Raw genomic sequence first — 57,491 nt, 5'->3', positions numbered from 1 at the left:
GCCCGGCCACCAGTACGGCACGCGGCAGGCGGGCCGCCCCCAGCCCGGCGAGCAGCGCGAAGGCGGGCGCGGCGAACAGGACGTACCGGGAGCTGTACACCGGGGTGACCAGGTGGGACACCGCGACCAGGACCGGCATCGGCAGCACGCCCCACACCACCGCCCCCGCGGCGAAGGCCCGGAGCACGGGATCACCCGCGGGCGGCCCGGCGGCCTCCCGGTCGCCGTTCCCCCACCTTCCCCGCAGGAGCAGGACCGCCGCCGAGACCAGCCCGGCCAGGGCGACGGCCCAGCCGAGGAGCACGGCCGGCAGGTCCCCCGGCTCGGGCTGCGGCTGCCAGCCGGTGATCGCGCTGCGGACCAGGACGACGTTCTCCCACCCCGGCGCCTCCAGCCAGTTGACCTGCCCCACCTGCCCGGCCGAGATCGCCGCGACGGCGAGCGTGACCGGCGAGCCCAGCGCCAGCCACCGCAGGCAGCGCCGGGAGACGACCAGGTGGGCCGGGAGGGACAGCACAGCGAAGAGATGCGTGCAGGGCAGCAGCGCGACGGACAGGACATAGCGGCCCCAGCGACCGGTCTCCAGCGCCCGGTGCAGGCACCAGAAGGAGAAGACCGCGGCGGCGACGGCCAGCGTGTACGGCCTGGCCTCCTGCCCGAAGCGGGAGATCGCCGGCAGCACGAGCAGGGCGGCTCCCGCGACCACCCCGGCGCGGACGCCTCCGAGCCGGCGGCCCAGATCGGCGAGCAGCCCGGTGGCGGCGGCCACCGCCAGCGCGGAGGGCAGCCGCAGCCACCAGTCGGCCGTGCCCGCCCGGGACCAGACGTACATCAGCAGGTAGTACGGCAGGAACACAGCGTCCCGTTCGCGGAGCGTCTCCCACAGCGTGTCCCAGGAGGTCACGGTCTGCGCGGTCGCCAGCTCGTCGGCCCACATCGAGGGGGCCCAGGAGCCCGCGACCGTCAGCGCCAGCGCGACCGCCGCGAGGAGCAGCGGCAGCCACACCGGGGAGGCGGCCCGCCCGGCGCGGCCCCGGCGACCTCGGGGACCCCGGGGACCCACGCGATCCGCACTGTGCCCGCCGTCCGGACGGACCCGGTCTCCGGGGCGGGCGGGGTGACCCGTTCGGGGCTCGCCGTCCGGGCGAGGCTCCCGGCCGGCTATCCGAGCCACTGCCGGGTGGGCCAGGTCTCAAGCCGCCACGCGCTGTCCCAGAACATCCACTCGTACTCCGTCGCCCGGCGGAACGCCTCGTCCATGGCCCGGCGCGTCTCGGGGCCGGCGGCCCCGGCGAGCCGGTCGGTGATCGCCCTGATCTGCTCCACCGAGGCGGCGAAGGACTCGTCGGAGTAGGTGTCGATCCACGCCCGGTACGGGTGGCCGGCCATGCCCGCCGTACGGGTGAGGAGCGCGGTGCCGACGTCCTGGTACACCCAGAAGCACGGCAGCACCGCGGCGGCGAGCACGGGCAGGGGCTCCGCGAGGGCGGTCGCCTGGAGGAACGACGCGTAGGCCAGGCACGTCGGCGAGGTGGGGACCGCCGCCTCCTCCTCGGCGCTCACCCCGAACTCCTCCAGGTAGGAGGCGTGCAGGCCACGCTCGACGGCCAGCGCCGTGTGCGCGCTCCGCGCGAAGAACATCGCGTCGCCGGGGTCGGCGGACCGCACCGAGGCCGCCGCCAGCGCCTTGGAGAACGCCGCCAGGTAACGGGCGTCCTGGACCATGTAGAACGCGAAACGCTCCCGGTCGAGGGTGCCGTCGCCGAGGGCGGTGTTGAACGGGTGGTCATGGATCGCCTTGAGCAGCGTGGCGGTACGCGCCCAGATCTCCTCGCAGAACATCGTGTCCCCTCACTCACCGGGTCTCGGGGAGGGCGGGAGCCCGCGGGAGACCCGCGGGCGCCGCGCACCGCGGCCGGCCGCGCCCGGGGACACGACCGGCGGTGACGTCCCTCCGCTGGGTTCTGTTTGTGGATCTTCGCCGTGGCGAGGATCGTCCAGGCGGTCCCTCGCAAGGCGGAGGAGGAGCCCATAGCGGAGCCATGGGCGACGACGACAACGCGGCGAGGGGCCGCCTGGACGACCGCAGTAGGCGAAAAGATCCGCAAACAGAACCCAGTACGAACTAGGTCAGGTTCAACGGGTGTGATCTCAGCCCGGCGCACCGGGCACCCCGCGTCGCGGTAAACCGTAACAGAGCCTCAGGAGGCGGGCGGGACGGGAGGGAACGGCATCTCGGCCAGGACGGGGAGCAACGACTCCTCCTCATGGTCGAGGTGCGCGCTCAGCTCCTCCGACAGCCGGTCCAGCTCGGCGCGGAAACGGTCCGGGTCGTCGGCGGCGATGCCGTCCAGCAGGACGACCAGCTCGGCCTGGATGCGGGCGACCGTACGGTGCTCCTCTCGGAGCCGGTCGACGACATCGCGCAGACGGGGGTGCCGGGCGGCGAGCATGGGGAGCATGTGCGCGTCCTCGTGGCCGTGATGGGCCTCCAGGGACTGGCAGAACGCCAGGCAGTGCTGCCGCAGTTGCAGCCCCAGCCCCGGCGCGGGCGGCTCGCCCTGCCCCCGGTGGGCCGCCCGCGCGGCGAAGTGGGCGTCGGCCTCGGCACGCACGTGCCGCAGCTGCGAGCGCAGCCAGGCGTGGATCCGCAGGAGCACGGCGGCGAGGTCCGTGACGTCGTGCGGGTCCTCGTCGGGCCCGGAGCGCCGCAGCATGACGACCGGCAGGGACCGGTCGACGCGGGCCTGGTAGTCGGCGTAGCCGGGGGCCGCCCGCACGGCGTGCTCGAACAGCCGGTCCCGTTCCTCGCCCTCGGCGGGGACGGCGATCGCCCACTGCGTCTCGGTGCCGACCTCCACCCGCACCATGGGGTGGGCGAGCAGGTTGTGGTACCAGGCGGGGTGGCGGGGCGCGCCGCCGGCGGACGCGACGACCAGCAGCAGGTCGTCATGGCGGACGTAGCCGAGGGGGACGGTGTGCTCGGCGCCGGACCGCGCGCCGGTGGTGGTCAGCAGGAGGAGGTCGCCGCCCTCGAAGGGGCCGCCGACCTTCCCGCCGTTGGCCCGGAACTCCTCGATGATCGACTGGTTGAAGGACATGGGCATGCGGCGTGGAGGCCTTTCTCTCATGAGAACGCGAAGATCGGGAACGCTGGGGTACTGCTGGGGTACTGCTGGGGTGCTGAGGACGCGCGGGCGCGCGTCAGGAGACGCGCGGAACCACCCGGACGACGTGCGGAACCACCGCGGACGACGCGCGGAACCCCTCGGATGACGTGCGGAACCACCGCGGACGACGCGCGCTGCGATGGACGCGGCGACGGCGTACTGCGGAGGCCGGAGACGACGTGCGGGACCGCGGCGTACGGCGGAGACCGGGGGCAGCCGGAGTCACGGAGACCGGAGGAACCCGGCGCACGACAGGCGGCGCACGGGGACGTCCGGTACCGCGCGGCGACGCCCGGTACGGCGCGCGGCGACGGTTATGTCAGATGCGGGACGCGGAGTGTGACCTCATGGCGGTATCCCTTCTGGAAGGTGCTCACCCGGCAGCCGGCCGGCCCATTGCTCTTTGGCCGGCGCCACGTGGCACGCCGACCATTACAACCATCCGGCGGCCGCCTGTCAACGGGACGATCACCTGAGCCGACTCCGGGTTCCCCCGTGTCCGGGCGGCGGTCGTACGGAGTCAGGCTCCCGGTCCGGCGGCCGTGTCCGGGCGCGGCCGCACGGCGTCGGGCTCCCGATCCGGCGGCGGGACGGCCCGGTAGCCTCACCGCGTGACGACGACCAGGAACTCGCACTGCTCCTTCTGCGGCGCGGCCTACGCCCCCGGCCAGCCGTGGCCGCGGACCTGCCCGGCCTGCGGGAACACGAGCTACCTCAACCCGCTGCCGGTGGCGGTGATGCTGCTGCCGGTGGACGACGGACTCCTCGTGGTCCGCCGCGGCGTCGAGCCGCACCTCGGGAGCCTCGCGCTGCCCGGCGGCTTCATCGACCTGGGCGAGTCGTGGCAGCAGGCGGCCGTCCGGGAGCTGCGGGAGGAGACGGGCGTCGTCGTCGACGCGGCCGATGTCCGGCTGTTCGACGTGCGCAGCGCCCCGGACGGCACCGTGCTGGTCTTCGCCCTGGGGCCGCGGATCGGCGCGGCCGGGCTTCCCCCGGTCACGCCCACCGCCGAGACCACGGAGTGGCTGGTCGCCGACGGCCCCCGGGAGCTGGCGTTCCCCCTGCACACGAGGGTCATGGCCGAGTACTTCGCCGCCGGGTGACGCGCCGCCGGGCGATCCGGACAGGCACCGGGTGCGGTCCGGGCAGCCGCGGGCGTGAGGCACCATGAAGGGGTGACGTGGAAGGTGGACGAGGGCCCCGGCGTCCCGACCGGCGCCCTGCCCGGCACTCCGGGCGAGGCACCGGACGGCGACCGTAACCGCGGGCCGGCCGGTGCCCCGGACGGCGCGGCGAACCCCCGGTTCCACATGCTCGCCGACCTCGTCGCCGACGGCGACGTGGTGGTGCTGAGCGGGGCCGGCCTGTCGACGGAGTCCGGCATCCCCGACTACCGCGGGGAGACCGGCCGCAGACGCCGGGCCGAGCCGATGACGTACCAGACGTTCGTCGGCAGCGCCGCGGCCCGGAGGCGATACTGGGCGCGCAGCCACCTGGGCTGGCGGCACATCGCCGACGCCCGCCCCAACGCCGGCCACCGGGCGGTCGCCGGTCTGCAGGAGCGCGGGCTGGTCGGCGGGATCATCACCCAGAACGTCGACGGCCTGCACCGCTCCGCCGGAGCGCGGGACGTGATCGAGCTGCACGGCGGCCTCGACCGCGTGCGCTGCCTGTCCTGCGGCCGGCGGACGTCCCGCCACGAGCTCGAACGACGCCTGGAAGAGGCCAACCCCGGCTGGTACGCGCACACCCGGACCGCCGTGATCAACCCCGACGGCGACGCCGTGCTCGACGACGACCTGATCGACGCCTTCCGGATCGTCGACTGCCGTGACTGCGGCGGCGTCCTCAAGCCCGACGTGGTGTTCTTCGGGGAGAACGTCCCCGCTCCCCGCGTCCAGGAGTGCTACGAACTGGTCGAGCGGGCGGGTCTCCTGCTGGTCCTCGGGTCCTCGCTGACCGTGATGTCGGGCTACCGGTTCGTACGGCGCGCCGCCGGGCACGGCATCCCCGTCGCGATCGTCAACCAGGGTCCGACCCGGGGCGACGGCGACGCCCTCCTGACGCTCGACGCGCCGCTCGGCCCCACCCTCACCGCTCTGGCCGCCGGGCTGGGCCCGGCGCGGTGACACCCGGCCCGGCCCCCCGCACCGGGCCCGGCTCGATGACCCGGCCCCGGCCCGCCGTGTCCAAGCCCGGGTCGCCGTGTCTAGGCACGGGTCGCCGCGCGGCGGCCGGCCGTACTCTCCCGGACCACGAGCCGGTGGGCCGCCACGATCCTGCGCGCCGGCCGCGGCTCTTCGGGCGCCGCGCCGCGCGCCGGTCGCCGCAGCCGGTCGGCCAGGCAGGACAGGGCCTGTCCGGCGATCTCCGGCTTGTCGGGGGCGATGGTGGTGAGGGACGGGGTGGCGTACCGGCCGTCCTCGATGTCGTCGAACCCGCAGACCGCGAGATCCCCCGGTACGGCCAGGCCGTGCTCCAGCGCCTCCCGCAGCGCGCCCAGCGCGAGCTGGTCGCTGAAGCAGAACACCGCGTCCGGGGCGTGTCCCTCCTCCAGCAGCCACCGCATCGCCCGCGCGCCGTCGGCGCGGTGCAGGGCGGTCACCGGCACCTCCAACGCGGGGTCGCGGGGGATCCCGGCGGCGTCCAGCGCCTGCCGGTAGCCGGTCACCCGCTGCTCCGCCGTGCCGTTGACCAGGTGCGGCTGCACGCCGACGGCCGCGATCCGGCGGCGGCCCAGTTCGATCAGGTGCCGGGTGGCGTCGGCGGCGGCCGCGACGGAGTCCACGCTCACGTGGTCGATCAGCCCTGCGGCGTCCTGCTCGCCGAGCAGGACCAGCGGCACGGCGTCGGCGCGCCGCCGCAGGTCGGCCGGGGACAGGCTCCAGGGGCTCATGATCAGTCCGTCGACGATCTGCCCCTGCATGTCGTCGAGCAGCCGCCGCTCGCGGTCGGGGTCGCCGTCGGTCTGGTCCACGAGCAGCGTCCATGAGTGCTCCTGGGCCTCCTGGACCAGCAGGGACGCCAGCTCGCCGAAGTACGGCGAGTCGATCTCGGGGATGACCAGCCCGATCAGTCCCGACCGGCCGGCGCGCAACTGACGCGCCGCCGCGTTGGGGCGGTACTGCAGCTCCTCCAGCGCCTGCCGCACCCGGCGGCGGGTCTCCGGGGCGACCAGCGGGAAGTCGTTGACCACGTTCGACACCGTGCGCACGGACACCCCGGCCCGCGCCGCCACGTCCTTCAGGCTCGCACCCACGGCTCCGCCTCCCCTCTTGCTCACCGGCCGCGCCCGCGCCGCCGTGTCCGGCCCGGTCCGGAACGGGTCGGTCCCGCTCCCGCGCGGCGCCGTCCCGGCGGTCCACCGCCGTGCCGCTCCCGTCGCCGCACGGCGCCGCTCCACCGCCACGCACTTCCGGTACGGCGGGCCGCGACCGGGCGACCTTGATCCAGCTAATCACTCTTGCAACGTTGCAAACAACGGGAGAGGATGATCCGGAACCGGCCGAGGAGGAGGACCATGGCGGAGACGACGAACCCCGTGCCCGCGCGGGATCGGGCATCGGCGGCGGACCGGCGGCCGGAGGCCGTCCCGGAGGGATGGCGGAACGCCGGGGTGAGCGAGGCCGACGTCGCGACCGCGCTCGGCGACCTCCACCGCGACGGGATCACCGCCCGCGCGGGCGCCTTCACCGCCGAGTGGGCCGACCGGATGCGGGAGGACATCGACACGGCGTTCCGCGAGGCGCTCGCCCGTCCGGGCGGCGCGGTGGGACGCGGCCCCAACCGCTACTACGTCGAGATCCACCCCGAGCAGATGCGCGGCTTCGTCGACCTGGTCACCCACCCGTGGGTCACCGCGGTCTGCGAGGCGGTGCTCGGCCCACGGTACGAGATCGTCGAGCTGGGCTTCGACGTGCCCCTGCCCGGGGCGGTCGGCCAGCCCTGGCACCGCGACTTCCCGATGCCCGAGGAGACCAGGGCGCACCGGCGGCTCACCTCGCTGGCGTTCAACCTGACCGCCGTGGACACCGAACCGGATATGGGGCCGTTCGAGATCGCCCCGGGTACGCAGTGGGACCACGGCGAATCGTTCGAGCACGGCATGTTCCCGCCCCGCGACGCCTACCCCCGCTACCAGGAACGCGCGGTGCGGAAACATCCGCGGCGCGGCGACGTCTCGGCCCGCTCGGCGCTGACCGTCCACCGGGGCACGGCCAACCACTCGGCCGGGGACCGTCCGGTGCTCGTCCTGGGCGTCGACGCCCCCGGCGCGGGCAACGCCGAGCGCCACGACATGGCGGTCACCCGCGGCTACCGGGACGCCCTGCCCGCCCTGGTGCGCGACCATCTGCCCTGCCCCGCGGTGGACGAGCTGCGGCCGATCGTCCAGAAGCACACGATCGAGGGCCTGGTGATGGGCGAGGACTGAGCGCGGCCCCGGCCGGATCCGGCCCCGCCCGCGGAGCCGTACGGCGGCGGCGACCGCGTAGGCCCCACGGCCGCCGGATCCGGCGCACCCGACGGCCGCGTCCCGGGAGCCGCGTCCCGGTGGCCGGTCACGACCCCGGGCGTCTCCGGAGGAACCGGAGCAGGCCCGCCCCGGCGAGATAGGCCAGGAGCATCGGGACCGGCAGGCGGGTCGGGAGCGTCACGGCGGCGCCGAGCAGTCCCCCGGCCGCCAGCGCCGCGCCGGCGACCGCCGCGACGGCGCGCGGGACCCCGCTCGCGGGCCCGTCCGCGCCGGGGACCGGCCCGGCGCGCCGTTCGACCCGGCCGAACACCGCGACGAGGACCGCCAGGACCACGAGCAGGCACGCGATCCAGGGCAGGCGGAGCAGCAGCCACGACGCCGAACCGGCGGGCGGCTGCGGCATCAGGCCCGTCGGGTAGAGCGCGACGGCCGCGACCACGACGGCGGTCAGGTGCCAGAGGAAGACGGTCATGATCACGGAGTTGACCCCCACCACGACCGCCCACGGGCGGGCGCGCCGGAGCCGGCGGTCGGCGGGACCGTGCAGGAGCAGGGCGAGCCCGGTCTGCGCGGTCGCCAGGGCCAGCAGGGCCAGGGTCGGCGGAGAGGTGTTCTGCAGCCGCTCGCCGGGGACCGCCACCATGCTGACCGGGTACGGCCCCACCGTGGTGAGCAGCACCAGGACCGCGAGCCCCCCGGCCGCCATCGGCAGGGCCACCGTACGGCGGGCCGGCAGCGCCCCCTCCCGCCAGGCGATGCCGAGCTGGTGGATCGCCAGCCAGGCGAAGACGAAGCCGGCCTGGCCGAGCAGCGGCGGGCCGGACCGGAGGCGGACGGCGTCGCCCAGCCCGACCAGCGCGGCGAGCACGATCGGCACGGCGAGCCCCGCCCGGCGGTGCAGCGCGAGCATCACCGGCGTCAGGAGGACCACCATGAGGTAGGCGACGAGGAACCACAGCGGCATGACGGCGAGCCACACGCCCGTGGCGACCGTCCCCTCTCCGGCCCCGAGGAGGACGGCGAGGAGCGCCACGGCGCTCAGCGTGAGGAGGAACACCGTGGTGGGGCGGATCAGCCGGTCGGTACGGCCGAGGAACCAGCCCGTGGCGGTGCCGCCCCGCCGCCGGTAGGAGTCGAGGGAGGCGGCGTTCACGAAGCCGCCCACCAGGAAGAACACCGGCATGACCTGGAACGCCCAGGTCAGCGGGCGGGTCCAGGGGACGGCCGCCAGGACGGTGTCGCCGCCGAACCCGCCGTGGTAGGTCACCACGACGGCCAGCCAGTGGCCGAGAACCACCGCGAGGATCGCGACGGCGCGCAGCAGGTCGAGGTGGCGGTCGCGGTGCGGCGGCGTCCGCTCCGCGGCCAGTCGGATCGCCCGGACGACGGCCCGGGGGCCGCGCAGCAGCGCAACGCACACGGCCGGTCCTCCCGTCAGGTCGCCATCAGATCGCCGTCAGGTCACCCGGGAGCCTGGAGTATGTAGCAGTAGTTGGACTTGTTCTTGAACCGGTGGAACGCGTCCGGTTTCCGGTATCGCCATCGGCAGCCCTCATCGAGCCGGTCGCCGGTCAGGTACATGGTCCCGCCCTTCCTTTTGACGCAGTAGGCGCCCGGGCGGGGGGTCTCCCGGTACTCCACCCATTCCCAGCCCAGCTTGACGCAGTACTGCGTGAAGTGACCGGGGCCGAGTTCGGCGTAACGGCGCTCGGGCGGCCGGGACAGCGACGGCTTCGGCGACTTCGGCGACTCCGATTCCGGCGGGGAGGGCGGGACGGTGGTCTCGGGCGGCCTCGGCCGGTCCCGGTCGCCCGGTGCGCGGGTGGCCGTGGGGTGATCGCTCACCCGGGGCCGGGGGGCACGCGTCGGCGGGGGCGGTGAGGTCCGCGGGGACCTCTCCGGGGCGGCGGTCGCGGAAGTCGCCGTGCTGTGGAACTCCTCGGCGGGAGAACCCGTACCGAGGTCGGCGGGCGCCTCCGGCGTGACCTCCGCGGCCGCGGCCCGTGAGGTCCGGACCGCGCCGGAACCCGCCCCGGCGGAGTCTCCGTGGGGCAGCAGCACGACGCCCGCGGCCCCGGCCGCCGCCACCGCGGCCACCGCCGCGACGGCGACGGCCACGCGCGGCGCGCGCCGTCCTCCCCGCGCGGCCGGAGGTCGTGTGCCCGCCGTGCCCGCTGTGCCCGCCGTGCTCGCCGTCCCGCCGGACGCGGTCGCGCCGTACGGCGGGCCCGCCGGAACCGGCCCGCCCTGGAGAGGGAGGCCGCCGGAGGTCGTCCCGTGCCCTCCAGGTCCCCGGTGCCCTCCCTGCCCTACCGGTTCTCCGTGTCCTCCGCGCACGAGGCGGGCGAGGATCTGCTGGGCCGTCGGCCGCCGCGCCGGATCCTTGGCGAGGCATTCGCGGAGGAGATCGAGCAGGGGCTGCTCGATCCCGTCCAGGACGGGCTCCTCGTTCAGGATCCGGTTGATGATCGCGGGGATGGAGTCGTTGCCGAACGGCGGGCGGCCGGTGGCGGCGAAGGCCATGGTGGAGGCCCAGGCGAACACGTCCAGGGGCAGGCCCGGCTCGCTCGCGTCGAGTTGCTCGGGCGCCATGTAGGCGGGTGTTCCCACGATCCCGCTGGTCATCGTGCCGGTCGCGGCGAGGGAACGGGCGATGCCGAAGTCGATGACCCGCGGGCCGTCCGGGCCGAGGAGAACGTTCTGCGGTTTGAAGTCCCGGTGGACGACGCCCGCGTCGTGCAGGGCGACCAGCGCGGTGGCCGTGCCGACTGCGAGGCGTTCGAGGGCGCTGCCCGAGCGCGGTCCCTCGGTGACGACCACGTGCTGCAGCGACGGGCCCGGGACGTACTCGCTGACGAGGTAGGGGCGCATGCCGTACAGGCCGAAGTCCAGGACCTGCGCCGTGCAGAACCGGGCGACCCGCTTGGCGAGCTCCGCCTCGCGTACGAGATCGTCGTGCATGGAGGGTTCCCCACCCACCCGGGCGTGGTAGAGCTTGACCGCCACGCGGAGGCCGGAGCCCGTCCCCGGGGGCTCCGCGGGCTCCGCGAGGTAGACGGCGCCCTGCCCGCCTTCGCCGATCCTGCCTATGACGCGGTAGGGGCCGAGCACCGTGGGATCGCCCGGCTCCGGGGGATGGACATCCGACATCTGCCTCCGGCACCTTTCCGTCGACCGGCGAACGTACGAATGGTAAAACCCCCGGCGAGAAGGAACAGCTCTCCCGCCGGGGCGGGCTTCACCCGCTGCGACCGTGTTCGCCGGTCATAGCGGGTTTTTACGGATATGACGGCGACGCGATGTCCGGCGTGGCTTCGAGGGCCCGGCCCGGTGGACGCGGCCCCGGTGAACCGGCCCGGTTCTCCTTCCGGCCTTCCGGCCTTCCGACGCGACGCGGACGACACGACGCGGACAGCGCAACGCGGACAGCGCAACGCGGACAGCGCAACGCGGACGACACGACGCGGACAGCACCGCATGGACGGCACCGCATGGACGGCGCGCCACGGCGCGGGCGAACCGCCGGGCGACATATACCTTATTTGACCCATTTACTCTAAACACCTTAAATGCTATATAAGAAATAGGCCGGAAAAGTAATCGAGAATGCCTCCGAGCATCAGATCAATCGCCCTTCCGCAATACTCCCCCGAGTTTCTCTTCTCTGGCCGCACGGCCAGAATTCCCCCCCTGCACGGATGAAGAAATGACATCCGGATCACACAAGAATGTCAGAGCAATCACCTGGGGCAGGGGGTGCCCAGAAAAGAAGGAGAAACCGATGGAACTGAACGGCAACCAGCTCCTCAACCGCAAGATCGACGTCTGCTTCGGGCACGGCGACCAGAACGGCGACGGCATCCTGGAGCCGGCCGACGCCCTGGCCCTGGCGGCGCGCATCATCGCCTACCTGGGCGAGCCCTTCAATTCCCCCAAGGCGCAGGCGCTGCTGGACGCCTTCGAGAACTTCTGGAAGCACGTCTCCGCCCGCATGGACACCAACCAGGACGGCAAGGTCACTCCCCTGGAGTGGCGCACCGGGATGATCGGCGCGTTCGCCGGTGACTCCAAGGCGTTCGACGAGGGGTTCCGCCCCCTGGCCGAGGCCCTGTGGAGCATCTGCGACCGGGACGACGACGGGACGGTCGGCCCCAACGAGTTCGCGGCCTTCCAGCGAGCCTTCGGCACGTCGCCGGCCAACAGCAGGATCGCCTTCGACAAGCTCGACACGAACAAGAGCGGCACGCTCTCGGTGGAGGAGCTGCTGGCCGCGTGGCAGGAGTACTACACCAGCCCCGACCCCCAGGCCGCCGGCAACTGGCTCTTCGGTGACATCTGGGGCGACGAGGCCTAGAACGGCCCGCGCGTGAAGCTCTGACCGGACCGGGACGGGTCCCCGGCGCGGCGCGCCCGCGCCGGGGACCGCTCCCGCGTTTCCGTCGGATCTCCGCCCACGAGCGAACGCGAGCTTGGAGAACCCGGTGACTCCTCCGCTTCCTGAAGAAAGCGGCTTCTCGCTTCCCTCTGACGAGGTAGGCGACGGACAAGCCCTGCCCGTTTCGAACACAGAAATCACATCAAGGAAGCAATTTCCCCGCCGGGTGGACCCGGCGGTCCCCTCGCTGGATCCGGCGGAAAGCCGATGTGAGCCGATCGCGGTCATCGGGATGGGGTGCCGTTTCGCATCCGGCATAGACTCCCCCGACTCGCTGTGGCGTTTTCTCATCGAACGCGGTGACGCGTCGGGAACGGTTCCGGACGGCCGATGGTCCCCTTATTTCAACATAAGTCCGGAAAATTCCGCTGTGCTGAGGACGACCACCGCCCGTGGCTCCTTCATTCCCGACATCGCGGGGTTCGACGCGGAGTTCTTCGGGATATCCCCGCGCGAGGCCCGGCTGATGGACCCGCAGCAGCGGATGACGCTGGAGGTCGCCTGGGAGGCCCTGGAGCACGCCGGCATCCCGCCGCACTCCCTCGCCGGCTCCGACACGGGCGTCTTCACCGGCGTCAGCGCCGACGACTACGGCCGGCGGCTGCTTTCCGACCTGCCCCGGATCGAGGCGTGGACCGGCATCGGCGCCTCCCCCTGCGGGGTGGCCAACCGCGTCTCCCACGCCCTCGACCTGCGCGGTCCCAGTGTGGCCGTGGACACCGCCTGCTCGGCCTCGCTGGTGGCGATCCACCAGGCGTGCCAGAGCCTGCGGCTCGGCGAGATCCCGCTGGCGCTGGCCGGCGGCGTGATGCTGATGGCCGGCCCCGAGCTGAGCGTGGTGCTCGACGCCGCCGGCGCCATCTCCCCGGACGGGCGGTCGCGGGCCTTCGACGCCGCGGCCACGGGTTACGGGCGCGGCGAGGGCTGCGGCGTCGTCGTCCTCAAGCTCCTGCGCGACGCCGTCGCCGACCGCGACCGGGTGCTCGCGCTGATCATCGGGAGCGCGGTGCTGCAGGAGGGCAGGACCCCGGGCATCATGGCCCCCAGCCGCGAGGCCCAGGAGCACCTGCTGCGCAGGGCATACAGGACGGCGGGCGTCGAACCGGCCGACGTCGGCTACGTCGAGGCCCACGGCACCGGGACCCGCGTGGGCGACCCGGTGGAGGCCGGCGCCCTGGCGTCGGTGCTGGGCGCCGGGCGTCCCGCCGGCCGCCCCTGCCTCATCGGCTCGCTCAAGCCCAACATCGGCCATCTGGAGGCGGCGGCGGGCGTGGCGGGGCTGATCAAGGCCGTGCTGTGCCTGGGACACGGGCTCATCCCGCCGACGCCGACCACCGCCGGGCCCACCCCGGCGATCCCCTGGGAGAGCTCCGGCCTGCGGCTGGTCACCGAGGCGACCCGGTGGCCGGACGCCGGGCGTCCCCGGCGGGCCGGGGTCTCCGGCTTCGGGTACGGCGGCACGATCGCCCACCTCGTCCTCCAGGAGGCCCCGCCCGTCCCGGGTTCCGCACCCGGCCGATCCGGCCCTGTTTCCACGTCGGCCCCCGCCACGTCGGTCCCCACCCCAAGTCCCCCGGCCGCGCCACCCCGCCTCGGGGACCTCTCGGGCTCAACGTCGGCCCCCGCCCCGGATCTCCCGGCCGCGCCACCACGTCTCAGGGACCTCCCGGCCTCCGCCGGTTCCCCGGACGTCACGGGCGACGCGGGCGACGCGGGCGACGGGATGGTCCGGCCGTACCCGCTGTCCGGCGCCACCGGCGAGGCCCTGCGGGCCAACGCCGCCCGGCTGGCCGCCTGGCTGTCGGAACACGAGGACCCGCCGCTCGCCGCGGTGGCCTCCACCCTCGCCCGCCGCCGCACCCACCTGGCCCGCCGCGCCGTCGTCGTCGCGTCCGGGCGGGCCGAGCTGGTCGAGCGGCTGCGTTCCCTGGCGTCGGGTGACCCGGCCGCCCTGGCCGGCCGCACCCCGCCCGGACCCGCGCGACCCGGCCCCGTGGCCGGCCGCACCCCGCCCGAACCCGTACGGCCCGCCCTGGAACCCGCACGACCCGGCCCGCGCGCGAACGTCCGGCAGGTGCGGCGCGACCCGGTGTGGGTGTTCTCCGGGCACGGGGCGCAGTGGGCGGGCATGGGCGCGGACCTGCTCGCCGACGAGCCGGCCTTCGCCGCCACGCTGGACCGCCTGGAGCCGGTGTACCGCGAGGAGCTCGGTTTCTCCCCCGCCGACGCGCTGCGCACCGCCGACCTGGGCGGGACGGACCGGATCCAGGCGCTGACCTACGCGCTGCAGACCGGACTGGCCGCCGTCTGGCGTTCGTACGGCGTGCGGCCCGGCGCCGTCATCGGGCACTCCGTCGGCGAGATCGCGGCCGCGGTGGCCGCCGGGGTGCTGACCGAGTCCGACGGCGCGCGCCTGGCCTGCCGCCGTTCCCGGCTGCTGCGCCGGGTCGCGGGAGCCGGGGCGATGGTGATGGTCGGCCTGTCCTGCGAGGAGACGGCCGTCCTGCTCACCGGCGACGGGAGCCGGGGCAGGAACGGGGACGGGGAGCTGTGCCCGGCGGTGTGGGCCTCGCCGTACTCCACCGTCGTCGCCGGTGACCGGGAGGCGGTGGAGCGGGCGGCCCGCCGCTGGCGCGCCCGGGGGATCGCCGTCCGCGAGGTCGCCTCCGACGTGGCCTTCCACAGCCGCCACATGGACCCCCTGGTCGCCGACCTCGCCGCCGCGGTCAAGGACCTTCCGGCGGGCCCCGCCCCGGTCCCCCTCTACACGACCGCTCTGGCCGACCCGAGGGACCCGGCCGAGCGCGACGCGGCGTACTGGGCGCGCAACCTCCGCGACCCCGTCCGTTTCGCCGCGGCGGTGGGCGCCGCCGTGGAGGACGGCCACCGGACCTTCCTGGAGGTCTCGGCGCACCCGGTCGTGAGTCACTCGATCGGTGAGGTCCTCGCCGCGGCCGGGGCGACGGACGCCCTCGTCACGCACAGCCTGCGGCGTGGCCGGCCCGGACGGCGCGCCCTCCTCGGCGGCCTGGCCGACCTGCATTGCGACGGTGTGCCCGTCGACTGGCCGGTCCTCTGCCCGGGTGACGACCTGGTGGATCTGCCGCGATACGCCTGGCGGCACCGGACGCACTGGGCGGTCCCTCCGCCCGCGACGGCCGGCGGACCGGGCCACGACCCGGACCGCCACACGCTGCTGGGCGGCCGGGAGACGGTGCACGGCGCCTCCCCGGCGTACCTGTGGCGCACCCGGCTCCGGTACGGCAACCGTCCCTATCCCGGGGAGCACCCCGTGCGGGGGACCGAGGTGGTGCCGGCGGCCGTGCTGCTCAACACGCTGTTCGCGGCGGCCGGGGAGGTGTTCGGGGGGACGCCGGACCTGGCCGGGGTGTCGTTACGGGTGCCCCTGTCCCCCGCCGTTCCCCGGGAGGTCCAGGTGGTCTGCCAGGACGGGACGTTGAGGTTGTCCTCCCGGCTGCTCCGCGACGTCCCCGCCGGACCGCCGCCGTCCACCGGCGCAAACGGGACCGGCCGGGGCGCGGACGGGTCCCGTCAAGGATCGGACGGGCCGGGCGGACGCGGGGAGACGGCCGACGAGTGGCTCACCCACACGACGGCGGCCGTCGTCCCGCCGGGCGGCGAGGCCCTCGGGCCGTCGTCCCCGCCCGTCCGCCGGAAGGCATGCGGTGGGAAGACGCCCGGTGGGAAAGCGCCCGGTGGGAAGACACTCGGCGGGAAGACACTCAACCCGGGTCTCGTGGTCGACCGGCTCGCCTCGGTCGGGGTGGCGTCGATGGGCTTCCCCTGGCGGATCGAGGAACTGCGCCGGGCCGGCGGCACGCTCGTCGCGACGGTCACCGTCGTCCCCGAGAAGCCGGGCACCCCTGAGAAGCCGGACACACCCGGAAAGCCGGATATTTCCGAGAAGCCGGGTGTATCCGAGAAACCGGGACGGGCCGGGGACACCCGCGTCGCGGCGGTCACCGACGGCGCGCGCACCGACGCGGTCACCGCCGCTCCCGGAGAGACCCCGGACTCCCCCGCCTGGGCCGGTGTCCTGGACGCCGCGTTCTCCGTCGCCTCGGTGGCCCTTCCAGGCCCGGTGCGCCTGCGGATGCCCGCCCACGTGGACCACGCGGCTCTGACCGGCGAGCCGCCGTCCCGCGCGGTGATCGAGGTACGGCCGACCGGCACCGGCCGCACACCCGATGGGCAGCCGTCCGGCAGCGGCGTCACACCCGCCGCCGATACGGGCACCGGGTCCGGCAACGGCATCACGCCCGACACCGACACCGACACCGGTGTCGCGGCCGTCGGCGGCACGGGCACCGGATCCGGCGCCGTCGTGGACGTCGAGATCCTCGACGGGCGGGGCGTCCCCGTCGCCCGGCTGCTCGGGCTGCGGTTCGGCGAGCCGGACGCCGGCCCGTACCCCGGTTCCCACGGCGATGGTTCCCACCGTGACACGGAGGACGCGAAGGACACGAACGGCACAGACGGCACGGACGGCACCGGCGGCACCGGCGGCACGAGCGGCACGGCGGGCCTCGTCCATGAGGTGGCCTGGCACCCCCTTGAGGTCACCGACCGGGGTCTTCCGCGCACCGTGCTCCTGGCCGGCGCCGACCCCGCCCTCCGCGAGGCGCTGGACGCCTTCCTGTCCGGCGCCGGATCGTCCCTGGAGGTCGCCGCCGGCCCGGACGACCTCGTACGGCGCGCCGGACGGCTCTCCGCCGCCGACGCGGTGCTCCTCGCGCCGCCCCTGTCGCCGTCCGCGGCGCCGTACGACCTGGACGCGGTCCCGTCGCCGTACCGTCCCGGCCGGTCCGCGCCGCCGGGCGATCCCGATCCGTCCGCGTGGCCGGACGGCGCCGGTCGGTCCGCGCCGCCGGACGGCGCCGATCCGTTCGCGTCACCGGACGGCGTCCGTCGGTCCGCGTGGCCGGACGGCCTCGATCCGGCGGAGGCGGCGGCGCGTCATGCGATCCTCCTCACCGGGACGGCGCGGCTGCTGGCCGCGACGGTGCCCGTCGGCGGCCCGCGCCTGTGGTGCGTCACCCGTGGCGCGCGCGAGGCGCGGGACGAGGCGGCGCTGGCGCAGACGTCCCTGTGGGGCCTGGGCAGGGTGGTCGCGGGCGAGCACCCCGATCTGTGGGGCGGCCTCGCCGACCTGCCCCCGCGCCCCGGAAGGGACGACGTCGCGGCCCTCGCACGGCTACTGGGCGGCCGGTGGGACGAGGACGTCATCGGCGTCGACCGCGGCGCGGCCTCCACCACGCGGCTCGTCCCCGCTGCTCCGTCCGGCGCGGCCTCCGGCGTCCGGTGCCGGGCGGACGCCACCTACGTCGTCACCGGCGGGACGGGGGCGCTCGGGCTGCGGGTGGCCCGCCGGCTGGCCGAGCGGGGCGCCCGGCGGCTGGTCCTCATCGGCCGCACCCCCCTGCCTCCGCGCGCGCGGTGGAACGGCGACGGCCATCCCGCCGTCGCGGTGGTCCGCTCGCTGGAGGCGACGGGGGTGACGGTCCGGACGATCGCCGCCGACGTCGCCGACCACGACCGGATGTCCGACCTCCTCGCGCCCGACGCCCTCGGCATGCCTGCCGTACGGGGGGTCGTGCACGCCGCCGGGGTCGTCGACGACCGGTTGCTGCGCGACCTCGACGGCCCGGCGATCCGGGCGGCGATGCGGCCGAAGGTCGCCGGGGCGCTGACCCTGCACGATCTCTACCCGCCCGGCGACCTGGACTTCCTGGTGCTGTTCTCCTCCGCCGGGCAGTTGCTGCGGTTGCCGGGGCAGGGCGCGTACGCGGCGGCGAACGCCTTCCTCGACGGCCTCGCACGGCACCGGCGGTGCCGGGGGGACCGCGACACCGTCTCGGTGGCGTGGACGAGCTGGCACGGGCTCGGCATGTCCCTGTCGTCCGCGGTCACCGACGCCGAGCTACGCGTCCGGGGGACCGCGGGCATCACGGCCGAGGAGGCGCTGCGGGCGTGGGACCGCGCGGACCCACGCGCGGCGGGGAACCTTGCGGTGCTGCGCGTCCTGCCCGGCGGGGCGCGCGCCGGGCGTCCCCGCGTCCTGGCGGCGATCCCCGACGCCACCGCGTCCGGCGCCACCGGCCCCGCCGGCGAGGCGGCGAACGGCACCGGCGCCCGCACCGGCACCGGCACCGGAGACGGAGACGGGGACGGGGACGGGGCCGGAAGCGGGACCGGAGAGGGTGCCGGGGTCTCCTGGAGGGACCTCGACGGCCCCGAGCTGCACGCGTTCCTGCTGGCGGAGACGGGACGGGCCGCCGCCGAGACCCTGCGCGCCGAGCCCGGCGCGCTGGACCCGCACCGGCCGCTCGCCGAGATGGGCGTCGACTCCCTCCTGGCGACGCTGCTGCGGTCCAGGCTCCAGGAGCGTCTGGGGCTCACCCTGCCGGCCACGCTGCTGTGGAACCGGCCCGCGATCTCCGACATCGCCGACTACCTGGCCGAACTGCGCGCGGCCGGCTCTTCCCTCCCCTGAGACAGGTTCTAGGAGCACATCATGATCACCGGCCTCGACGTCCGCCTCTTCGCGGACGACCCGATGGAGTTCTTCGGCGGTTCACGCCACGCCATGCACGCCCTGCCCCCGCACGACCTCGCCGCCCTCCAGCTCGCGGCGCTGCGGCTGCGCTTCGCCGAGCTGCGCGACCGGCTGCCGGTGCTCCGCGCGATGGCCGACGAGCAGGGCATCGACGGGATCACCCGGCTCGACGACGCGGCCCCGCTGCTGTTCCCGCACACGATCTACAAGTCGTACCCGGCGTCGCTGCTGCTGGAGGGCAGGTTCGACCGGCTGACGACCTGGCTGTCGCGGCTCGTCACCGTCGACCTGTCCGGCCTCGACGTCTCCGGGTGCGACTCCATCGACGGATGGCTCGGCCTGCTGGACGACCGGACCGAGCTGCGCCTGGCCCACTCCTCCGGCACCTCGGGCACGATGTCGTTCATCCCGCACACGCGCGAGCAGTACACCGGGCTCTACGACATCGTGCGGCTGGAGGTCCTCCCCGGCCCGGAGCGGCGCGAGGAGCGCCTCGACGTCGTCTGGCCCGGGTTCCGCACCGGCCGCAGCGGCATCGACCGGCACGCCGCCGCCATGGCGGAGCGGATCGCGGGGTCGCCGGACCGGTTCCACAGCGCCCACCCGGGGCCGCTCAGCGCCGACGTGATGTTCCTCGCCGCCCGGCTGCGGGCCGCGGCCGCCCGGGGCGAGGCGGGACGCGTGGAGATCCCGGCGGCGCTCCGGGAGCGCCGCGCGGAGTTCGAGGAGGCGCAGCGGGCCGCCGCGGCCGGGATGGGCCGGTACGTCGAGGAGCTGGCCGGGCGTCTCGCGGGCCGGCGGGTCGTCTCGCTCGGCCTCTGGGCCACGTACCACGAGATGGCCGCGGCGGGCCTCGCCCGCGGCGTCGAGGGCGTCTTCGCGCCGGACTCGGTGATCTTCCCCGGCGGCGGAGCGAAGGGCACGGCCCTGCCCGCGGACTGGGCGGGGGACGTCGAGCGGTTCGCCGGGGTGCCGGCCCTGCGGTACTGCTACGCGATGGCGGAGGTCATCGCGCTCAACCTGATCTGCCCGCGCGGCCGCTACCACATCGAGCCGTGGGTGATCCTGTACGTCCTGGATCCGGACACCGGTGCCCCACTGCCCCGCGAGGGGACGCGGACCGGCCGGGCCGCGTTCTTCGACCTGCTGGCCGACGTCTGCTGGGGCGGTTTCGTCTCCGGCGACGAGGTCACCGTCGACTGGTCGCCGTGCGGCTGCGGGCGCACCACCCCCCACCTGTCCATGGACATCGGCCGCTACAGCGACCGGCGGGGGGACGACAAGATCACCTGCGCGGCGACCCCGGAGGCTCTCAACGACGCGCTGGACTTCCTCAACGGGGCGCTGCTCTGATGGGCGCGCCGACGATCCCGGCGTTCGTCCGGGGCGAGACGGTCTGGGACGACCCGGTCGGCTTCGGCGGGACCGGTGAGGCGTGCGCGTTCCGCGCGCCCGACCCGGTGGCCCTGCTGGACCGGCTGCCGCTGACCGACCCGCTGCGCATGCGCGACCTGGCCGGGGTCACCACCTCCGACGTCGTCGACTACCTCGCCGAGCTGGGGCCGCGGCTCCGCCTTTCGGTGAACGGTTTCCTGCGGGAGGCCCTGGAGCACTCGGCGGCGTGGTCCGACATGACGCCGCCGGTCCTCCTCGCCTGCTACGAGCAGCTCCCGTCGCTGTTCACACCCGAGGCCGTCCGGGCCGTCGCCGAGGGCACGGTCGGCTCCCGGTTCCTGGACGGCTGGCAGGAGGTGGCCTCACCCGGCGGCGGGACCGCGGCGGTGCGGGCCGTCGGGGCCCGCGCGGTGCACGTCATCGCGGGCAACAGCCCGATCATCGCGGCCGTCACGATCATCAGGAACGCCCTCGTGCGCGGCGACGCCGTGATCAAGACCCCGGCGAACGACCCGCTCACCGCGGTGGCCATCGCCCGGACGATGGCGGAGACGGCGCCCGGCCACCCGCTCACCCGGCACCTGGCCGTCGCCTACTGGAAGGGCGGCAGCACCGCCGTCGAGGACCGCCTCTACCAGCCGGGCAACATCGACAAGATCGTGGCGTGGGGCGGGCTCGCGTCCGTCCGGCACGTCACCCGCTACATCCAGCCCGGCGTGGAGCTGGTCACCCTCGATCCGAAGCTCAGCGCCACGATCGTCGGCGCGGAGGCGTTCGCCGACGAGGCGAGCATGGCCGAGACCGCCCGGCTGGCCGCCGTGGACGTCGGCGCGCTGAACCAGCTCGGCTGCTTCAACGCCCGCGTCGTCCACGTCGTCACCGGCCTCGACGCCGCGGGCCTGGAACGCGCCGAGCGCTGGGGAGAGCTGCTCCACCGGGAGATCCTGCGGCTGCCCGCCGCGGTGAGCACCCCGGCGCGGTGGTTCGACCCGGAGCTGCGGGCGTCGCTGCGGGCGCTGCGGACCAGCCCCGACTGGTACCGCGTCATCGGCGGCCGCGACGACGAGGGGGCGGTGGTCGTCTCCCGGGTGGCCGAGCCGGTCGACTTCCACACCGCGCTGTCGGGCCGGGTGGCCAACGTCGTGCCGGTGGCCTCGCCGCGGGACGCGCTGAAGGCCATGAACGCCTACACCCAGACGGTCGGCGTCTACCCCGAGTCGCTCAAGCGGCGGCTGCGCGACCTCCTCCCGCTGTACGGCGTGCAGCGCCTGGTCTCGCTCGGCTACGCCACCCGGTTCCGGCCGGACGTGCCCCAGGACGCCATGGAGCCGGTCCGCCGCATGGTCAAGTGGATCGTCGACGAGACCTGCTCCCCCGGCGACGTCCACCCCCTCGGTCACCTGGACCTGCGGGCGGAGCCCTGGGGGCGGTCATGACGGGCGCGCGCGGCGTCCGGGGCGCGGGAGACGGCCCGGTGAACGGAGCCGCGGAGAGCGGCGGCCCGACCGGCGGGAACACGGTGACCGGAGCTCCGGCCGGCGGCGGGACGACTGTCGGGGACGCGGCGAACGGGGCTCCGGCCGGCGGCGGGACGACTGTCGGGGACGCGGCGAACGGGGCTCCGGCGAACGGCGGGACGGTGGAGGGCCCGCGGCGGACCGTCGAGCGGCTGGCCGCCGACTTCGACCACCACGACCCCGAACTCACGCCCGACCTGGCGCTCCTGGTCCACCGGGAGATCCGGGAGACGACGCCGGTCGCCTACTCCCGCGCCCACGGCGGGATGTGGATCCTGTCCCGCTACGACGACGTCCGCGCCGCGCTCCGGGACCACGAGACGTTCAGCTCGGCCTCCGGGGTCTTCTTCCCGCGCGCCGAGGGCACCCCGCCGTTCGCGCCCCTGGAGTACGACCCGCCCGAGCACACCCGTTTCCGCGCCCTGATGAAGCCGCCGCTGCTGCTGCCCGAGGCCCGGCGGCTGGCGCCGGAGATCGCGGACCTGGTCGCCCGCGCCGTACGGCCCGTCGTCGAGCGGGGCGGCGGAGACCTGGTGCGTGATCTGGCCGTGCCGCTGCCGCTGGCGGTGGTGTCGCTCGCCGTCGGCTTCTCGGCGGACGCCCGCGACCGCATCCGCGACCTGACCAGCAACACCTGGGCGCGGATGCCGAGGGACGGCGACGCGGGCGGCTTCTGGCCGGCGTTCGCCGAGCTGTTCCAGTCGGAGATCCGCCGGGCCCGCGCCCGGTCCGGCGGCGACCACCTGTCCGTCCTGGTCCACGAGGAGATCGACGGCCGCCCGGTCACCGACGCCGAGCTGCACGTCATGCTGGTCGCCTACGCCATCGCCGGCCACGAGACCTCCATGAACACCCTGGCGCACCTGCTGCGGCACCTGGCGGAGCGCCCCGATCTGCAGGACCGGCTGCGCGCCGAGCCGTACCTGATGCCCGCGGCGGTGGAGGAGGCGCTGCGGCTGTGGACGCCGGTCGACCACGGCACCCGGCTGACCACGAGGGACGTCGAGGCCGGCGGGGTCGTCATCCCGCGCGGGTCGCGGGTCGTCCTGCTGACCGGCGCGGCCAACCGCGACCCGCGGGCCTTCCCCGAGCCGGAGGAGTTCCGGCTGGACCGGACGCCGAACCGGCACCTGACCTTCGGGCACGGCATCCACTTCTGCGTCGGCGCCCACCTGGCCCGCGTGGAGTTCCTCGCCGTCCTGCGCGAGCTCGCCCGGCACCCGGACTACGAGCTCGCGGGCGAGACCCGCCGCTACTACGAGAACGGCCGGCACATCTGCCTAGACCGGCTGCCGGTACGGTTCCGGGCCGCCCGGATCCACCCGGCCGAACGGGCGCCCGGGACGTCCGGGACGCCCGGGGCATCCCAGGCGTCTCGAACGTCCCGGACGTCCTGAGGCGGCGAGCGGGTGGGCGCCTCGGCGGCTACGACACGTCCACCCAGTCGAGGGTGCGGTTCACCGCCTTCTTCCAGCCGGTGTAGCCCTCGGCCCGCTGCTCGTCGGACCACCGCGGCTCCCAGCGCCGGTCCTCGTTCCAGTTCTGCTTCAGCTCCTCGGTGGACTTCCAGAAGCCGACGGCGAGCCCGGCGGCGTAGGCGGCGCCCAGGGCGGTGGTCTCGGCGACGACCGGCTTGGAGACGGGCACGCCCAGCACGTCGGCCTGGATCTGCATGCACAGGTCGTTGGCGGTGACGCCGCCGTCGACCCGCAGCACGTCCAGGGCGACGCCGGAGTCCTGCCGCATCGCCTCGACCACGTCGCGGCTCTGGTAGCAGATCGCCTCCAGGGTGGCGCGGGCCAGGTGGGCGTTGGTGTTGTAGCGCGACAGGCCCACGATCGCGCCCCGGGCGTCGGAGCGCCAGTAGGGGGCGAACAGGCCGGAGAACGCCGGCACGAAGTACACCCCGCCGTTGTCCTCGACCTGGCGGGCCAGCGCCTCGCTCTGCGCGGCCCCGGAGATGATGCCGAGCTGGTCGCGCAGCCACTGCACCGCCGAGCCGGTCACCGCGATCGACCCCTCCAGCGCGTACACCGGCGGCTCGTCGCCGAACCGGTAGCAGACGGTGGTCAGCAGGCCGTTCTGGGAGCGGACCGGTTCGTGGCCGGTGTTGAGCAGCAGGAAGTTGCCGGTGCCGTAGGTGTTCTTGGCCTCACCCGGGGCGAAGCAGACCTGCCCGACCGTCGCGGCCTGCTGGTCGCCCAGGTCACCGGAGAGCGGGACCTCCCCGCCGAACGGGCCGTCGGGCCGGGTCGTGCCGTACAGGCCCGGATGCGAGGAGGGGAGGATCTTCGGCAGCATGGCGCGGGGGATGCCGAAGAACGACAGCAGCTCGTCGTCCCACTCCAGCGTCTCGAGGTCCATCAGCATGGTGCGGCTGGCGTTGGTGGGGTCGGTGACGTGGACCCCACCGTCGACGCCGCCGGTGAGATGCCACAGCAGCCAGGTGTCGGTGTTGCCGAAGATCGCCTCGCCGTCCTCGGCGGCCTGCCGGACCCCGTCGACGTTCTCCAGGATCCACTGGATCTTCCCGCCGGAGAAGTAGGTGGCCGGCGGCAGGCCCGCCTTACGGCGGATGACGTCACCGCGGCCGTCGCGGTCCAGGGCCGAGGCGATGCGGTCGGTGCGGGTGTCCTGCCAGACGATCGCGTTGTGGTACGGCCTGCCGGTGCGGCGGTTCCACACCACCGCGGTCTCGCGCTGGTTGGTGATCCCGAGGGCGGCCAGGTCGGACGCGGACAGGTTCGCCCTGTTGAGGGCCGTCTGGACCACCGAGCGGGTGCGTTCCCAGATCTCCACGGGGTCGTGCTCGACCCAGCCGGCCCGGGGCAGGATCTGCTCGTGTTCGAGCTGGTGACGGGCGATCTCGTTGCCGCCGTGGTCGAAGATCATGAATCGGGTGCTCGTCGTTCCCTGGTCGACTGCTCCGACGAAGTCAGGCATGAGGGTGGTGTCTCCTTCGGCACTCGGTCGGTCCGCCGTGGCCTCTCCCGGTCCGGCGGCTTGCGGGGCGGCCTGCGCGCGGTCTCCCGGCCGTTCTCGTGTACGGTCCCCGGACGGACATGTCAGACGGACACTTCAGACGGGCTCGCTGCCGGCCCGCGCCCGGCCCGCCTCGGGCTCGTCGGCCGGCACCGGCACCCGGCCCGCCTCGGGCTCCTCGCCGGGCGGCAGGAACCGGGCCACCATGATCTGGTAGAGGCCCGCGCCGAGCAACCCTCCGATCAGCGGGCCCACGATCGGCACCCAGAAGTAGAGATGCCCGTGCTGATCCTGCCAGGCGGTCTCGTAGCCGGTGAGGAAGGACGCCAGTCGCGGCCCGAAGTCGCGGGCGGGGTTGATGGCGTAGCCGGCGTTCGTGCCCCAGGCCATGCCGATGGCCACCACGATCAGGCCCACCACGAAGGGCGCGAGGTTCGCCGCGGGCGCGGAGTTGCGCAGGTCGGAGACGGCGAGCACGAGCAGGAGCAGGATCGCGGTCCCGATCACCTGGTCGCGCAGCGCGCCCCAGGTGTCCACGGGCAGGGTGCCGTTGCCGGGCAGCGTGGAGAAGACGCCCTGCGTCTTGATCGTCAGTCCCGGGTCGGCGGCGTGCAGCACCTCGGTGTAGTTCCACCGCACGATCAGCGCGGCGACGAACGCGCCCGCGGTCTGCGCCAGCGAGTAGGGAAGCACCTTGCGCCAGGGGAAACCCTTGAACGCGGCGAGCGCGACGGTGACGGCGGGGTTGAGGTGCGCCCCGCTGATCCGGCCCGCCACGTAGACGCCGAGGGTGACGCCCAGGCCCCAGGCCCAGGCGATGCTGTCGTGATCGCCGATCCCGCCCGCGACGACCTGGGCGACGACCGCCGTTCCGAACAGGATAAGGACCAGGGTTCCCGCGAACTCGGCGGCCAGCTCGCCGAGCATGCCCCGGGCTCTCACAGATTCCGTCACTTCTCCTCCTCATCGTGCCGTGCTGCGGCGCGGGCCGTACCCGGCTCGATGCGGCTACCGGGGGGCCGGCGGACAGCCATGGAGGAAGGCCACCGAAATCCGGTGACCCTCGCACAATTCGGACGTTAAGGTCATGATGATCAACGGTCAACCGAAACAACAGAGAAATGTTCCGGTATTTCGGCTCGTCTCCGCCACGGCGGGACCGCCGATCGTGACGCGCGCACCGGGCCGTCACGCCCCCGGTGAACCGGGGCGCGGCCCTTGCCGTACCCGGCCGGACGTGTAACGGTCGAAGAAGGTCCGATCGCGAGTATCAGGGGGATACGTTTCGCATGGAGAAAAGGATGCCGTTCGAGCGGGAGAACCTGCTCGACCTGGCCGAGACGTACCGGGAGCTGCGCACGACCGAGCCGGTGGCGCGGGTCCGCACCTACGTGGGCGACCCCGCGTGGCTGGTCTCCGGTTATGAGGAGGCCAGGCAGGCCCTCTCCGACCCGCGCCTGGGCCGCTCGTCCCCCGATCCGGAGCGCTCCTCCCGGATCTCGGACTCGGTGCTGTTCGGCGGTCCGCGCGATGACATCGAGACCGAGAAGTCCCGGCACCAGCGGATGCGCCGGATGCTCACCCCGGCCTTCTCCGCGCGCCGGATGAGCGCCATGCGGCCGCGCGTCCAGGAGCTCGTCGACGACCTCCTCGGCCGCCTGGCCGAGATGCCGAAGCCGGCCGACCTGCACGAGGCGTTCTCCGTCCCGCTGCCCATCCTGGTGATCTGCGAGCTGCTCGGCGTGCCGTACGGGGACCGCGACCACTTCAGGAGACTGGCCGACGAGATGGGGATGCTGGGCGACCCCGTACGGGCCCAGGCGGCGATCGACGCCATGACCGACTACACCGGGAAGATCCTCGCCGAGAAGCGGGCGCACCCGGCCGAGGACGTCTTCTCCGACCTGGCCACCATGGACGCCTCCGACGACGAGGCCGCCAGGCTCGCGGGAGGGCTGCTGTTCGCGGGCCACGAGACCACGGTCAGCCGGATCGACTACGGCGTGCTCCTGCTGCTGTCCAACCCTGAGCAGCGGGACGCCCTGGTCGCCGACCCCTCGCTGGCGGACGCGGCGGTGGAGGAGATCCTGCGTCTGGCCGCGCCGAGCGACCACGGCCTGCCCCGTTACGCCCAGGAGCCGGTCACCGTCGGCGGCGTGGCCCTCGAACCCGGCGAGGCGGTGGTCGTCTCCATCCAGTCGGCGAACCGCGACGAACGGACCTTCCCGGACCCCGACCGGTTCGACCTGCGCCGCCCCGCCGGGGAACCGCACGTCGGGTTCGGCTACGGCTCGCACTTCTGCATCGGGGCGAGCCTGGCCCGGGTGGAGCTGCGGGCGGTGTTCGGCACGCTGTTCCGGCGCTTCCCCGGCCTGGCCCTGGCGGTGCCCATGGAGGAGATCCAGGCGCGCCCGAACGCCCTGACCGGCGGGCTCATCAGCCTGCCCGTCACCTGGTAGCCCGGCCGCCCCGAAAAGGGAGCGACCGGGACCGGGGACGGCTCAGGGCAGGGGGATGAAGGAGTCGCGGGCGTGGTCGGCGACGGCGGCGCCGACCACGGTCGCCTCGATCGGCAGCACGTCCATACAAAGGCGGATCGCGTCCACGAGCATCGGGCTGGGAACCCGCATGGACAGCGTGCAGTGCGGCACCCAGCGACCGGGCCGGTAGACGTCGAAGCCGCCGATCCCGGCCCGGCCGAGCCGCTCGTGCACCGCCGCGTGGTGGGCGAGCAGCTCCGGCGTCGGGATCGGGCCGAGCCAGAGCACCCGGCCCAGGAACTGCCCGACGAAGTCGAAGCGCAGCTCGAACGGCGCCGCCACCCGCATGTCCCGCAGCGCCGCGACGACCCCGGGGCCGTCGAGCCGGGGAGCGCCGATGAGCGAGACGTGGGGACGGTGCCGGCCGCTGAGCAGGTCGCGCATCGACGGCACCTCCGCCCGCGCCAGCGCGTCCCACAGCGTCCTGATGCGCTTCTCCGCGGCGGGATCGAGATAGAGCTCCAGGGCGGCGACCATGAGGGAAGGGTAGAGGCTTTCCCACCGGCCCCCACCCCGCCGGGTCGCCGACGAGCCCGACCACTTATACCCCGAGTGTATATACTTGGCGTATAGTCGCTCGGCATGAGTCAGATGAACGATCATCGGATCCAGGCCGAGCCCCGTGAACCGCGCAGGCCTCGGCGGCGAGGCCGGCCGGCCGCCGTCGCCGGGCTCGTCGCCGTCATGGCCGCCACCGGCCTCGGTCAGACCGGGCCCGCCTTCGCCGCCGGCGCCGCCGAGCCGTACCTGCCCGCGCCCACCGGCTCGCGACCGGTCGGCACCACGGCCCTATACCTCAAGGACACCTCGCGCCCGGATCCCTGGGTGCCCGGCGTCGAGGCCCGCGAGCTCATGGTCTCGCTGTGGTACCCGGCCAAGGCGCCGGGCCGTCATCGGGCGCGGTACATGACGCCCAAGGAGTCCGAACTGCTGCTCAAGGACGGGGACATCACCAGCGTCCCGGCCGACACGCTGAGCAAGGTGCGCACCAACGCCTTCACCGACGCCCGCCCCGCAGGAGGCGCGCACAGCCTGCCCCTCATCGTGCTCTCCCCCGGGCACGGCAAGCCCAGGTCCGAGCTCACGGCCCTGGCCGAGGAGCTGGCGAGCCGGGGATACGCGGTGGCCGCCATCGACCACACCTACGAGAACGTCGCCCAGACCTTTCCCGACGGGCGGGTCACGACCTGCGTCACGTGTGAGATGAAGAAAGACCCGGCCGTGTGGGAGAAGCTGGAGAAGGGCCGGGCCGCCGACGTCTCCTTCGTGCTCGACGAGCTGACCGGCGCGCACCCGGGGTGGAAGGGTGCGCGTCTGATCGACACCTCCAGGATCGCCATGTCCGGCCAGTCCGCCGGCGGCGCGAGCACGCTCGCGGCCATGGCCGCCGACCCCCGGCTGCGTGCCGGCGTCGACGTGGACGGCATCGTGGAGACCGCCCTCCCCGAGGCCGGGCTGTCCCGGCCGTTCCTCCTGCTGGGCAAACCCGCCACGTACACGCCGGGCCGGCTCGGCGGCGCCAACTGGGAGGACGTCTGGGCGGGGCTGCACGGCTGGAAGCGCTGGCTGCTCGTGACCGGGGCCGCGCACACATCCTTCACCGACCTCGGTGTGCTGGTGGACCAGCTCGGCATCGAGGACGGCGCCGACATCCCCGGCGCCCGCGCCATGGCCATCACCCGCAGGTACATCGCGGCCTTCTTCGACCAGCACCTGCGCGGGAAGCCGCAGCCCTTGCTGAACGGGCCGTCGGCGGACCACCCGGAGGTCAAGTTCTGCGCCCCGGAGAAGAAGACCTGCGCGTAGCGTCATCCCCCGGCCCGCCCGGCACGTCCGGTCGGCTGCGCGACCGGGCAAGCGTTGGGTGACCGACCGGCTTCGACATGTAGCGGCCGGGCGGTGATCCCTGCGGATCGCGGCTTCGCAAGGATCACCGGCGTGTGCACCCGTACATGTGAGCCCGCCTATGACGGCGACAGCGCGGTGACGCTTGAACCGGTTGACGCCGCACCCGACAGCGCGGCACCGCGGGTGGATCTCAGGGGCGGAGGCGGGTGGCCGCCCGCCCCTGGATCCCTCGGCCCGGCGGGGGACGTTCGCCTACATCCTCACCGTCAGAGCAGGAAGCCGGTCGCCCCGTAGGTGACCTCGGCCAGGACGGCCTGGCCACCGGTGTTGGGGTGGAAGTAGTCCCAGGTGCTCAGCTGCGACAGCGTGAAGGGGTAGGAGAAGACGGCGCCCCCGTCGTGCCGGCAGTTGACCTGCTCGGAGCAGACGCGCGTCAGGACGTCGTTGAAGTCGACGACGCGCTGCCGTACCCGGTCCCGCCGGTCGGCGTCGGCCTGGGCGGTGGACAGGGGGTTGGCCAGCATCGACTTGCAGATGCCGAAGGCCGACCACGCCGTCCGGGCGGACGAGCTGCCCTTGCCCGCCTCCCACAGCCGCTTGAGGTCGGGGATCGTGGCGACGAAGATCGACGCGTTGGGCAGGCCGGTGACGAGGGTCTGCATCGCCGTACGGAACCTCGCCTCGAAGTCGGCGACCGACGTCATCGTGGACTCCGACGACGTGCAGGCGTCGTTGGCCCCGATGAGGATCGTCACGTAGCCGGCGTTCTGGGAGACGGCCTTCTGGGCCTGCCCGGCCATGTCGGCGACCTTGGCTCCGGTCTTGGCGTCGTTGTAGGCGACGAGGGACGGGTTGGCGGCGCGCAGGCGCAGGTAGTGACTGTTGACGGACGTGCTGGAGCCGGTGGACCAGGATCTGGCCGTGCAGTCGAGGTAGTAGCCGCAGGCGTTGAAACCGCGGGTGATGGAGTCGCCCATCGAGGCCATGACGTCGGGGACCTGGGCGGCCTGCGAGGTGTTCGCGAGGGCCAGGGCCGGGACGAACGCGAACATCACGGCCGTGAGGAGGGTGAGGGCGCGACGGAGGGTGTTCATCTGCTCTCCTGGGGGGTGCTCCCCTGTCGGGGGTCGTGCTCAGAATGTCCGGCCGCCACCCCGCTTTGACAAGTGGATCTGACGGATCGGTTACCTTTTCTTGACTTTCACCTCCGCGTCGCCGTGAGACCTCCGCACCGCGATGGGATCGGACGGGGCGCGGGGGACCGGGCGGGGCGCGGGGGACCGGGCGGAACGCCGCGCCGCCCGGCCGGCGTCCGCTCCCGGGAGACCCAAGACACGCCCAAGCACGTTTCCGGAGTTATTGAGATTCCGGGGGCAACGCGGTGACCTGCGGCGGAGGAGAATGGGAACGGTCGTCCGGGAGCGAACGGGGCGCGAGCGCCCACACGCCGAGAGGACACGGCAATGATCACCATCGACACTCCCCTCTGGGCCGCCCGTCTGCGCGCGAGACGGCGGGCCAGCCTGTGGAGCCGGAGAGAGCTCGGGGAACGGGTCGCCGAGGCCGCGGGCGACGCCGGTCGCGACCGGCTGCCCCTCCCGGACGGGCCGGGCGGGCGGCCCGGGACGGCGGGGACGGCCGGGACGACGGACCTGGCCCGGATGGTCGCCTCCTGGGAGGCCGGGGAACGGCCGGACGAGATGTGCGCGGAATGGCTGTGCCGGGCGTTCGGCGCCGGCGAGACCGGCGAGCGGGGCCTGTTCGGCGGGGAGGCCGCCGGCACGACGCTCTGGCACCACCTGACGGGCGTGCCGCTGATGCCCGAGCGGTTCTCACCCGACGACGAGGAACGGACCGGCCGGGCGATCGAGGACCCGGCGCGGGCCGACGACCGTACGGTCGCCTACTTCGAGGCCGTTCTCGACGCCTACACCCGCACGGACACGCGCCCCGCGACCCTGGCCGGCGTCCTGGCCCCGGTCTTCGGCACGATCCAGGGGTTGCGCCGCGACGCCCGTCCGGCCGTCCACCGCTCCCTGCTGCGGCTCAGCTCCCAGGACGCCGACCTGATCAGCCGGATGTGCTGCGAGGCCGGCGATCCGGAGGCGGCGCTGGCCTGGTCGGACCGCGCCCTGCGCGCCGCCCGGGAGGCCGGTGACGAGCGGCTGGTGGCGTACGCGCTCGCCCACCGGGCCGGGCTGGCGGAGTCCCTCGGCGACCCCGGAGAGGTGATCGGCCTCGCCGTCGCCGTGTGCGAGCACGTCGCGCCGGCCGAGCCGCCGGCCGCGACGGCCCGCAGGCACGAGGCGCGGGGGCACGCCATGGCGGGCGAGGGGGACATGTGCCACCGCTGCCTGGAGGAGTGCGCGGAGGCGGCGGCCACGGGAACGCCGGAGGCACGGGAATCCCCGGGGACGGCCGGGGTGTCCGGGGCGGAGCTGGCCGCCGACTGCCTCATCGATCTGCACCGTCCCGCCGACGCGATCGAGATGCTGGAGCGGGAGCTGCCCGGCGCCCCGGCCGGGTACATGACGGCGTACGCCATGGCGCGCCTGGCCCACGCCTACGCCGACGCGCACGAGGACGAGCGGTCGGCCGCGACGGCCCGTGCGGCGCTCGCGCTGTCCCGGCGGACCGGCGCGGCCCGCGCGATGCGGGAGCTGCTCCTGATCCACGGCGACGCGCCCCGCTGGATGTTCGCGGGCTGACATCCGGGTCCTCCGGACGCCCGCGGACCGGACACCGCACCCCGGCGCGGCGGGCGGACCACTGCCGCTCCGCCCGCCGCGCCGGCCCCGAAGGCGCTCCGCGGCCGGGATCTCAGGCGGGGTCCCCCGGGTCCCTCGGGTCCCCCGGCCCCCGGACGCGGAGGGTCCCGGCACGGGCGGCGGCGAGGGCGGCGTCGGCCGCCCGGTCCGCGATCGCCTCGTCCACCGGCTCGCCGCTGACGAACAACCGGTAGTACAGCGGTGCGACGGCGATCCGCACCACCTCGGCGGGGTCGGTGCCGGCCGGCAGCTCGCCGCGCTCGACCGCCCGGGTGACGAGGACGGCCGACTGCTCGTGGCGGCCGGCGAAGAAGGCGTGCAGCGCCCGCGCCGTGGCCGTGTTGCGCATGGCGGCCGCGATGAACGCGGTCGAGACGGGGCCCAGCTCCGGATCGGCGAACCCGGCCGCCACCAGGCGGTTGAGGGCCCGCAGGTCGCCCTGGATCGAGCCGGTGTCGGGGACCGGCCAGGGCTCGCCGCCCGCGATGTCGAGGGCGTCAGCGGCGAGCCTCTCCACCCCGCCCCATCGCCGGTAGACCGTCGTCTTGTGGACGCCGGCGCGCGCGGCGACGCCCTCCACGGTCAACCCGTCGAACCCCTTCTCGCCCAGTTCGGCGAGGGTCGCCTGCCGTACGGCCTCGCGCACCCGCGCGCTGCGCCCGCCCGGCCGGGCCGTCCCACCGGAATCCACGGTTCCTCCCGTTATCCGTTTGCCTGTCCCGCGTCGCGTCGGGCATACTCCAGATTAACGCAACTAGTTGCGTTAAGACTCGCCACCGCGACCAGGGAGCGCAGCAGCCATGGGCATCTCACCGGATACCGCGACGACCCGTTCATCCCGTCCTCCGGAGGAAAACCCTGTCCACCCAGCTCTCCCTTCACGACGTTTCCAAGGCGTACGGCGACCGGCCGGTTCTTGACCACGTCTCCTTCACCGTCCGGCCCGGCGAGCGCGCCGGGCTCGTCGGGGAGAACGGCTCCGGCAAGTCCACCCTGCTGCGGCTGATCGCGGGCGCCGAGCCCCCCGACGACGGTGAGATCACCGTCGTCGCCGGCGGCGGGATCGGCCACCTCGCCCAGACCCTCGACCTGCCGGACGACCACACCGTCCAGGACGCCGTCGACGCCGCGCTCGCCGACCTGCGGGACATGGAGCGGCGGATGCGCGAGCTGGCCGCCGACCTCACCGAGGACCGGCTGGCCGAGTACGGTGACCTGCTCGACGCCTACGAGGCGCGCGGCGGCTACGAGGCCGACGCCCGCGTGGACAAGTCCCTGCACGGCCTCGGCCTCGGCCCCGTCGGGCGTGACCGGCGGCTGGGCGGCCTGTCCGGCGGCGAGCGGGCCCGCCTCGCCCTGGCCTGCCTGCTGGCGGCCTCCCCGGAGGTCCTGCTGCTCGACGAGCCGACCAACCACCTCGACGCCGCCGCCACGCACTGGCTGGAGGAGCGGCTGCGGTCCCACCGGGGCACGGTCGTCGCCGTGTCGCACGACCGTCTCTTCCTCGACCGGGTGGCCACCGCGATCCTGGAGGTCGAGGACGGCGGGGTGACCCGCTTCGGGAACGGATACACCGGGTTCCTGGCCGAACAGGCCGCGGCCCGGCGTCGCTGGGAGCAGGCGTACGCCGACTGGTGCGAGGAGGTACGGCGGACCGAGGAGTTCGCGTCCGTCACCGCCCACCGCGTCGCCCACGGCCGGGCCATGAAGGACAACAACAAGCCGGCCTACGACCGCGACGCCGGACGGGTGCAGAGCTCGATCGCCGGCCGGGTCCGGCAGGGCGCCGAGCGTCTGCGGCGGCTCCACGAGAACGCGGTGCCCAGGCCGCCCGAGCCCCTGCGCTTCGGGGGCGTCCCCACCCCGGGCGCGGCGACGGGTGCGACGGGCGGCGCGGCGGAAGGCTCGTCGGCCGGTCCCGTCACCGACGCGGCGGGCGACGCGATCGCCGAGCTGCGGGCCGTACGGGTGGCCGACCGGCTCCACGTCGGCTCCCTGACCGTCGAGCCGGGACGGCGGCTGCTGGTCCACGGCCCGAACGGCGCGGGCAAGTCCACGCTCCTGCGGGTGCTGGCCGGCGTCACCGAACCCGACGAGGGCACCGTACGGCGCCGCGGCCGGATCGGCCACCTGCCGCAGGAGTCGTCCTTCGACAGGCCGGAGCGCCCGCTCCTCGCCGCTTTCGCCGAGGGACGGCCCGGCCACCCCGAGGAGCACCGGGCGAGGCTGCTGTCGATGGGGCTGTTCCGGCCCGAGCAGCTGCCGACACCGGTCGGGGCGCTCTCGGTCGGCCAGCGGCGCCGGCTCGGCCTGGCGCGCCTGCTGACGGAGGAGGCGGACCTGCTGCTGCTGGACGAGCCCACCAACCACCTGTCGCTCAGACTCGTCGAGGAGCTGGAGGAGGCGCTCGCCGCCTATCCCGGCGCCCTCGTCCTGGTCTCCCATGACCGGGCGCTGCGCGGCCGGTTCACCGGTGAGGAGATCGAGCTCCGCGACGGCCGCCTCCGTTGACCTCCGCGGCCCGCCGCTTCCCCGAGCCCACCCCCGTGACCTCCGCGGGTCCCTGCCCCGGGCCCACCCCCGTGACCTCCGCGGCCCGCCCCGCCCCAGAACCCACTTCCGAACGAGAGGAACCCCCATGTCATCCGCCCCGACCTTCTCCGTGACGGAGATCCGCGTGTCCGGCCCGGACGCCGGGCCGTACGGCATCACCGCCGGGCCCGACGGCGCGCTGTGGTTCACCCTGGTCCACCAGGGCCGGATCGGCCGGATCACCCCCGGCGGCGAGCTCACCTCCCACCCGCTCGACCCGGCGACGGGCGGGCCGACGACCATCACCGCCGGCCCTGACGGCGCGCTGTGGTTCACCGAGTACCGCGGTCACCGGATCGGGCGCCTCACCACCGATGGGGAGGCCACCGCGTTCCCGCTGCCCACCCCGGAGGCGGGGCCGTTCGGGATCGCGGCGGGACCCGACGGCGCGCTGTGGTTCACCGAGACCGGCGCCGACCGGGTCGGCCGCGTCACGACGGACGGGAAGATCACCGAGTTCCCGCTGCCGGAACGCGGAACCTTCCCGTCCGCCATCGCCGCCGGACCCGACGACGCGATGTGGTTCACGATGAACCAGGCGGACGCGATCGGCAGGATCGGCATGGACGGCGACGTCACCGTTCACCGGCTGCCGGCCGGGGGCTCGGCTCCGGTGGGCATCACCGCCGGAACGGACGGCGCGATGTGGTTCGTGGAGATCGGAGCGGGTCAGATCGGGCGGATCACCACGGACGGGCGGATCAAGGAGTTCCCGCTCCCCGACCGTGCCGCCCGCCCGCACGCCATCGTCGCCGGACCGGACGGAGACTGCTGGTTCACCGAGTGGGGCGCCGATCGGGTCGGCAGGATCACCCCCGGCGGGCGGATCGACGAGTACGGCCTGCCGACCCCGTCGTCGGAGCCGCACGGCATCGCGGCCGGGCCGGACGGCGCGCTGTGGGTGGCGTTGGAGATCGGCGCGCTGGCCCGCCTCGCCCCGGAGCCCGCGGGCTGACCACCCGGCCGGCCGGATCGCCCGGTCCCCCACGACGTATGGAGGGGGCCGGGAATTCAGTCCCGAAGCGCGGGTATGGACAGCGAATGAGCATCAACGACGAACTTCACGAGGTCGAAGAGGAAATCGCGCGACTGCGTTCCGAGGCGGCCGACCTTCGCGAGCAGTTGAACGACCTCGGCCCGACCGACGCGGTCGAGCGGTCGACGCTGATCACCATGGCCGAGCAGCAGGAGTCCCTGGCCGAGGACCTGGAGGTCAGACGCGAAGGGCTGAACCGGAAGCTCGGCGAGGCGGGCCAGGCGTAGACGCGGGAGTCCTGAACCGGCGCGGCACGTATCTCCACGGGCGCGGCGCGTCTCTCCGGGGCGTGGCACGGCACATCGCACGACGGTCGGTTACATGACACCTCGAAGGGTAACCATAAGAACGAACCGTCATCGGGGGGACGAAATGATCAAAATGCTGCACAAGATGGGCGTGAAGTCCGGCGCGATGTACACGGCCGGCCTCGCGTCCATCGGCCTGTCGTTCGCGGTCTGGTACATGTCGCTCTCGCAGGAGAAGGCCGGACTGGACCGGGCGGACCGCTGGGGCATCTTCATCGGCGAGTGGGCGCCCACCTTCTTCGCGATGGGTGTCGCGCTGCGGATCGAGGAGACCCACCAGGGCATGGAGCAGGGCCGGGGACACGGCATGGAGATGACCGAGGAGACCTACGCCGAAGGCATCATGCCCTCGCGCGCCGGGGTCTAGATTCCTCCCGGATCCCCGCACGGGGATCCGCACGGAGGTTCACGGCGACGACCGCGAGCGGGCCGCGTCCAGAGTGCGGCCCGCTCGCGGCCATGACCGTCCGCCCGGCCGGGCACCACGCGAACCACCGCCCTGCCGGGGATCGCGGACCGCCCGGGGTCCGTGAGGGCGGCCCGCCGCCCGGCCCGCCCTCACGGGTTCCGGGCTCACGACCGCTCGACCACCGCCGGATGCCGGGGGTCGTCGGCGCGTACGACGACGTCGGCGTTCTTCACCGGTCCGGCCTCGTCCTCGTAGCGCGCGTAGGCGGGCAGCGTCCACCGCAGTGCGGGGTCGGTCCGCCGGACCAGCGCGCCCGGCGACAGCCACAGGTGCACGGTCAGGTCGAACGGCAGGCCCCGGCCCAGCAGCAGCTCGCCGTCCAGCAGCAGCACCCCGCCCGGCGGCACGGTGACGTACGGCGCGCGGGTGGCCCGGTCGGTGACGCTGTCCCACAGCGTGGGGACGACCCGCCCCGAGGAGCCGGGACCGAGCGGACCGAGGACCTCGCGGACCAGGCCCTTCAGGTCGAGCCAGTCGTCGTAGTAGGCGTCCGGGTCGGTACGGCCGTGCTCCAGGCGCAGTGAGGCCGGGCGCAGGAAGTCTCGCGCCGACACCCTCATCACCTCCCGGCCGCGCAGGCGGAGCGGGCCGGCCAGCGCGTCCGCGAGATCCTCCGGCCGCGCGGCGGGGGCTCCGTCGAGCGCCACCCGGATCCAGGCGCCGGGGGGAGCCGCGGAGATCCGGTCGGCGAGTTCCTCCACCAGCAGCGACGGGGTGATGGGCCGTATCCTCACCGGGACATCCTCTCCCAGGCATACGCCCGGAAACTCCCGCTTCACCCGGAAACTCCTGTGCACCCGCCGGGACGCTCCGCCACCGGGGCGAAACCTGCACCCGCCGGGACGCTCCACCATCGGGGCGAAACCGCCGCCCACTCCCCGAGGCCCGGCCAACCGCCATCATCCAGTCAAAGTCGGACGTGATCCCGCTCAAAAATCAGCACGTCCGGGTTGTCGATCGGTCACTCGCGGTAACGATCCTGATGGATCGTACCGGCTCGGCCGTGACTGGGCGCCGGTCTCCCTGGCGGCGCCGCCCTCTGGCGGGGACGGCGACGGGAGGCCGACGTGACCTTCGTGTCTCACCGTCACCGCGCTCGCGGCCGGCTACTCATGGAGACCGCGAGTCAGGAGAACTTCAATGATCAAGCGTAGCAAGCCGACCAAGAACGGGCAGATCAAACTCACCTTCAGCGTGCCGGCCGACCATGCCGCAGGCGGCGTCTCGCTGGTCGGCGACTTCAACGGCTGGGATCCCTACGCCCACCCGATGCAGCGCAGGAACGGCACCTACCAGGTGAGCCTCACCGTGCCCTCGGAGAGGCCCATCCGCTTCCGCTACCTCGCCGACGGCGGCGTGTGGTTCGACGACGCCGACGCCGACCACTGCGACGAGCACGGCTGTCAGTTGAACCCGAGGGGCCACGAGGACTCCTCCACGGCCCCTTCCCCGGCCTGACGCCCGGCGCCCGGCCGTACCGGCACCACCCGGGGCGGGCCCCGGCCGTACGCTCCGGCCGTCCACCGGGACGGCCTACGCCTCGCGCTCCGGACCGCGGCGGAGACGGTTCAGCAGGACGGCGAGCACCGTGCCGTACACCACGTGGCCGGCGGCCATCACCGCCGGCCGACCGGGCCGGTCGCCGGAGGCCGGCGGCAGGATGCCGAAGCCCGGCACCCAGCCCTGGTAGCTGACGAGCCAGATGGCCAGGCCGTAGCCGGTGCCCAGCGTGACCGGCACGCGCCGTTCCCGGCGGAGCAGCGCGAGCAGGGAACCGCAGACGGCGCCGAACCCGAAGTGCGCGACCGTGCCGAGCGCCCTCTCCCCCGGCTTGGGACGGTGCCGGTGGCCCGGCAGGACGGCGCGGGCGATCCGCTTGGGAGGCTGGTCGGGCATCAGCCCCGCCCGTTGCCCGGTGAGCATCACCACGCTCATCATCACCGTCGCGCCCGCCCCGGCGACCGCGCCGCGTACGAGGTTCCTCATCGTCACCTGATCTCTCCCGTCTGCTTCCCGTCCGCACCGGGCGCCTGTTCCCCGTCCCCGCCGGACGCCCGCCTCTCGTTCCCGCCGGACGTCTCCTCCCCGTCTCCGCCGAGCGCGGCGAGGGTGTCGCGGGCGAGCTGGAGCTCCTCGCGCGGCTGGACCACCAGGACCGGTACGGCCGCGCCCGGCGCGCTCACCGCCCCGTCCTCCTCCACGGCGGCGCGGACCGGCGGTTCGACGCCCAGCAGGCCGAGCCGAGCGCAGACCGCCTCGCGGACCTCCGGCTGGTCCCAGCCGATCTCCCCGGTGAACACCAGCGCGTCCAGCCGGTCCAGGCTCGTCGCGACGGCGCCGATCTCCCTGGCCACCCGATGGGCGAACACCTCGAGGGCCAGCGCGGAGGCGGGGTCGGCGGCCTTCACCAGCTCCCGCGTGTCGCCGGACCTGCCTCCCGACAGCCCGAGCAGCCCGGAACGGTGCTCCAGGCCGTCGCGCAGCTCCTCCAGGGTCAGCCGGGAGTCCGACAGCAGCCACAGCAGCATGCCGGGATCGACGCTGCCCGACCGCTTGCTCATCGGGACGCCCTCCAGCGGCGTGAAGCCCATCGAGGTGTCCAGGCTGCGGCCCTCGCGGACCGCGCACACCGAGGAACCGCCGCCGAGGTGGGCGAGGACGAGCCGTGACGTCCCGGCGGGCCGCTCCAGCAGCTCCGCCGCCCGGCCCAGCGCCCAGGAGTAGGACAGGCCGTGGAAGCCGTAGCGGTGCAGGCCGTACTTCTCGCGCCACTCGGCGGGCAGCGGGTAGGTCGCGGCGCTCTCAGGCAGGCCGGAGTGGAAGGCGGTGTCGGGGCAGAGCACGTGCGGGACGCCGGGCAGCAGCCTGCGGCACGCCTCGACGAGCGCCAGCGCGGGCGGCACGTGCAGCGGGGCGAGGTCGGCGTACCCGCGCACCGCGGCCACCACGCCGTCGTCGGCCACCGTCGGACGCCGCACGGCCTCACCGCCGTGCACCAGGCGGTGCCCGACGGCCGTGATCTCGCAGTCACCGGCGGCGTCCAGGAAGTCCGCCACGGTCCGCTCGACCTCCGCCGGTTCCGGGCTCCGCTCGCTGTGCTCGACGCGCAGCACCTCGCCGTCACGGACCAGGTGGAGCTGGAGACTCGACGAGCCCGCGTTGACGGTGAGCACCGCCCGGTCTGTGGTGGCCATGGTCTCCGGGTGCCCGGCCCCGACTCGGGCAAACGCCGGCCCGGGGCGCGGCGGGTCGGGCGCCGGGAGCATTGAACTGTGCCCGGCCTGGGCGTACGGTGGTCGCAACGGTCAACCGTCCCCGCACGCTCCGTGCGGAGCCGTCAGGCGTGGTGAGAGAACACCGGGTCCGCCCGGCGGGAAGGCGCCTCGCTGATGTGGTTCCCGCGGTCGAAACGGGCAGGGATGTCCGTCGCCCACCTCGACCGGGGGAAGCGAGCAACCACTCTCTCTCCAGAGGGCGGAGGAATCGCAAGGGCACTGCCTCCAACAGCTGTGGACAGCGGGGCATATTGATGAACCGGCTCTCCATCGCCGTGAACGACCGGCCGCGGTTCACCGTGGTCTCACTGGCCGGCGATCTCGACAAACTGTCCGCCTCCGCCCTGGAGGAGACCCTCTCCACGCTACTGGCGCGAGGTCGGGTCCACATCATCGTCGACGTGCGTGAGCTGAGGTTCTGCGACTCCACCGGCGTCTGGGCGCTGCTCAGCGGCCTGCGCCGCGTCTACGAGCGCAACGGCTGGCTACGGCTGGCCGGGGTGCACGGCTTCCTGGGCCGTCTGCTCGACCTCACCCGGCTCAGGGACGCCTTCCCCATCGACGCGAGCGTGGACGAGTCCGTCCTGCGGGCCTTCGAAGGAAGCGTTCCGCTGTCCCTCTGACCCGGGCCTTCCCCCGAGACGATCGGATCTCCCGTGAGATGCCCGGGAGAGCGCCGGTTCCACCCGATCCGTGGCGCCAATCTCGACGACCCGAAGGTGGCCGAGGCCCTCGACTACGCCGACCGGCTGGTGGAGTCACAGGGCGGCTGGAAGAAGCTGTCCATCACGCTCGCGCTGGCGCTCATGCTCAACCGGATCACCGGACGGGCGGCGGGCGTGTTCCGCACGGTCTTCTACCTGCCGTCCATGACCCCGTACGTGGCCCTTCGTCTTCGAGCTCAAGGCGAGCTGGTTCGACCTGATGAAGCCGCTGATCTATCTCCAGGACCCGGCGCTCTACACGCTGCCCCGCGGCCTGAAGGCGGTCGTCGACCAGTTCTACCAGGGCGGTGATCCCAAGTGGGAGATCGTCCTGGCGGCGAGCGTCATCACCACGCTCCCCCTGATCGTGATCTTCTTCATCGGCCAGCGCCACTTCGTCCAGGGCATCGCCACCACCGGACGCCGCTGAGGGACCGGGGCGCCGCCGGGCCGCCGGGGGTGCCGCCGGGTCGCCGGGTCGCCGGGTCGCCGGGTCGGCGACCCGATCCGTCCGGCGGCCGGGCTTCCACCGTCGCTCTTCGCCATCGCTTTCGCCGCCGCCCGGACACCGGCGCCGTGGCGTCAGGCTCACGGACCCGGCGGCCCGGTCAGCCCGGCCACCGCTCCAGAGGCGTGCCGGGCCGGTACAGGACGGCGTCGATGCCGACCGCCGCCGCGGCCTCGACGTTGACCTCCCGGTCGTCGAAGAAGGTGACCTCGCCCGGCTCCGCGCCGAGCCCGTGCAGGACCTTCTCGAAGATCTCGGGATCGGGCTTGGCCAGGCCGAGACGGCAGCTGTAGAAGAGGTGGTCGAACGCCCGCGCCCACGGCGCCCGGTCGATGGCCGCGGCCAGCGGTTCGGGGGCGTTGGACAGCAGTGCGAGCCGGTGGCGGCCGGCGAGGGCCCGGAGGGCGTCCAGGCTCGCCGGGTTGAGGTGCGACCAGCTCGCGGTGTCGGCCGCGTCGAGCGCGGCCACCAGCGGGTCCCCCTCGGAGAACCTGCGGTCCAGCACGTCGCCCCAGTAGGCGTGGGAGGGCCTCCCCCTGTCGTAGAGGTCCCGGTGGCGCCAGTAGCGGTCGAGGAACGTCTCGGTGTCGAGATCGGCGAGGACCGCCATGGCCGTCACGTCCTCGGCGGGCTGCGGCAGCGAGATGACCTCGCCGTAGTCGAGCAGCGTCCAGGTGGTCACGCCTCTCCTCCGTCTCATGACGAACTTCGTCTCCGCGCCGGAGCCGGTTGCGGCGGCCCGCCGTACCCGGTCGGCCGCCAGGGCGGACCACCGGAGACCGCCCCGGCGGCTCGCCGTACGGAGGACCGCCGAAGCCGATACGCAAGCCTTGCCGGTTCATTTGAACATCTCGCATGTTCGAAGGCAAGTGCGGCCGGAGCATCCGGCACCGGGTAGGCAGGCTTTCGCGATGCCGGACGGTGGACGACACAAAACGGTGAACGGCACCGGACGGTGGACGGCGAGATGGTGGAGGGCGTCGGCACGACCCCGGACCGTGACGGCGGCGCGGTATGGGACCGTGAACGGCGGAGCGGCGCCGGACGGTGAACGGCGGAGCGGCGACGGCGGCGGTCAGTCGCGGCGCATGACGAGCCGGACCGTCGAACCGGCCGGCCCGGACACGATCTCCACCTCGTCGCACATCTGGCGCATCAGCCAGAGCCCGTAGCCACGGCGGGACCCGACCTCGGGCGCGATCATGCCGGCCAGGGGATCGGTGAGCGTCCCCGCCTCGTCGCTGACCTCGGCCACGACACGGTCGGCGCATCGCCGCAGGACGAGGACACCCGGGGTGCGGGCGTGGTCCAGGACGTTGTTGGCGGCCTCGCTTATGGCGAGGATGAAGTTCGACTCCTGCCTCTCGCCCAGCTTCGCGGGGGTCAGGAACTCCCGGGCGCGTTCACGCAGCTCCGACAGGTCCCCTCCGATCGGGAAGCTCGTCACCGCGTCTCCACAGGCGTCATCGGCCATGGGACGACTCCTCGACGATGGGGACGACCCGGTCGAGCGCGGAGAGCCGGAAGAGGCCCCGCAGATGCTCTCCCACATCGGCGAGGACGAGCTGGACGCCCCGGCCCGTCGCGTCGGTGTGGGCGTCGAGCAGCATGACGATCCCCGAGGAGTCGCAGAACGGGACGTGGGTCATCCGGATCACCAGGCGGGCGGGACGTCCGGCGAGTTCCTCGCCCACCGCGGCGCTCAACGGCTCCACGGCGTCCCGGTCGAGGTCACCGATCGGGATGAGGACCCGAGCGCCTTCTCGATCCGTCTGCCTATCCAGACGAATGCCCATATGTCCCCACGGTGGAATAGATCGATCGACCAGGTATCGTCACACTACCCAATGGATGGAAGGCAAACTTCGAGGTGAGGCCCCACGGCGGCGAGATGGGCGAGCGGGTCCGCGAGCACGACTGGGCGCGCACCCCGCTCGGCCCGATGGAGCGGTGGCCGGCGGTGCTGCGGACCACCGTCGACATCGTCCTGTCATCGCGCACCCAGATCATCCTGTTCTGGGGACCCGAGCACATCAGCGTCTACAACGACGCCTACATCACCGCGCTCGGCGCCAAGCACCCGGCCGCCCTCGGCCGGCCCGGCGCGGAGGCCTGGCCCGAGATCTGGGACACGCTGGGTCCGCTGCTCGAACGGGTACGCGAGTCGGGAGAGTCGTTCTGGGACCGTGACCGCCCCTTCCTGCTGGCACGGCACGGCTTCCCGGAGCAGACCTACTTCGACCTCTCCTACGACCCCGTCCGGCTGCCCGACGGCACCGTCGGCGGGGTCCTCTGCCTGGTCAGCGAGACGACCGGCCGGGTGCTCGGAGAACGCAGGATCCGCACCCTGAGCCGCGTCGGCCTGGCCGCGAGCGGGATGACGACGCGACCGGACGTGGCGGCGGCCGTGGTCGCCGCTCTCGCCGGACACGGCCGCGAGGACGTGCCGTCCGCCCTCGTCTACCTTCTCGGCGACGACGGCGGCCTCCGGCTCGCCACACCCCGGGACACGGCCCCCGGGCGGATCGCCGCCGGTGACGAGCAGGCGGCCGCCGCCCGCCGGGCACCGGTCATCGCGGCGTCCGGCGGGCGCTTCGGCGTGCCCGGCCCCGTCATCGTCCTGCCGCTGGGCTCCGGGACCGGGTTCCAAGGCCTGCTGGTGTGCGGGATGAACCCCCTGCTGCCCGTGGACGAGGCCCACCGGGAGTTCTTCCAGGTGCTCGCCGAGAGCGTGTCACGGGCGCTGACCGCCGCCGAGGCCCACGAGCGGGAACGCGACCAGACGCGCGCGCTCGCCGAACTCGACAGCGCCAAGACGGCGTTCTTCGCCAACGTCAGCCACGAGCTGCGCACGCCGCTGGCCCTGATCCTGGGACCGCTGGAGGAACTGCTCGGCGACCCCTCCCTCGAACCCGCGCGGCGCGCCGTCCTCGCCACGGCCCGCCGCAACGCGACACGGCTGCTCACCCTGGTCAACGACGTGCTCACCCTCACCGGCGCCGGATCCGGCCGGCTGCGCGCCCGCTACCAGGCGACCGACCTGACCACGCAGACCGCCGGGCTGACCGGGGCGTTCCGCTCGGCGGTGGAGAGCGCCGGGCTCACCCTGCGGATGGAGGGCTCCCCCCTTCCGCGGCCGGTCCACGTCGACCGGAACCTGTGGGAGCGGATCGTCTTCAACCTGCTGTCCAACGCCCTGCGGCACACCTTCACCGGCGGGATCACGGTCGGCGTGCGGGACGGCGGCGAGCACGCCCTGGTCACGGTCACCGACACCGGGGCGGGCATCCCCGCCGAAGAGCTGCCCGGCCTGTTCGAACGCTTCTACCGCGTGCCCGGCGCGCCCTCCCGCAGCCACGAGGGCGTGGGCATCGGCCTGGCCCTGGTCCGGGAACTGGTCGCCATGCACGGCGGCCGGATCGAGGTGACCAGCCGCGTCGGCGCCGGCACCACCTTCGCGATCAGCCTGCCGTACGGCTCGGCCCACCTCCCCCCGGAGCAGGTCGCCGAGGCGGCGACGCCGTACGAGATGGAGCCGGTCGACGCGTGGCCTCCGCCGCCGGAGCCCGGCGCCCCCTTCCCCGTGGCGCCCGCGGCCCCCGTGGTCCTTCCCGACCGGCGGGGCCCGGACGGACGGGACGCGACGGACGACCCTCTCCCGGACGACGCGGACCATCCGCTCCCGGGGAACGCGGACCATCCGCTCCCGGACGGCGTGGACGGTCCCCCTCCGGGGCGGATCGTCGTGGCGGACGACAACGACGACATGCGCGACTACCTCGTCCGCCTGCTGAGACCGTACTGGACGGTGACCGCGGTGGCCGACGGGGCCGCCGCCCTGGAGGCGGCGCGGACGTGGGCGCCCGACCTGGTCGTCAGCGACGTCATGATGCCCGGCATGGACGGGCTGGAGCTGGTACGGCGGCTGCGTGCCGACCCGGCCACCCGCACCGTTCCGATCGTCCTGCTGTCGGCCCGGGGCAGCCGGGAGGAGGCGTTCGCCGGGCTGGCCGCGGGCGCCGACGAGTATCTCGTGAAGCCGTTCCCGGCCCGTGAACTGCTCGGCCGGGTCCGTGGAATCCTGCGGCTGGCCGAGGCACGGTCCCGGCACAACCGCCGGCTGCGCGAGCTGACCGAGGCCGCGCTGGCGATCAACGAGGCGTCGACGGCCCACGAGGTGCTCGCCCTGACGGAGCGGTACGGCCGGCTGCTGGCCGACTCCCCCGGGGCGGCGGTGAAGCTCACCTCCGGCGGTCTCACGGTCATCCCACCGGACGTGACCGTCGCGAACGAGACCGCCCCGGACGGGACCGTCGCGGATGGAACCGTCATGGGCGGGGCCACCGCGATGGGAACCGTCATGGACGGGACCACCGCGGATGGAACCGTCATGGGCGGAGCCGCCGTCACCGGCGAACCGGCGCTGGACCGGCTCGCCCAACTCGCCCTCGCGCGCCTGGCGAACCTGGAGCGGCTGGAACTGGAGCACCGGATCGCGACCACGCTGCAACTCGCCCTGCTGCCCGAGGTCCCCTCCGACGGCGACCTGCGGATCGCCGGCCGCTACCTGCCGGGCAGCGACGAGGCGGGGGTGGGCGGCGACTGGTACGACGTCATCCAGATCTCCGGGAACGAGCTGATGCTGGTGATCGGCGACGTCGTCGGCAAGGGCGTCGAGGCCGCCGCCACGATGGGCCGGGTGCGCAACGCGCTGCGGGCCTACGCCATGGAGGACCCCGAGCCAGGCCGCGTCCTCGCCCGTCTCAACCGGATGGCCTGCGGTCCGGGCGAGCGCATGCGCTCCACCGTCCTGTGCGTACGGATCTCCCGGGCCACCGGGCACGTGCGGTACGCCGGTGCCGGGCATCCGCCGCCCCTGGTCTGCCGGGCGGACGGGGAACCCGAGTATCTCGACGGGGCGCTCGCCCCGCTGATCGGGGTGCTGCCCTCGGTCGACTTCCCCACCTCCGAGGTACGCCTGGAGCGCGGAGACCGGCTGCTGCTCTACACCGACGGCATCGTGGAGAGGCGGCCGACGGGCATCCTCACCGGCATGGACCGGCTCCTCGCCGAGGCCGCGCGGACGGCCGGCCTCGACCTGGAGGCTCAGCTGGAGTCGCTGCTCTCGCTCGTCGAGGGCATGGACAACCGGGACGACGTGGCCCTCCTCGGCTTCGTCCATCCGTAGGGCCGGACCAGGGACTCCCAGGTCAGGGCCGCGAGGCCGGGACGACGAAGCTGGAAACAGCCTAAACTTCACCCATGATTCGCCCCGCAACGCCGGATGACGTCCCCGCCGTCATCGGTATGATCCGCGACCTCGCCGATTACGAGAAGGAACTGGACAAGGTCCAGACCACCCCCGAGGAACTGCGCGAAGCGCTCTTCTGCGACTCCCCCGCGGTGTTCTGCCACCTCGCCACCGAGCGCGACGAGCTGGGTGAGGAGAAGCCCGTGGGGTTCGCGCTCTGGTTCCTCACCTACTCCACCTGGGTGGGCAGGCACGGGATCCACCTCGAAGACCTCTTCGTCCACCCCGACCACCGGGGCGGGGGGCACGGCAGGCAACTGCTCGCCGAGCTGGCGCGCATCTGCGTGGAGCGCGGCTACGGCCGCCTCGAGTGGGCGGTCCTCGACTGGAACACCCCCTCCATCGAGTTCTACCGGTCGCTGGGGGCGGTGCACCTCGACGAGTGGGACATGTACCGGCTCACCGGCGCGGAGCTGGAGAAACTCGCCACCCGGTAAGACCCCTGGGGAGAGCGGCCCCGGCGGGACGCCCGGCACGTCCCGGCGCCCGGCGAGGGCCTGCCGGCGACGGCCGGCCCGGAGATCACAGCCCGGAGATCACGATCCCGCCGATCCGCCGGGGACGCCCGGGGGCACCCGGGACGCCTCGCGGCGAAGCGGATCCCATGATCACGTTCCGGCTCGGACCGGTCGGGGGCGCCCCGCGGCGGGGCCGGCGACGGAGGCGGATCCGACGCTCGCCGTCCGTCCCGGTGATGAACCTTTCATTCGTCCTCTCGCCCTCGCGATCCTCTGACCTGCGTCGATGACGCCTGCCCCCCTCTCCGCGACCGCACCGCGTTCACTCCCCGGGAACGACGGCCTAAAGTCCGTTTCGCGTGAGCGCTTCACTGCCATGCCATGAACCAGCGGTTCGTCATCCCCGGAAGGGGGAGGTAATCCCGTGAAGAAATGGCCAGGCGCCGTCGCCGCGGGCGCGGTAGCCCTCCTGTCCGCGTTACTCGCGGTCATCCTCGTCCCCGGTCCGGCGTCGGCGCACGGCGCGATGATGGTGCCGGGCAGCCGTACGTACTTCTGCTGGCAGGACGGCCTGTCGCAGACGGGGCAGATCGTCCCCATCAACCCCGCCTGCGCGGCGGCGGTCGCGAAGAGCGGCCCCAACTCCCTGTACAACTGGTTCGGCGTGCTCCGCTCCGACGGCGCCGGGCGCACCCGCGGGTTCATTCCCGACGGGCAGCTGTGCAGCGGCGGCAACTCCACCTACAGCGGGTTCGACCTGCCGAGCGCCGACTGGCCCGTGACCCACCTGACCGCCGGAAGCTCCATCCAGTTCCGGTACAACAAGTGGGCCGCGCACCCCGGCTGGTTCTACGTCTACGTCTCCAAGGACAGCTGGGACCCCACCCGGCCGCTGACCTGGGACGACCTTGAGGCGGAGCCCTTCTACACGGCCGACCACCCGCCGAGCGTCGGCGCGGTGGGCACCGCGGACGCCTACTACTACTGGGACGCCCGGCTGCCCTCGGGCAAGTCCGGCCGGCACGTCGTCTACTCGGTGTGGAAGCGGTCCGACAGCGCGGAGACCTTCTACAACTGCTCCGACGTCGTCTTCGACGGCGGAAAGGGCGAGGTGACCGGTGTGGGCCGTCCCGGCTCGACGCCGACCGCGACCCCCACGGTGACGCCGACCTCGACCCCCACCTCGACCCCCACGTCCACGCCCACCTCCACCCCGACCTCGACGCCGGGCAACGGCGCCTGCACCGCCACCTACCGGACGGTCAGCACCTGGGGAGGCGGGTTCCAAGGTGAGGTGACCGTGACCAACCGCGGATCCTCCCCGCTCAACGGCTGGACGGTGAGCTGGACTCCGGGCAGCGGCACCACGATCAACAGCGTCTGGAACGGCACCTACACGGCGTCCGGATCGGTCGCCGTGGTCAGGAACGCCGACTGGAACCGGACCATCGCGGCGAACGGATCGACCACCTTCGGGTTCGTCGCCAACGGCACCAGCGGCTCTCCCGCTCCGACCTGCACCAGTCCCTGACGGATCCCCGCTGAGAGGCGGCCCCGGCCGGCGCCCGCATCCCGCGCCGGCCGGGGCCGCCGCACTCCTCCCGGCAGGCGCTCCCGGAGCGCCGCGGGAGGCCGCGGTCACGGAAGCGGTCACGGAAGGAGGCCCCGCGGTGGCGACCCGGAGGATCGCGCCCCTGCTCGGCGTCGTCTCGCTGGGGGCCGCGGCGGCGCTGCTCGCGGTGTCCTGCGCCGGCCGTACGGCGGACACCCGGCACGCCGCCGGGCACACCGTCGGGCACACCGGGGAGATCCGGGGCACCGCCGGCTCCCCGGCGGACACCCGGAACGCGGCCGGGCACACCGCGGAACCCGGGAGCTCCGCCGGAACCGCGGCGAAGACCCCGGACGCCGCCGGGACCGCGACGGCGTCCGCCGCCGGCTGCACCGCCACCGTCACCCTCGTCGAGTCCTGGCCCGGCGGCTACCGGGGAGCCGCGACGATCAGCAACGTCTCCGGCCGGCCGATGCGCGACTGGTACATCCAGTGGCTGCTCCCCCAGGGGGCGAAGCTCACCCAGGCGTGGAACGGCATGCCCATGCAGAGCGGCCCCATCGCGATGATCCACGCGCCAGAGGGGGCCGTCCTCGCCCCGGGGGCCACCGTCTCCGAAGTGGGCTTCGTGGGCTCGGCCGCCGCTCCCCCGGCCTTCACCGAGATCACCTGCGGCTGACCGACCAGCCGTGCGGGGCGACGACCCCGTCGAGCCCGCGTGAGGCGGGGTCCGCGTCCAGCACGGTCGCGGGGCCGACGGGCAGCTCGGCATCGTCGAGGTTGAGGGCGAGGTCGAGCGCCTCGCCCTCCGCTTCGAGCGTGATGACGTACTGCCGGTTGCTCAGCACCCGCGTTCTCGAACAGGCGCGGTGCAGCCACGGATGCCGGCGGCGCAACCCGATGAGCCGCTGGTGGAGACGGAGCGTCTCCGCGTCGGAGTGGTCCGGCGCGGGCCCGTACGGGGGGAACTCGGGCCTGATCGCGTCGTCACCGCCGGCCCGGTCCTCCTTGACGGCCCGGAAGCCGAACTCGTCGCCCGCGTAGACGGCGGGGGTGCCGCCGAGGAGCGCGAGGAGGGCGACGGCGTGCGGGAGGTGCCGGGGGTCGGTGATCCGGCTGGCGATGCGGGTCACGTCGTGGTTGCCGACGAACGTGGCGGGCGCGAAGGCGCCGAGCATGTCGTTGTGCCGGCGGAGCGACCAGTCGAGCTCGTAGAAGTTGCGGTGCTCGATGCTCGACCAGATCGCCTTCCACAGCTCGTACTGGGTGACGGTGTCGGCGGTGCTCTCGGCGACGAACGCCGCGTAGTCGCCGTGGATGACCTCGGCCTCGAACCAGGCGCCGGGGTGGGTGTGGCGCACCTGGGGCAGCACGTCCGCCCAGAAGGCGGTGGGGACGCGGTAGGCGGCGTCCAGCCGCCACGCGTCGGCGCCCCGGTCGAGCCAGTGCCGCATGACGTCCACGACGTACCCGCGTACGGCGGGCTCGTCGTGGTCGAGCGCGACGAGCTGCTCGTGTCCCTCGAAGGTGTCGAGCCGTACCCGTCCGTCCTCGTCCGAGGCCGGCCTGAACCACCGCATCGCCTCACTGCCGAGTCCGTCCCGCAGCGCGGCCCGGACCCGGGGGTGACCGCGGCCGACGTGGTTGAACACGCCGTCGAGCTGGATCCGGAGCCCGCGGGCGCGGGCCGCGGCGACGAGCGCGTCGAAGTCGGAGTCGTCGCCGAGGCGCGGGTCGAGCCGGAAGTGGTCGAGCGTGTCGTAGCCGTGCGTCTCCGACAGGAAGATCGGGCCGAGCGCGATCCCCGAGGCGCCGAGGGAGACGGCGTGGTCCAGCCAGTCGATCACGCGCAGCAGCCGGTGCTCGCCGGGGTGCACGGGGCCGGAGGGCGGCTCGGGAAAGGCTCCGACGAAGCCGAGCGGGTAGAGCCGCCACCAGATCGCGTGCCGGACCCAGCCGGGCTCAGATGCCATCGGTTCTTCCGATCCGGTCGAGGATTCGGGCAGCGTCCGCGAGGACGCTCAGCTCGTCCGCGCCGAGACCGCCGAGGGCGCCGACGAGCCAGCGGTCGCGCAGGGCCATGTCCCGGTCGAACGCGGCCCGTCCGGCCGGCGTGAGCCGCAGGCGGCTGCGGCGGCCGTCGCCGGGGTCGATGATCCGCTCGATCAGGCCGTCGCCGGCGAGCTCGGCGAAGACGCGCGTGAGGGACTGCGGGTGCTGCCGCTCGTCCCGGCTGATCCGCGACGGGGTGCTCTCGCCCTCCCGGGCGAGGTGGCTGAGCACCGCGATCTTGTTGTTGCTCAGCGCCGAGTGGTCCCGGTCCACCCTCAGACGGCGTGCCAGCCGCAGCACCCCGGCGCGCAGCCGTGGCGCGACCGCCTCCACGGTGGTCTCCTCGTTCATATTAGTACGCTATCACTTAGTAAATGGACGATGCCGGGAGGCGCGGATGCGGGATCGGGTGCTCGCCGCAGTGCGAGCGTGCGCGGGGACCATGGCGGTGGTGCTGCCCGCTTTCTGGTCGATGACACAACTGCGCGCCTGGTGGGCCGTACCGGTCGACGCGATCGTGTTCGCCGTCATGCTCGCGTTCGCCGTTCCGCGCGGACTCGCGAGGGTCGGGCCCGCCGAGCTGCCGGCGGCGGCCGCCGCTCTCGGCGCCGGAGCCGCCGCGGCGACCGGATGCGGGATGCCGCTCGGCTTCGACGACTGGCGGCGCGTCCTCGGCGCGGCGGCGTTCACGGTACGGCGGTCACTCTCCACCGCCGCGGAGTCCCCCGGGCGGAAAGCTTCACATGCGGAGCCCCCGCCCGCCGAGCCGATCGCGGACCTCGTCGCGCACGCCCACGCGATCGCCGGACTCGGCCTCGCCCCGGCCCGCCGGGGCGAGCGCTGACCCCGGCCGGTACGGCGCCGGCGGAGCCGGTTGCCTAAATGCTTTAGGAAATCACATAATCCTTTCAGGCGACTGGGAGGAGAGCCGTGGCGCGCGCGGGGCTGACGACGGAACGCCTGGTCCAGGCGGGGGCGGAACTCGCCGACGAGGTCGGCTTCGACCAGGTGACCGTCTCGGCGCTCGCCAGGAGGTTCGACGTCAAGGTCGCGAGCCTGTACTCACACCTGAAGGGCTCCCAGGATCTCAAGACCCGGATCGCCCTGCTCGCACTGGAGGAACTCGCCGACCGGGCCGCCACCGCCCTGGCCGGACGAGCGGGCCGGGACGCCCTGGCAGCGCTGGGAAACATCTACCGTGACTACGCCCGGGAGCACCCCGGCCGCTACGACGCGACGCGCCTCCGGCTCGACCCGGAGACCGCGGCCGCGAGCGCCGGAGGCAGACACTCGCAGATGACACGGGCGATCCTGCGCGGCTACGACCTGACGGAAGCCGACCGGACGCACGCCGTACGGCTGCTGGGCAGTGTCTTTCACGGCTACATCAGCCTGGAGGCGGCCGGCGGCTTCAGCCACAGCGAACCCGGCACGCAGGAGACCTGGGAGTGGATCCTGGACCACCTCGACGGCCTGTTGCGAAGCCGGCCCACGCCCTGAGACGCGTCGGGCGGCCGGCGTCGCCCGCGGCCCGGCACGGCCCCGGGACGGGCCGCACCGGGGCCGCCCCGGAATCCCGGGACGGCGGGAAGCCGCGGAACGGGGCCTCAGCGGTCCTCGCGGAACTCCACGTGCCGCCGGGCGATCGGGTCGTACTTGGCGAGCGTGAGCCGGTCGGGGGAGTTCCGCCGGTTCTTGCGCGTCACGTAGGTGTAGCCGGTGCCCGCGGTCGAGCGCAGCTTGATCACGGGACGGAGCTCGTTTCCAGCCATGGCCCTCTCCTCTTCCGATCGATCTCTCCGATCGACCCCTCCGGTCGATCTCTCCGACCGACGGGACGCACAACACGACGACAACGATTTCCATTCCTTTCAAGTGAGGACTTCTCGCTCCACCTCCGGCCCGACAACCGGATAACCGGTTGAGGCGCGGGATCGCGACTGCTAGACATGCCGCGATTCCCATGAGAACGAGCATAAGGAGCGGATCCTTGCTGACCGGAGAACTGGTGCGGCTGCGGCCGATGGAGCCGTCCGAGGCGGAACACCTGTGGCGCTGGAACAGCGACCCGGAGGTGATGCGCTGGATGGACGAGGGCTACCCGCAGACGCTCGCCCAGGTCGCCCGGCGCTGCGAGGACCGCCCGGTCAACTCCTACGACGACGTCCTCCTCGGAGTCGAGACCCTCGACGGGGGCCGCCTCATCGGGCTCGTCCGTCTGAGCGACGCCCAGCCGGAGATCGGCCGTGCCACATTCGACGTCTACATCGGCGAGAAGGACTGCTGGGGGCGCGGCTACGCCACCGATGCCACCCGGGAGATGTGCCGATACGGCTTCGGCAGGATGCGGCTGCACTCGATCGAGCTGAGCGTGGTCACCGAGAACGTCTCCGCGATCCACGTCTACGAGAAGGTCGGGTTCGTCAGGGAGGGCCGGCTCCGCGAGGTGTTCCGCCGCGACGGCCGGTGGTACGACATGTTCCTGATGAGCATGCTGGAGGGCGAACTGCGCGACTGACCCGTCCCGGCACGACACCGAACGGAGATCCGTACGACCGGACGTGCCTGCGGAGTGAAGCCGCCGACATCATCTTGACGTCACATGACATCAAGTGGACGCCATAAATGACGTCATTTCGCTTGACGTGACGTCATTCATGGCGTCATAGTGATGTCCATGGACGTCACGCCCTTCGTCGAGAATCTCCGCCGCGCACTGGCCGCTTCGGCGGCGGTCGCCGACGCCGAGACCCGGGCCGCCGTGGAGAACCTCACCGCCTCGCTCGACTCCGCCGTCAGGCTCACCCTCATCGAGGTGCTGTCGGCAGCGGCCGACGAGGTCACCCGCGAACTCGCGCCCGGCTCGGTCGAGGTGCGGATCCGCAACCGCGAACCCGAGTTCGTGGTGACACCGCCGGACTTCGGGGAGGCCGCGGACTTCGCGCCGCCGCCCGGAGCGCCCGGAGCGTTCACGCCGCCCGGCGCCCCGTACCCGCCGGGGCCGCCCGGCCTCCCCGTGCCGCCGTTCCCCCCGGCCCCGCCGTCGCCCCCGCCGCCGGCGGGCGAGGAGGGCACGGCCAGGATGACCCTGCGCCTGCCCGAGTCGCTCAAGAGCCGCATCGAGGAGGCGGCCGGCGCCGAGGGCGTGTCGGTCAACGCGTGGCTGGTCCGCGTGCTGTCCACCGCGCTGCGGGACGGCCCGCCGGAGCCGCGCTCCCGCGGGGGCGGCAAGCGCCTCAGCGGCTGGGCGCGCTGAGACGCCCGTACCCGCCCGCCCGCGCCTGAGCCGCGGGCACCGACGTCCCGGGCCTTCCGGCCCCCGCGCCCGTCCGTCCGCGCCTGAGCGGCAGGCACCCACCCCCGGGCCTTCCGGCCCCCACACCGTTCCTGGTCCTCCGCCCCCGAAAGGGAGATCTCGCCATGCCCTCGTTCCCCTCCCCCGAACCCGTCACCCTGCGGGTCAAGCTGCCCGCCGGCCTCCTGGAGGTCACCGCCGCCCCACGTGAGGACGCCGTCGTCGAGGTCCGGCCCTCCCGCTCGTCCAGCTCCGCCGACGCCGAGGCCGCCAGCGGGACCCGCGTCGAGCGGCTGGCCGACGGCACGATCCTGGTCGAGGCGCCCGAGCAGCGCACGATGCTGGGACGTCAGGCGCGCGTGGACGTGCTCGTCGCCCTTCCCGAGGGGTCGGCCGTCACCCTCCAGACCGCCTCCGCCGACATCCGGACCTCCGGCCCGCTGGGGGACGTCGCGGTCGGCTCGGCCTCCGGCGACGTCCGGATCGAGCGCTGCGCCCGCCTCGAGGTCAGGACGGCGAGCGGTGACGTCACATGTGACGTCACCGGCGCCGAAGCCGGCGTCAGAACCTCCTCCGGTGACATCCGGCTGCCCGAGCTGCGCGGCGGGGCCGAGATCACCACCTCCAGCGGACGCGTCGAACTGGGCGCCGTCAACGGTGACACCACCGTCAAGAGCGGCTCCGGCGACATCACCGTCGAGGCGGCCGGCGCGTCCTTCCGGACGATCAGCGCCTCCGGGGACGTCACGATCGGAACGGCCGGCGACCTCGTGGAGACCCGCACCTCCTCCGGTGACGTCGGGATCGGGACGGTCGCCCGCGGCCGGGTGTCGGTCGACAGCGTGTCGGGCGACGTCAGGATCGGCGTCGCCGACGGGGTCAGCGCCTGGCTCGACGTCTCCACGACCTCCGGCGACCTCCGTTCCGGCCTGGAGGAGGCGGAACGGCCCGGTGACGAGGCCCCACGAGCCGAGATCCGCGTCAAGACCGTGAGCGGTGACATCTCCCTGGTGCGCACCCACCCGTAGGACCCGCGCCCGGATCCCACCGTGCCCCCGCAGCCCCGCAACCCCGGAAGGGAAGAGCCGTGAACAACGATTTCCAGATCACCGCCCTGTACCGGACGACGCACGCCGAGGCGATCGCCGAGGCCGAGCTCTCGCGCCTGACCCCCCGGCGTCCCGGTCCCGCCCGCCGGTGGACCGCCCGCGCCATGCGCCGGCTCGCCGACCGGATCAGCCCCGAACCCCCCGGAGTACGCCCCGGCCCCGCCCACCACCGCCCGACCACCGTCTGACCACCGTTCGTCATCGCCCGGGCCCGCCCGGCCCCGTCCGCCATCACGCGACCGCCGCCCGGCCCCGTCCCACCGCCGCCCGGCCACCGTCCGGTCCCGTCCCACCGCCGCGCGACCGCCGTCCCGCCGCCGCCCTCCCGCCCCTCACCCCGCTCTCGGCCCCCGGGGCACCGATCTCCCCCGGATCTCACCCGGACCCTGTCGGGGTCGCGCGGTAACTTTGGGGCTGCCCACAGGGCCGCCCGCCCCGGCTGCCCGTCCGAGGAAAGAGAGATCGTGACCACGTCAATTCATCAGCGGATCGCCGACGAGCTGGGTGTGCGCGAGCGGCAGGTACAGGCGGCCGTGGAGTTGCTCGACGGCGGCTCCACGGTTCCGTTCATCGCCCGTTACCGCAAGGAGGTCACGGGAGCGCTCGACGACACGCAGCTGCGCACGCTGGAGGAGCGGCTGCGTTACCTGCGGGAGCTGGAGGACCGGCGGGCCGCGATCCTGGAGTCGATCCGTTCCCAGGGCAAGCTCGACGACGCCCTCGAGGCGCAGATCGCCGCGGCCGACTCCAAGGCCCGCCTGGAGGACATCTACCTCCCCTACAAGCCCAAGCGGCGGACCAAGGCGCAGATCGCCCGCGAGGCCGGTCTCGAACCGCTCGCCGACGGCCTGCTCGCCGACCCGTCCGTCGACCCGCAGGCCGCCGCCGCGGCCTTCGTCGGCGAGGGGGTGCCCGACGCCGCCGCCGCGCTGGACGGGGCGCGGGCGATCCTCGTCGAGCGGTTCGCCGAGGACGCCGACCTGGTCGGCGGGCTGCGCGAGCGGATGTGGAACAAGGGCCGCGTGGTCTCCGCGGTCCGCGAGGGCAAGGAGGAGCAGGGGGCGAAGTTCTCCGACTACTTCGACTTCTCCGAGCCGTTCACCAAGCTGCCCTCCCACCGGATCCTGGCGATGTTCCGCGGTGAGAAGGAGGAGATCCTCACCCTCACCCTGGAGCCCGAGCTGGAGCCCGAGCCGGAGCCCACCGGTTCCTACGAGGCGAGCATCGCGCATCGCTTCGGCGTCACCGACCGGGGCCGTCCGGCCGACAAGTGGCTTGCCGACACCGTCCGCTGGGCCTGGCGCACCCGCATCCTCGTCCACCTCGGCATCGACCTGCGGACCCGGCTGTGGCAGGCGGCCGAGGACGAGGCGGTGCGCGTGTTCGCCGCCAACCTCCGTGACCTGCTGCTCGCCGCGCCCGCCGGCACCCGCGCCACCATGGGCCTGGACCCGGGTCTGCGCACCGGTGTGAAGGTCGCGGTGGTCGACGCCACCGGCAAGGTGCTGGAGACCGCCACGATCTACCCGCACGAACCGCGCCGCCAGTGGGACCAGTCGCTCGCCACGCTGGCCGCGCTGGCGAAGAAGCACGACGTGGAGCTGGTCTCGATCGGCAACGGCACCGCCTCCCGCGAGACCGACAAGCTCGCCGGCGAGCTCGTGAAGCTGGTCCCCGGGCTGACCAAGGTCATGGTGTCGGAGGCCGGCGCGTCCGTCTACTCCGCCTCCGCCTACGCCTCCCAGGAGCTGCCCGGCATGGACGTGTCGCTGCGCGGCGCGGTGTCGATCGCCCGGCGCCTCCAGGACCCGCTGGCCGAGCTGGTCAAGATCGATCCCAAGTCGATCGGCGTGGGCCAGTACCAGCACGACCTCGCCGAGACCAAACTGTCCCGTTCGCTCGACGCGGTCGTCGAGGACTGCGTGAACGCGGTGGGGGTCGACGTGAACACCGCCTCGGCGCCGCTGCTGGCGCGCGTGTCGGGCATCACGGCGGGCCTGGCCGACAACATCGTCGCCCACCGCGACGCGTCCGGCCCGTTCCGGTCGCGCCGGGCGCTCAAGGAAGTGCCCCGCCTCGGCCCCAAGGCGTTCGAGCAGTGCGCGGGCTTCCTGCGCATCCCGGACGGCGACGACCCCCTCGACTCCTCCAGCGTCCACCCCGAGGCGTACCCGGTGGTGCGCCGCATCCTGTCGGCCACCGGCGGCGGCATCCGCGAGCTGATCGGCAACGGCACGGCCCTGCGGTCGCTGCGGCCCCAGGACTTCGTCGACGACACCTTCGGCCTGCCGACCGTCACCGACATCCTGTCGGAGCTGGAGAAGCCCGGCCGCGATCCGCGCCCGGCCTTCAAGACCGCGGCCTTCAAGGAGGGCGTGGAGAAGATCTCCGACCTCGAACCCGGAATGGTGCTGGAGGGTGTGGTCACCAACGTCGCCGCGTTCGGCGCGTTCGTCGACGTCGGCGTGCACCAGGACGGCCTGGTCCACGTCTCCGCGCTGTCGCACACCTTCGTCAGGGATCCGCGCGAGGTCGTCAGGCCCGGCGACATCGTCCGGGTGAAGGTGCTCGACGTCGACATCCCGCGCAAGCGCATCTCCCTGACCCTCCGCCTGGACGACGAGCCCGCCCGGGGCGGGGGCAGGCGCGACCAGGCCGACGGCGGCCGTCGCGGCGATCGGCAGGGTCAGGGTGGCCGACAGGGCCAGGGCGGCCGGCAGCAGGGCCAGGGTGACCGCGGCCAGGGCGGCCGGCAGGGGCGAGGCGACCAGCAGGGGCGGGGTGACCGGCGGCGCGACGCGCCGGGCGGGGCGATGGCCGACGCGCTGCGCCGCGCCGGGCTCACCGGCCCCGGCGGCGACCGGTAGACGCCGACACGCCACACGGTACGGCCGCCGCCCACACGGGCGGCGGCCGCACCGCGGGTCAACACCGCACCGCGGGTCAAGGCCGCACCGCGGGTCAAGGCCGCACCGCGGGTCAAGGCCGAGCCACCGGTCGAGGCGGTGCCACCGGTCGAGGCGGTGCCACCGGTCGGAGCCGTGCCGCCCGGTGGCCGTGTCCGCCGTCCGGACCCGCCGTCCGGACCCGCCGTCCGGACCCGCCGTCCGGACCCG

Annotated in this window: 49 protein-coding genes (1 of these 49 cut by a window edge); 29 read left to right on the top strand and 20 right to left on the bottom strand. The window is 73.8% G+C overall.

Annotated elements, in window-relative coordinates; all coding sequences use genetic code 11:
• The 3 genes from AB0D67_RS05455 to AB0D67_RS05445 all read right to left on the bottom strand — a co-directional run.
• On the bottom strand, positions 1-1,063 hold the 5' portion of the coding sequence (locus AB0D67_RS05455) for a glycosyltransferase family 39 protein (protein ID WP_362930197.1). 413 nt of this gene lie to the left of the window's left edge; only the first 1,063 of its 1,476 coding nucleotides appear in the window; its start codon is at positions 1,061-1,063; its stop codon lies beyond the left edge, outside the window.
• A gap of 98 nt (positions 1,064-1,161) precedes the next feature.
• Positions 1,162-1,842 carry a TenA family protein gene (locus tag AB0D67_RS05450; RefSeq protein ID WP_362930195.1) on the bottom strand — a complete coding sequence of 227 codons (681 nt, stop codon included), beginning with the start codon at positions 1,840-1,842 and terminating at the stop codon, positions 1,162-1,164.
• Between the two features lie 359 nt (positions 1,843-2,201).
• A complete protein-coding gene (locus AB0D67_RS05445; protein WP_362930193.1) occupies positions 2,202-3,107 on the bottom strand; it encodes a nitroreductase/quinone reductase family protein in 906 nt (301 codons plus the stop codon).
• Between the two features lie 674 nt (positions 3,108-3,781).
• Between AB0D67_RS05445 and AB0D67_RS05440 the strand changes: the two genes are divergently transcribed.
• Together AB0D67_RS05440 and AB0D67_RS05435 are read left to right on the top strand one after the other, a co-directional pair.
• Positions 3,782-4,273, top strand: a complete 492-nt coding sequence (locus tag AB0D67_RS05440) for an NUDIX domain-containing protein (RefSeq protein WP_362930191.1) — start codon at positions 3,782-3,784, stop codon at positions 4,271-4,273.
• 207 nt (positions 4,274-4,480) lie between these two features.
• Positions 4,481-5,299: an NAD-dependent protein deacetylase gene (locus tag AB0D67_RS05435; protein WP_362930330.1), complete on the top strand. Its 819-nt coding sequence runs from the start codon at positions 4,481-4,483 to the stop codon at positions 5,297-5,299.
• A gap of 80 nt (positions 5,300-5,379) precedes the next feature.
• Here AB0D67_RS05435 and AB0D67_RS05430 read toward each other — a convergent pair whose 3' ends face one another.
• Entirely contained in the window at positions 5,380-6,429 is a 1,050-nt protein-coding gene (locus AB0D67_RS05430; RefSeq protein WP_362930189.1) for a LacI family DNA-binding transcriptional regulator, read from the bottom strand.
• Between the two features lie 261 nt (positions 6,430-6,690).
• Here AB0D67_RS05430 and AB0D67_RS05425 point away from each other — a divergent pair, with 261 nt between their 5' ends.
• Complete coding sequence (locus AB0D67_RS05425) at positions 6,691-7,602, top strand: phytanoyl-CoA dioxygenase family protein (RefSeq protein ID WP_362930187.1); 912 nt, start codon at positions 6,691-6,693, stop codon at positions 7,600-7,602.
• A 127-nt stretch (positions 7,603-7,729) separates the two neighbouring features.
• Here AB0D67_RS05425 and AB0D67_RS05420 read toward each other — a convergent pair whose 3' ends face one another.
• Positions 7,730-9,064 carry an acyltransferase gene (locus tag AB0D67_RS05420; RefSeq protein ID WP_362930185.1) on the bottom strand — a complete coding sequence of 445 codons (1,335 nt, stop codon included), beginning with the start codon at positions 9,062-9,064 and terminating at the stop codon, positions 7,730-7,732.
• 41 nt (positions 9,065-9,105) lie between these two features.
• Positions 9,106-10,794, bottom strand: coding sequence for a serine/threonine-protein kinase (locus AB0D67_RS05415; RefSeq protein ID WP_362930183.1), 1,689 nt, complete (start codon positions 10,792-10,794; stop codon positions 9,106-9,108).
• Between the two features lie 631 nt (positions 10,795-11,425).
• On the opposite strand from AB0D67_RS05415, the gene AB0D67_RS05410 reads away from it, so the two are divergent.
• The 5 genes from AB0D67_RS05410 (at position 11,426) to AB0D67_RS05390 (ending at position 22,965) form a co-directional block, all read left to right on the top strand.
• Complete coding sequence (locus AB0D67_RS05410; RefSeq protein ID WP_362930181.1) at positions 11,426-11,998, top strand: EF-hand domain-containing protein; 573 nt, start codon at positions 11,426-11,428, stop codon at positions 11,996-11,998.
• Positions 11,999-12,125: 127 nt separating this feature from the next.
• Entirely contained in the window at positions 12,126-18,593 is a 6,468-nt protein-coding gene (locus tag AB0D67_RS05405) for a type I polyketide synthase (protein WP_362930177.1), read from the top strand.
• Positions 18,594-18,614: 21 nt separating this feature from the next.
• Positions 18,615-20,009, top strand: coding sequence for a hypothetical protein (locus AB0D67_RS05400; RefSeq protein WP_362930175.1), 1,395 nt, complete (start codon positions 18,615-18,617; stop codon positions 20,007-20,009).
• Complete coding sequence (locus AB0D67_RS05395) at positions 20,009-21,487, top strand: acyl-CoA reductase (RefSeq protein WP_362930173.1); 1,479 nt, start codon at positions 20,009-20,011, stop codon at positions 21,485-21,487. Before AB0D67_RS05400 ends, AB0D67_RS05395 begins: the two co-directional genes overlap by 1 nt.
• 38 nt (positions 21,488-21,525) lie before the next feature.
• Positions 21,526-22,965, top strand: coding sequence for a cytochrome P450 (locus tag AB0D67_RS05390; protein ID WP_362930171.1), 1,440 nt, complete (start codon positions 21,526-21,528; stop codon positions 22,963-22,965).
• 28 nt (positions 22,966-22,993) lie between these two features.
• On the opposite strand, the gene glpK is transcribed toward AB0D67_RS05390, so the two are convergent.
• Positions 22,994-24,511 (bottom strand): glycerol kinase GlpK, encoded by a 1,518-nt coding sequence (gene glpK, locus AB0D67_RS05385; RefSeq protein ID WP_362930169.1) that lies wholly within the window; start codon positions 24,509-24,511, stop codon positions 22,994-22,996.
• A 135-nt stretch (positions 24,512-24,646) separates the two neighbouring features.
• Positions 24,647-25,504: an MIP family channel protein gene (locus AB0D67_RS05380; protein ID WP_362930167.1), complete on the bottom strand. Its 858-nt coding sequence runs from the start codon at positions 25,502-25,504 to the stop codon at positions 24,647-24,649.
• A 347-nt stretch (positions 25,505-25,851) separates the two neighbouring features.
• On the opposite strand from AB0D67_RS05380, the gene AB0D67_RS05375 reads away from it, so the two are divergent.
• Positions 25,852-27,009 (top strand): cytochrome P450, encoded by a 1,158-nt coding sequence (locus tag AB0D67_RS05375; protein ID WP_362930165.1) that lies wholly within the window; start codon positions 25,852-25,854, stop codon positions 27,007-27,009.
• 42 nt (positions 27,010-27,051) lie between these two features.
• On the opposite strand, the gene AB0D67_RS05370 is transcribed toward AB0D67_RS05375, so the two are convergent.
• Positions 27,052-27,567, bottom strand: coding sequence for a 2'-5' RNA ligase family protein (locus AB0D67_RS05370; RefSeq protein WP_362930163.1), 516 nt, complete (start codon positions 27,565-27,567; stop codon positions 27,052-27,054).
• 105 nt (positions 27,568-27,672) lie between these two features.
• Here AB0D67_RS05370 and AB0D67_RS05365 point away from each other — a divergent pair, with 105 nt between their 5' ends.
• Positions 27,673-28,896, top strand: a complete 1,224-nt coding sequence (locus AB0D67_RS05365; protein WP_362930161.1) for an alpha/beta hydrolase — start codon at positions 27,673-27,675, stop codon at positions 28,894-28,896.
• A 308-nt stretch (positions 28,897-29,204) separates the two neighbouring features.
• On the opposite strand, the gene AB0D67_RS05360 is transcribed toward AB0D67_RS05365, so the two are convergent.
• Positions 29,205-30,032, bottom strand: a complete 828-nt coding sequence (locus AB0D67_RS05360) for an SGNH/GDSL hydrolase family protein (RefSeq protein ID WP_362930159.1) — start codon at positions 30,030-30,032, stop codon at positions 29,205-29,207.
• Between the two features lie 369 nt (positions 30,033-30,401).
• On the opposite strand from AB0D67_RS05360, the gene AB0D67_RS05355 reads away from it, so the two are divergent.
• The gene (locus AB0D67_RS05355) at positions 30,402-31,646 is read left to right on the top strand and encodes a hypothetical protein (protein WP_362930157.1); all 1,245 of its coding nucleotides are present in this window, start codon (positions 30,402-30,404) and stop codon (positions 31,644-31,646) included.
• Positions 31,647-31,758: 112 nt separating this feature from the next.
• Here the strand turns inward: AB0D67_RS05355 and AB0D67_RS05350 are convergent, their stop codons facing one another.
• Positions 31,759-32,397, bottom strand: coding sequence for a TetR/AcrR family transcriptional regulator (locus AB0D67_RS05350; protein WP_362930155.1), 639 nt, complete (start codon positions 32,395-32,397; stop codon positions 31,759-31,761).
• Between the two features lie 125 nt (positions 32,398-32,522).
• On the opposite strand from AB0D67_RS05350, the gene AB0D67_RS05345 reads away from it, so the two are divergent.
• From AB0D67_RS05345 to AB0D67_RS05330, 4 genes are all read left to right on the top strand, one after another.
• Entirely contained in the window at positions 32,523-34,217 is a 1,695-nt protein-coding gene (locus tag AB0D67_RS05345; protein ID WP_362930328.1) for an ABC-F family ATP-binding cassette domain-containing protein, read from the top strand.
• A 127-nt stretch (positions 34,218-34,344) separates the two neighbouring features.
• Positions 34,345-35,253, top strand: coding sequence for a virginiamycin B lyase (locus AB0D67_RS05340; RefSeq protein WP_362930153.1), 909 nt, complete (start codon positions 34,345-34,347; stop codon positions 35,251-35,253).
• Positions 35,254-35,339: 86 nt separating this feature from the next.
• Positions 35,340-35,561: a hypothetical protein gene (locus tag AB0D67_RS05335; RefSeq protein ID WP_362930151.1), complete on the top strand. Its 222-nt coding sequence runs from the start codon at positions 35,340-35,342 to the stop codon at positions 35,559-35,561.
• Positions 35,562-35,715: 154 nt separating this feature from the next.
• Positions 35,716-36,009: a hypothetical protein gene (locus tag AB0D67_RS05330; protein WP_362930149.1), complete on the top strand. Its 294-nt coding sequence runs from the start codon at positions 35,716-35,718 to the stop codon at positions 36,007-36,009.
• Positions 36,010-36,215: 206 nt separating this feature from the next.
• On the opposite strand, the gene AB0D67_RS05325 is transcribed toward AB0D67_RS05330, so the two are convergent.
• Positions 36,216-36,845 (bottom strand): uridine kinase, encoded by a 630-nt coding sequence (locus AB0D67_RS05325; protein ID WP_362930147.1) that lies wholly within the window; start codon positions 36,843-36,845, stop codon positions 36,216-36,218.
• 406 nt (positions 36,846-37,251) lie between these two features.
• Between AB0D67_RS05325 and AB0D67_RS05320 the strand changes: the two genes are divergently transcribed.
• Positions 37,252-37,569, top strand: a complete 318-nt coding sequence (locus AB0D67_RS05320; RefSeq protein WP_362930145.1) for an isoamylase early set domain-containing protein — start codon at positions 37,252-37,254, stop codon at positions 37,567-37,569.
• Positions 37,570-37,644: 75 nt separating this feature from the next.
• Here the strand turns inward: AB0D67_RS05320 and AB0D67_RS05315 are convergent, their stop codons facing one another.
• Together AB0D67_RS05315 and AB0D67_RS05310 are read right to left on the bottom strand one after the other, a co-directional pair.
• The gene (locus AB0D67_RS05315; RefSeq protein ID WP_362930326.1) at positions 37,645-38,097 is read right to left on the bottom strand and encodes a DUF6789 family protein; all 453 of its coding nucleotides are present in this window, start codon (positions 38,095-38,097) and stop codon (positions 37,645-37,647) included.
• Positions 38,098-38,099: 2 nt separating this feature from the next.
• The gene (locus AB0D67_RS05310) at positions 38,100-39,305 is read right to left on the bottom strand and encodes an acetate/propionate family kinase (RefSeq protein WP_362930143.1); all 1,206 of its coding nucleotides are present in this window, start codon (positions 39,303-39,305) and stop codon (positions 38,100-38,102) included.
• Positions 39,306-39,640: 335 nt separating this feature from the next.
• Here AB0D67_RS05310 and AB0D67_RS05305 point away from each other — a divergent pair, with 335 nt between their 5' ends.
• Both AB0D67_RS05305 and AB0D67_RS05300 read left to right on the top strand, forming a co-directional pair.
• Complete coding sequence (locus AB0D67_RS05305) at positions 39,641-40,009, top strand: STAS domain-containing protein (RefSeq protein ID WP_362930141.1); 369 nt, start codon at positions 39,641-39,643, stop codon at positions 40,007-40,009.
• A gap of 301 nt (positions 40,010-40,310) precedes the next feature.
• Entirely contained in the window at positions 40,311-40,520 is a 210-nt protein-coding gene (locus AB0D67_RS05300; RefSeq protein WP_362930140.1) for a hypothetical protein, read from the top strand.
• 178 nt (positions 40,521-40,698) lie between these two features.
• Here the strand turns inward: AB0D67_RS05300 and AB0D67_RS05295 are convergent, their stop codons facing one another.
• The 3 genes from AB0D67_RS05295 to AB0D67_RS05285 all read right to left on the bottom strand — a co-directional run bounded on the left by AB0D67_RS05295 (position 40,699) and on the right by AB0D67_RS05285 (position 42,394).
• Positions 40,699-41,280 carry an HAD family phosphatase gene (locus AB0D67_RS05295; RefSeq protein ID WP_362930138.1) on the bottom strand — a complete coding sequence of 194 codons (582 nt, stop codon included), beginning with the start codon at positions 41,278-41,280 and terminating at the stop codon, positions 40,699-40,701.
• Positions 41,281-41,673: 393 nt separating this feature from the next.
• Positions 41,674-42,072 (bottom strand): ATP-binding protein, encoded by a 399-nt coding sequence (locus tag AB0D67_RS05290; protein WP_362930136.1) that lies wholly within the window; start codon positions 42,070-42,072, stop codon positions 41,674-41,676.
• Positions 42,062-42,394: an STAS domain-containing protein gene (locus AB0D67_RS05285; RefSeq protein ID WP_362930134.1), complete on the bottom strand. Its 333-nt coding sequence runs from the start codon at positions 42,392-42,394 to the stop codon at positions 42,062-42,064. The genes AB0D67_RS05290 and AB0D67_RS05285 overlap by 11 nt, the downstream gene beginning before the upstream one ends.
• A 74-nt stretch (positions 42,395-42,468) precedes the next feature.
• Between AB0D67_RS05285 and AB0D67_RS05280 the strand changes: the two genes are divergently transcribed.
• From AB0D67_RS05280 to AB0D67_RS05265, 4 genes are all read left to right on the top strand, one after another.
• Complete coding sequence (locus AB0D67_RS05280) at positions 42,469-45,786, top strand: SpoIIE family protein phosphatase (RefSeq protein WP_362930132.1); 3,318 nt, start codon at positions 42,469-42,471, stop codon at positions 45,784-45,786.
• A gap of 74 nt (positions 45,787-45,860) precedes the next feature.
• The gene (locus AB0D67_RS05275; protein WP_362930130.1) at positions 45,861-46,346 is read left to right on the top strand and encodes a GNAT family N-acetyltransferase; all 486 of its coding nucleotides are present in this window, start codon (positions 45,861-45,863) and stop codon (positions 46,344-46,346) included.
• Between the two features lie 445 nt (positions 46,347-46,791).
• Positions 46,792-47,898, top strand: a complete 1,107-nt coding sequence (locus AB0D67_RS05270; RefSeq protein WP_362930128.1) for a lytic polysaccharide monooxygenase — start codon at positions 46,792-46,794, stop codon at positions 47,896-47,898.
• Between the two features lie 139 nt (positions 47,899-48,037).
• Positions 48,038-48,598, top strand: coding sequence for a cellulose binding domain-containing protein (locus AB0D67_RS05265; protein ID WP_362930126.1), 561 nt, complete (start codon positions 48,038-48,040; stop codon positions 48,596-48,598).
• Here AB0D67_RS05265 and AB0D67_RS05260 read toward each other — a convergent pair.
• Both AB0D67_RS05260 and AB0D67_RS05255 read right to left on the bottom strand, forming a co-directional pair.
• Entirely contained in the window at positions 48,585-49,892 is a 1,308-nt protein-coding gene (locus tag AB0D67_RS05260; protein WP_362930124.1) for an alpha-amylase family protein, read from the bottom strand. The two genes, AB0D67_RS05265 and AB0D67_RS05260, sit on opposite strands and share 14 nt — an antisense overlap.
• Positions 49,882-50,322 carry a MarR family transcriptional regulator gene (locus AB0D67_RS05255; protein WP_362930122.1) on the bottom strand — a complete coding sequence of 147 codons (441 nt, stop codon included), beginning with the start codon at positions 50,320-50,322 and terminating at the stop codon, positions 49,882-49,884. The genes AB0D67_RS05260 and AB0D67_RS05255 overlap by 11 nt, the downstream gene beginning before the upstream one ends.
• 46 nt (positions 50,323-50,368) lie before the next feature.
• Here AB0D67_RS05255 and AB0D67_RS05250 point away from each other — a divergent pair, with 46 nt between their 5' ends.
• Complete coding sequence (locus AB0D67_RS05250) at positions 50,369-50,815, top strand: hypothetical protein (RefSeq protein WP_362930120.1); 447 nt, start codon at positions 50,369-50,371, stop codon at positions 50,813-50,815.
• An 86-nt stretch (positions 50,816-50,901) separates the two neighbouring features.
• On the top strand, positions 50,902-51,471 hold the full coding sequence (locus AB0D67_RS05245) for a TetR/AcrR family transcriptional regulator (protein WP_362930118.1): 570 nt from the start codon (positions 50,902-50,904) through the stop codon (positions 51,469-51,471).
• Between the two features lie 107 nt (positions 51,472-51,578).
• On the opposite strand, the gene rpmG is transcribed toward AB0D67_RS05245, so the two are convergent.
• Positions 51,579-51,743, bottom strand: coding sequence for a 50S ribosomal protein L33 (gene rpmG, locus AB0D67_RS05240; RefSeq protein ID WP_355638788.1), 165 nt, complete (start codon positions 51,741-51,743; stop codon positions 51,579-51,581).
• Between the two features lie 218 nt (positions 51,744-51,961).
• Between rpmG and AB0D67_RS05235 the strand changes: the two genes are divergently transcribed.
• From AB0D67_RS05235 to AB0D67_RS05215, 5 genes are all read left to right on the top strand, one after another.
• On the top strand, positions 51,962-52,489 hold the full coding sequence (locus AB0D67_RS05235; protein WP_362930116.1) for a GNAT family protein: 528 nt from the start codon (positions 51,962-51,964) through the stop codon (positions 52,487-52,489).
• A 159-nt stretch (positions 52,490-52,648) separates the two neighbouring features.
• Entirely contained in the window at positions 52,649-53,227 is a 579-nt protein-coding gene (locus AB0D67_RS05230) for a toxin-antitoxin system HicB family antitoxin (protein WP_362930114.1), read from the top strand.
• A gap of 164 nt (positions 53,228-53,391) precedes the next feature.
• Positions 53,392-54,294 (top strand): DUF4097 family beta strand repeat-containing protein, encoded by a 903-nt coding sequence (locus tag AB0D67_RS05225; protein ID WP_362930112.1) that lies wholly within the window; start codon positions 53,392-53,394, stop codon positions 54,292-54,294.
• Positions 54,295-54,353: 59 nt separating this feature from the next.
• Positions 54,354-54,563: a hypothetical protein gene (locus tag AB0D67_RS05220; protein ID WP_362930110.1), complete on the top strand. Its 210-nt coding sequence runs from the start codon at positions 54,354-54,356 to the stop codon at positions 54,561-54,563.
• 276 nt (positions 54,564-54,839) lie between these two features.
• Positions 54,840-57,242, top strand: a complete 2,403-nt coding sequence (locus AB0D67_RS05215; protein ID WP_362930108.1) for a Tex family protein — start codon at positions 54,840-54,842, stop codon at positions 57,240-57,242.
• Positions 57,243-57,491 lie beyond the last annotated feature (249 nt).

Origin of the sequence: Streptosporangium sp. NPDC048047, assembly GCF_040653115.1 — a bacterium.
Classification (GTDB): Bacteria; Actinomycetota; Actinomycetes; order Streptosporangiales; family Streptosporangiaceae; genus Streptosporangium.
Note: the sequence above shows the minus strand (reverse complement) of the source record. Positions and strands in the feature narration are given on the sequence as shown.

Bases quoted from the DNA above. Each gene is read 5' to 3' on its own strand.
- AB0D67_RS05450 (WP_362930195.1), bottom strand. From the start codon at position 1,842: ATGTTCTGCGAGGAGATCTGGGCGCGTACCGCCACGCTGCTCAAGGCG.
- AB0D67_RS05445 (WP_362930193.1), bottom strand. From the start codon at position 3,107: ATGCCCATGTCCTTCAACCAGTCGATCATCGAGGAGTTCCGGGCCAAC.
- AB0D67_RS05435 (WP_362930330.1), top strand. From the start codon at position 4,481: ATGCTCGCCGACCTCGTCGCCGACGGCGACGTGGTGGTGCTGAGCGGG.
- AB0D67_RS05425 (WP_362930187.1), top strand. From the start codon at position 6,691: ATGGCGGAGACGACGAACCCCGTGCCCGCGCGGGATCGGGCATCGGCG.
- AB0D67_RS05415 (WP_362930183.1), bottom strand. From the start codon at position 10,794: ATGTCGGATGTCCATCCCCCGGAGCCGGGCGATCCCACGGTGCTCGGC.
- AB0D67_RS05410 (WP_362930181.1), top strand. From the start codon at position 11,426: ATGGAACTGAACGGCAACCAGCTCCTCAACCGCAAGATCGACGTCTGC.
- AB0D67_RS05400 (WP_362930175.1), top strand. From the start codon at position 18,615: ATGATCACCGGCCTCGACGTCCGCCTCTTCGCGGACGACCCGATGGAG.
- AB0D67_RS05395 (WP_362930173.1), top strand. From the start codon at position 20,009: ATGGGCGCGCCGACGATCCCGGCGTTCGTCCGGGGCGAGACGGTCTGG.
- glpK (WP_362930169.1), bottom strand. From the start codon at position 24,511: ATGCCTGACTTCGTCGGAGCAGTCGACCAGGGAACGACGAGCACCCGA.
- AB0D67_RS05375 (WP_362930165.1), top strand. From the start codon at position 25,852: ATGCCGTTCGAGCGGGAGAACCTGCTCGACCTGGCCGAGACGTACCGG.
- AB0D67_RS05370 (WP_362930163.1), bottom strand. From the start codon at position 27,567: ATGGTCGCCGCCCTGGAGCTCTATCTCGATCCCGCCGCGGAGAAGCGC.
- AB0D67_RS05365 (WP_362930161.1), top strand. From the start codon at position 27,673: ATGAGTCAGATGAACGATCATCGGATCCAGGCCGAGCCCCGTGAACCG.
- AB0D67_RS05360 (WP_362930159.1), bottom strand. From the start codon at position 30,032: ATGAACACCCTCCGTCGCGCCCTCACCCTCCTCACGGCCGTGATGTTC.
- AB0D67_RS05355 (WP_362930157.1), top strand. From the start codon at position 30,402: ATGATCACCATCGACACTCCCCTCTGGGCCGCCCGTCTGCGCGCGAGA.
- AB0D67_RS05340 (WP_362930153.1), top strand. From the start codon at position 34,345: ATGTCATCCGCCCCGACCTTCTCCGTGACGGAGATCCGCGTGTCCGGC.
- AB0D67_RS05335 (WP_362930151.1), top strand. From the start codon at position 35,340: ATGAGCATCAACGACGAACTTCACGAGGTCGAAGAGGAAATCGCGCGA.
- AB0D67_RS05330 (WP_362930149.1), top strand. From the start codon at position 35,716: ATGCTGCACAAGATGGGCGTGAAGTCCGGCGCGATGTACACGGCCGGC.
- AB0D67_RS05320 (WP_362930145.1), top strand. From the start codon at position 37,252: ATGATCAAGCGTAGCAAGCCGACCAAGAACGGGCAGATCAAACTCACC.
- AB0D67_RS05315 (WP_362930326.1), bottom strand. From the start codon at position 38,097: ATGAGGAACCTCGTACGCGGCGCGGTCGCCGGGGCGGGCGCGACGGTG.
- AB0D67_RS05310 (WP_362930143.1), bottom strand. From the start codon at position 39,305: ATGGCCACCACAGACCGGGCGGTGCTCACCGTCAACGCGGGCTCGTCG.
- AB0D67_RS05305 (WP_362930141.1), top strand. From the start codon at position 39,641: ATGAACCGGCTCTCCATCGCCGTGAACGACCGGCCGCGGTTCACCGTG.
- AB0D67_RS05300 (WP_362930140.1), top strand. From the start codon at position 40,311: ATGAAGCCGCTGATCTATCTCCAGGACCCGGCGCTCTACACGCTGCCC.
- AB0D67_RS05290 (WP_362930136.1), bottom strand. From the start codon at position 42,072: ATGGCCGATGACGCCTGTGGAGACGCGGTGACGAGCTTCCCGATCGGA.
- AB0D67_RS05285 (WP_362930134.1), bottom strand. From the start codon at position 42,394: ATGGGCATTCGTCTGGATAGGCAGACGGATCGAGAAGGCGCTCGGGTC.
- AB0D67_RS05275 (WP_362930130.1), top strand. From the start codon at position 45,861: ATGATTCGCCCCGCAACGCCGGATGACGTCCCCGCCGTCATCGGTATG.
- AB0D67_RS05260 (WP_362930124.1), bottom strand. From the start codon at position 49,892: ATGGCATCTGAGCCCGGCTGGGTCCGGCACGCGATCTGGTGGCGGCTC.
- AB0D67_RS05255 (WP_362930122.1), bottom strand. From the start codon at position 50,322: ATGAACGAGGAGACCACCGTGGAGGCGGTCGCGCCACGGCTGCGCGCC.
- AB0D67_RS05250 (WP_362930120.1), top strand. From the start codon at position 50,369: ATGCGGGATCGGGTGCTCGCCGCAGTGCGAGCGTGCGCGGGGACCATG.
- rpmG (WP_355638788.1), bottom strand. From the start codon at position 51,743: ATGGCTGGAAACGAGCTCCGTCCCGTGATCAAGCTGCGCTCGACCGCG.
- AB0D67_RS05230 (WP_362930114.1), top strand. From the start codon at position 52,649: ATGGACGTCACGCCCTTCGTCGAGAATCTCCGCCGCGCACTGGCCGCT.
- AB0D67_RS05225 (WP_362930112.1), top strand. From the start codon at position 53,392: ATGCCCTCGTTCCCCTCCCCCGAACCCGTCACCCTGCGGGTCAAGCTG.